The organism is Ruegeria sp. YTSA144 (assembly GCF_059610125.1).
The window spans coordinates 1-54,067 of the sequence record NZ_JBXWNA010000008.1 but is presented as its reverse complement, the minus strand read 5'-3'; the positions used below and the strand labels follow the sequence as shown (position 1 = coordinate 54,067).

At 59.7% G+C, this 54,067-nt stretch carries 61 protein-coding genes; 36 read left to right on the top strand and 25 right to left on the bottom strand.

Annotated features, from left to right (window positions below):
• Positions 1-12: 12 nt before the first annotated feature.
• The gene (locus AC2FF8_RS16415; RefSeq protein WP_496880227.1) at positions 13-627 is read right to left on the bottom strand and encodes a scavenger receptor class F, member 2; all 615 of its coding nucleotides are present in this window, start codon (positions 625-627) and stop codon (positions 13-15) included.
• Positions 628-710: 83 nt separating this feature from the next.
• Between AC2FF8_RS16415 and AC2FF8_RS16410 the strand changes: the two genes are divergently transcribed.
• The 5 genes from AC2FF8_RS16410 (at position 711) to AC2FF8_RS16390 (ending at position 7,775) form a co-directional block, all read left to right on the top strand.
• The gene (locus AC2FF8_RS16410) at positions 711-1,478 is read left to right on the top strand and encodes a uracil-DNA glycosylase (protein ID WP_496880226.1); all 768 of its coding nucleotides are present in this window, start codon (positions 711-713) and stop codon (positions 1,476-1,478) included.
• A complete protein-coding gene (locus tag AC2FF8_RS16405) occupies positions 1,475-2,074 on the top strand; it encodes a metallophosphoesterase family protein (protein ID WP_496880225.1) in 600 nt (199 codons plus the stop codon). Before AC2FF8_RS16410 ends, AC2FF8_RS16405 begins: the two co-directional genes overlap by 4 nt.
• A gap of 196 nt (positions 2,075-2,270) precedes the next feature.
• Positions 2,271-2,813, top strand: coding sequence for a molybdenum cofactor biosynthesis protein B (moaB, locus tag AC2FF8_RS16400; protein WP_496880224.1), 543 nt, complete (start codon positions 2,271-2,273; stop codon positions 2,811-2,813).
• A gap of 106 nt (positions 2,814-2,919) precedes the next feature.
• A complete protein-coding gene (locus tag AC2FF8_RS16395) occupies positions 2,920-4,368 on the top strand; it encodes an efflux RND transporter periplasmic adaptor subunit (protein ID WP_496880223.1) in 1,449 nt (482 codons plus the stop codon).
• A gap of 5 nt (positions 4,369-4,373) precedes the next feature.
• Positions 4,374-7,775, top strand: a complete 3,402-nt coding sequence (locus AC2FF8_RS16390) for an efflux RND transporter permease subunit (RefSeq protein ID WP_496880222.1) — start codon at positions 4,374-4,376, stop codon at positions 7,773-7,775.
• Here the strand turns inward: AC2FF8_RS16390 and AC2FF8_RS16385 are convergent.
• Both AC2FF8_RS16385 and AC2FF8_RS16380 read right to left on the bottom strand, forming a co-directional pair.
• On the bottom strand, positions 7,742-8,191 hold the full coding sequence (locus AC2FF8_RS16385) for an NUDIX hydrolase (RefSeq protein WP_496880221.1): 450 nt from the start codon (positions 8,189-8,191) through the stop codon (positions 7,742-7,744). The genes AC2FF8_RS16390 and AC2FF8_RS16385 overlap by 34 nt on opposite strands.
• Positions 8,192-8,195: 4 nt before the next feature.
• Entirely contained in the window at positions 8,196-8,996 is an 801-nt protein-coding gene (locus AC2FF8_RS16380) for a protein-disulfide reductase DsbD domain-containing protein (RefSeq protein ID WP_170346307.1), read from the bottom strand.
• A gap of 157 nt (positions 8,997-9,153) precedes the next feature.
• Between AC2FF8_RS16380 and AC2FF8_RS16375 the strand changes: the two genes are divergently transcribed.
• Positions 9,154-9,708 (top strand): YqgE/AlgH family protein, encoded by a 555-nt coding sequence (locus AC2FF8_RS16375; protein WP_152456781.1) that lies wholly within the window; start codon positions 9,154-9,156, stop codon positions 9,706-9,708.
• Here AC2FF8_RS16375 and AC2FF8_RS16370 read toward each other — a convergent pair whose 3' ends face one another.
• The gene (locus AC2FF8_RS16370) at positions 9,709-10,659 is read right to left on the bottom strand and encodes an L-threonylcarbamoyladenylate synthase (protein WP_496880220.1); all 951 of its coding nucleotides are present in this window, start codon (positions 10,657-10,659) and stop codon (positions 9,709-9,711) included.
• Positions 10,660-10,797: 138 nt separating this feature from the next.
• On the opposite strand from AC2FF8_RS16370, the gene AC2FF8_RS16365 reads away from it, so the two are divergent.
• From AC2FF8_RS16365 to AC2FF8_RS16335, 7 genes are all read left to right on the top strand, one after another.
• Positions 10,798-12,501, top strand: coding sequence for an acyl-CoA dehydrogenase (locus AC2FF8_RS16365; protein ID WP_170346309.1), 1,704 nt, complete (start codon positions 10,798-10,800; stop codon positions 12,499-12,501).
• The gene (locus AC2FF8_RS16360) at positions 12,501-13,547 is read left to right on the top strand and encodes an MBL fold metallo-hydrolase (protein WP_496880219.1); all 1,047 of its coding nucleotides are present in this window, start codon (positions 12,501-12,503) and stop codon (positions 13,545-13,547) included. The genes AC2FF8_RS16365 and AC2FF8_RS16360 overlap by 1 nt, the downstream gene beginning before the upstream one ends.
• Before the next feature lie 4 nt (positions 13,548-13,551).
• Positions 13,552-14,004: a DUF6173 family protein gene (locus tag AC2FF8_RS16355; RefSeq protein WP_170346311.1), complete on the top strand. Its 453-nt coding sequence runs from the start codon at positions 13,552-13,554 to the stop codon at positions 14,002-14,004.
• A gap of 56 nt (positions 14,005-14,060) precedes the next feature.
• A complete protein-coding gene (locus tag AC2FF8_RS16350) occupies positions 14,061-15,902 on the top strand; it encodes a glycerophosphodiester phosphodiesterase (protein ID WP_496880218.1) in 1,842 nt (613 codons plus the stop codon).
• Positions 15,889-16,428: a hypothetical protein gene (locus AC2FF8_RS16345; protein ID WP_496880217.1), complete on the top strand. Its 540-nt coding sequence runs from the start codon at positions 15,889-15,891 to the stop codon at positions 16,426-16,428. The genes AC2FF8_RS16350 and AC2FF8_RS16345 overlap by 14 nt, the downstream gene beginning before the upstream one ends.
• Before the next feature lie 89 nt (positions 16,429-16,517).
• Positions 16,518-16,652, top strand: coding sequence for an aa3-type cytochrome c oxidase subunit IV (locus tag AC2FF8_RS16340; protein WP_117870443.1), 135 nt, complete (start codon positions 16,518-16,520; stop codon positions 16,650-16,652).
• A 17-nt stretch (positions 16,653-16,669) separates the two neighbouring features.
• Positions 16,670-17,302, top strand: coding sequence for a hypothetical protein (locus AC2FF8_RS16335; RefSeq protein ID WP_170346314.1), 633 nt, complete (start codon positions 16,670-16,672; stop codon positions 17,300-17,302).
• Here AC2FF8_RS16335 and AC2FF8_RS16330 read toward each other — a convergent pair.
• Positions 17,291-17,623 carry an AzlD domain-containing protein gene (locus AC2FF8_RS16330; RefSeq protein WP_170346315.1) on the bottom strand — a complete coding sequence of 111 codons (333 nt, stop codon included), beginning with the start codon at positions 17,621-17,623 and terminating at the stop codon, positions 17,291-17,293. The genes AC2FF8_RS16335 and AC2FF8_RS16330 overlap by 12 nt on opposite strands.
• Positions 17,620-18,336: an AzlC family ABC transporter permease gene (locus AC2FF8_RS16325; RefSeq protein ID WP_170346316.1), complete on the bottom strand. Its 717-nt coding sequence runs from the start codon at positions 18,334-18,336 to the stop codon at positions 17,620-17,622. The genes AC2FF8_RS16330 and AC2FF8_RS16325 overlap by 4 nt, the downstream gene beginning before the upstream one ends.
• Between AC2FF8_RS16325 and AC2FF8_RS16320 the strand changes: the two genes are divergently transcribed.
• From AC2FF8_RS16320 to AC2FF8_RS16295, 6 genes are read left to right on the top strand one after another with little or no spacing between them, the layout of a single operon-like run.
• Entirely contained in the window at positions 18,335-19,273 is a 939-nt protein-coding gene (locus tag AC2FF8_RS16320; RefSeq protein WP_257599927.1) for a formate dehydrogenase accessory sulfurtransferase FdhD, read from the top strand. The genes AC2FF8_RS16325 and AC2FF8_RS16320 overlap by 2 nt on opposite strands.
• Positions 19,270-19,806, top strand: a complete 537-nt coding sequence (locus AC2FF8_RS16315; RefSeq protein ID WP_257599928.1) for a hypothetical protein — start codon at positions 19,270-19,272, stop codon at positions 19,804-19,806. The genes AC2FF8_RS16320 and AC2FF8_RS16315 overlap by 4 nt, the downstream gene beginning before the upstream one ends.
• Entirely contained in the window at positions 19,803-20,447 is a 645-nt protein-coding gene (gene mobA, locus AC2FF8_RS16310) for a molybdenum cofactor guanylyltransferase MobA (RefSeq protein ID WP_496880216.1), read from the top strand. Before AC2FF8_RS16315 ends, mobA begins: the two co-directional genes overlap by 4 nt.
• Complete coding sequence (gene mobB, locus AC2FF8_RS16305) at positions 20,444-20,935, top strand: molybdopterin-guanine dinucleotide biosynthesis protein B (protein ID WP_496880215.1); 492 nt, start codon at positions 20,444-20,446, stop codon at positions 20,933-20,935. Before mobA ends, mobB begins: the two co-directional genes overlap by 4 nt.
• Positions 20,932-23,001 (top strand): molybdopterin-binding protein, encoded by a 2,070-nt coding sequence (locus AC2FF8_RS16300; protein ID WP_496880214.1) that lies wholly within the window; start codon positions 20,932-20,934, stop codon positions 22,999-23,001. The genes mobB and AC2FF8_RS16300 overlap by 4 nt, the downstream gene beginning before the upstream one ends.
• On the top strand, positions 22,998-23,591 hold the full coding sequence (locus AC2FF8_RS16295; protein WP_496880213.1) for a GNAT family N-acetyltransferase: 594 nt from the start codon (positions 22,998-23,000) through the stop codon (positions 23,589-23,591). The genes AC2FF8_RS16300 and AC2FF8_RS16295 overlap by 4 nt, the downstream gene beginning before the upstream one ends.
• Here AC2FF8_RS16295 and AC2FF8_RS16290 read toward each other — a convergent pair.
• The 3 genes from AC2FF8_RS16290 to AC2FF8_RS16280 form a co-directional block, all read right to left on the bottom strand.
• Positions 23,588-24,583, bottom strand: a complete 996-nt coding sequence (locus tag AC2FF8_RS16290; RefSeq protein WP_257599931.1) for a hypothetical protein — start codon at positions 24,581-24,583, stop codon at positions 23,588-23,590. The two genes, AC2FF8_RS16295 and AC2FF8_RS16290, sit on opposite strands and share 4 nt — an antisense overlap.
• Before the next feature lie 14 nt (positions 24,584-24,597).
• Positions 24,598-25,068, bottom strand: coding sequence for a transcription elongation factor GreA (greA, locus tag AC2FF8_RS16285; RefSeq protein ID WP_170346321.1), 471 nt, complete (start codon positions 25,066-25,068; stop codon positions 24,598-24,600).
• A gap of 231 nt (positions 25,069-25,299) precedes the next feature.
• On the bottom strand, positions 25,300-25,680 hold the full coding sequence (locus tag AC2FF8_RS16280) for a VOC family protein (RefSeq protein WP_170346322.1): 381 nt from the start codon (positions 25,678-25,680) through the stop codon (positions 25,300-25,302).
• A gap of 86 nt (positions 25,681-25,766) precedes the next feature.
• Here AC2FF8_RS16280 and soxR point away from each other — a divergent pair, with 86 nt between their 5' ends.
• The 4 genes from soxR to AC2FF8_RS16260 all read left to right on the top strand — a co-directional run bounded on the left by soxR (position 25,767) and on the right by AC2FF8_RS16260 (position 30,632).
• Complete coding sequence (gene soxR, locus AC2FF8_RS16275) at positions 25,767-26,222, top strand: redox-sensitive transcriptional activator SoxR (protein ID WP_496880212.1); 456 nt, start codon at positions 25,767-25,769, stop codon at positions 26,220-26,222.
• 136 nt (positions 26,223-26,358) lie between these two features.
• Positions 26,359-28,005, top strand: a complete 1,647-nt coding sequence (locus tag AC2FF8_RS16270) for an electron transfer flavoprotein-ubiquinone oxidoreductase (protein ID WP_496873778.1) — start codon at positions 26,359-26,361, stop codon at positions 28,003-28,005.
• A gap of 145 nt (positions 28,006-28,150) precedes the next feature.
• Positions 28,151-29,821 (top strand): tetratricopeptide repeat protein, encoded by a 1,671-nt coding sequence (locus AC2FF8_RS16265; protein ID WP_496880272.1) that lies wholly within the window; start codon positions 28,151-28,153, stop codon positions 29,819-29,821.
• Positions 29,811-30,632, top strand: a complete 822-nt coding sequence (locus tag AC2FF8_RS16260; RefSeq protein ID WP_496880211.1) for a 4-(cytidine 5'-diphospho)-2-C-methyl-D-erythritol kinase — start codon at positions 29,811-29,813, stop codon at positions 30,630-30,632. The genes AC2FF8_RS16265 and AC2FF8_RS16260 overlap by 11 nt, the downstream gene beginning before the upstream one ends.
• Here the strand turns inward: AC2FF8_RS16260 and AC2FF8_RS16255 are convergent.
• Positions 30,625-31,623: a polyprenyl synthetase family protein gene (locus tag AC2FF8_RS16255; RefSeq protein ID WP_257599934.1), complete on the bottom strand. Its 999-nt coding sequence runs from the start codon at positions 31,621-31,623 to the stop codon at positions 30,625-30,627. The two genes, AC2FF8_RS16260 and AC2FF8_RS16255, sit on opposite strands and share 8 nt — an antisense overlap.
• A 56-nt stretch (positions 31,624-31,679) precedes the next feature.
• Here AC2FF8_RS16255 and AC2FF8_RS16250 point away from each other — a divergent pair, with 56 nt between their 5' ends.
• From AC2FF8_RS16250 to AC2FF8_RS16240, 3 genes are all read left to right on the top strand, one after another.
• Entirely contained in the window at positions 31,680-31,895 is a 216-nt protein-coding gene (locus tag AC2FF8_RS16250; protein ID WP_152456800.1) for a putative signal transducing protein, read from the top strand.
• The gene (locus AC2FF8_RS16245; RefSeq protein WP_496880210.1) at positions 31,892-32,671 is read left to right on the top strand and encodes a tRNA1(Val) (adenine(37)-N6)-methyltransferase; all 780 of its coding nucleotides are present in this window, start codon (positions 31,892-31,894) and stop codon (positions 32,669-32,671) included. Before AC2FF8_RS16250 ends, AC2FF8_RS16245 begins: the two co-directional genes overlap by 4 nt.
• Before the next feature lie 115 nt (positions 32,672-32,786).
• Positions 32,787-32,951: a YdcH family protein gene (locus AC2FF8_RS16240; RefSeq protein ID WP_170346328.1), complete on the top strand. Its 165-nt coding sequence runs from the start codon at positions 32,787-32,789 to the stop codon at positions 32,949-32,951.
• On the opposite strand, the gene yddG is transcribed toward AC2FF8_RS16240, so the two are convergent.
• The 11 genes from yddG to AC2FF8_RS16185 all read right to left on the bottom strand — a co-directional run bounded on the left by yddG (position 32,948) and on the right by AC2FF8_RS16185 (position 41,376).
• On the bottom strand, positions 32,948-33,814 hold the full coding sequence (gene yddG / locus AC2FF8_RS16235; protein WP_496880209.1) for an aromatic amino acid exporter YddG: 867 nt from the start codon (positions 33,812-33,814) through the stop codon (positions 32,948-32,950). The two genes, AC2FF8_RS16240 and yddG, sit on opposite strands and share 4 nt — an antisense overlap.
• Positions 33,811-34,758: a transcriptional regulator GcvA gene (locus AC2FF8_RS16230; protein ID WP_496873781.1), complete on the bottom strand. Its 948-nt coding sequence runs from the start codon at positions 34,756-34,758 to the stop codon at positions 33,811-33,813. Before AC2FF8_RS16230 ends, yddG begins: the two co-directional genes overlap by 4 nt.
• A gap of 299 nt (positions 34,759-35,057) precedes the next feature.
• Entirely contained in the window at positions 35,058-35,780 is a 723-nt protein-coding gene (gene phbB / locus AC2FF8_RS16225; protein ID WP_170346331.1) for an acetoacetyl-CoA reductase, read from the bottom strand.
• A gap of 186 nt (positions 35,781-35,966) precedes the next feature.
• Complete coding sequence (locus tag AC2FF8_RS16220; RefSeq protein ID WP_171171189.1) at positions 35,967-37,142, bottom strand: acetyl-CoA C-acetyltransferase; 1,176 nt, start codon at positions 37,140-37,142, stop codon at positions 35,967-35,969.
• Positions 37,143-37,332: 190 nt separating this feature from the next.
• Positions 37,333-38,166, bottom strand: coding sequence for an EAL domain-containing protein (locus AC2FF8_RS16215; protein ID WP_257599937.1), 834 nt, complete (start codon positions 38,164-38,166; stop codon positions 37,333-37,335).
• A gap of 103 nt (positions 38,167-38,269) precedes the next feature.
• Positions 38,270-38,458, bottom strand: a complete 189-nt coding sequence (locus AC2FF8_RS16210; RefSeq protein WP_170346334.1) for a hypothetical protein — start codon at positions 38,456-38,458, stop codon at positions 38,270-38,272.
• Positions 38,459-38,552: 94 nt separating this feature from the next.
• Positions 38,553-39,524, bottom strand: coding sequence for a sterol desaturase family protein (locus tag AC2FF8_RS16205; RefSeq protein ID WP_170346335.1), 972 nt, complete (start codon positions 39,522-39,524; stop codon positions 38,553-38,555).
• Positions 39,521-39,907 (bottom strand): hypothetical protein, encoded by a 387-nt coding sequence (locus tag AC2FF8_RS16200; protein ID WP_496880208.1) that lies wholly within the window; start codon positions 39,905-39,907, stop codon positions 39,521-39,523. Before AC2FF8_RS16200 ends, AC2FF8_RS16205 begins: the two co-directional genes overlap by 4 nt.
• A 59-nt stretch (positions 39,908-39,966) precedes the next feature.
• Positions 39,967-40,296 carry a hypothetical protein gene (locus tag AC2FF8_RS16195; protein ID WP_480683562.1) on the bottom strand — a complete coding sequence of 110 codons (330 nt, stop codon included), beginning with the start codon at positions 40,294-40,296 and terminating at the stop codon, positions 39,967-39,969.
• 87 nt (positions 40,297-40,383) lie between these two features.
• Complete coding sequence (locus AC2FF8_RS16190; protein ID WP_496880207.1) at positions 40,384-40,746, bottom strand: hypothetical protein; 363 nt, start codon at positions 40,744-40,746, stop codon at positions 40,384-40,386.
• Between the two features lie 63 nt (positions 40,747-40,809).
• Positions 40,810-41,376, bottom strand: a complete 567-nt coding sequence (locus AC2FF8_RS16185) for a TlpA disulfide reductase family protein (protein ID WP_425078958.1) — start codon at positions 41,374-41,376, stop codon at positions 40,810-40,812.
• Between the two features lie 21 nt (positions 41,377-41,397).
• On the opposite strand from AC2FF8_RS16185, the gene argH reads away from it, so the two are divergent.
• The gene (argH, locus tag AC2FF8_RS16180; protein WP_496880206.1) at positions 41,398-42,786 is read left to right on the top strand and encodes an argininosuccinate lyase; all 1,389 of its coding nucleotides are present in this window, start codon (positions 41,398-41,400) and stop codon (positions 42,784-42,786) included.
• Positions 42,786-42,983, top strand: coding sequence for a hypothetical protein (locus AC2FF8_RS16175; protein ID WP_170346340.1), 198 nt, complete (start codon positions 42,786-42,788; stop codon positions 42,981-42,983). The genes argH and AC2FF8_RS16175 overlap by 1 nt, the downstream gene beginning before the upstream one ends.
• A 260-nt stretch (positions 42,984-43,243) precedes the next feature.
• On the opposite strand, the gene AC2FF8_RS16170 is transcribed toward AC2FF8_RS16175, so the two are convergent.
• Together AC2FF8_RS16170 and AC2FF8_RS16165 are read right to left on the bottom strand one after the other, a co-directional pair.
• Positions 43,244-43,630: a glycine zipper family protein gene (locus AC2FF8_RS16170; RefSeq protein ID WP_496880205.1), complete on the bottom strand. Its 387-nt coding sequence runs from the start codon at positions 43,628-43,630 to the stop codon at positions 43,244-43,246.
• 95 nt (positions 43,631-43,725) lie between these two features.
• The gene (locus AC2FF8_RS16165) at positions 43,726-44,157 is read right to left on the bottom strand and encodes a DUF8051 family protein (protein WP_496880204.1); all 432 of its coding nucleotides are present in this window, start codon (positions 44,155-44,157) and stop codon (positions 43,726-43,728) included.
• Between the two features lie 141 nt (positions 44,158-44,298).
• Between AC2FF8_RS16165 and AC2FF8_RS16160 the strand changes: the two genes are divergently transcribed.
• The 3 genes from AC2FF8_RS16160 to AC2FF8_RS16150 all read left to right on the top strand — a co-directional run bounded on the left by AC2FF8_RS16160 (position 44,299) and on the right by AC2FF8_RS16150 (position 48,830).
• A complete protein-coding gene (locus AC2FF8_RS16160; protein ID WP_170346342.1) occupies positions 44,299-44,886 on the top strand; it encodes a TetR/AcrR family transcriptional regulator in 588 nt (195 codons plus the stop codon).
• A 97-nt stretch (positions 44,887-44,983) separates the two neighbouring features.
• Positions 44,984-46,249, top strand: coding sequence for a diaminopimelate decarboxylase (lysA, locus tag AC2FF8_RS16155; RefSeq protein WP_425078956.1), 1,266 nt, complete (start codon positions 44,984-44,986; stop codon positions 46,247-46,249).
• 37 nt (positions 46,250-46,286) lie between these two features.
• Entirely contained in the window at positions 46,287-48,830 is a 2,544-nt protein-coding gene (locus AC2FF8_RS16150) for a TIGR02302 family protein (protein ID WP_496880203.1), read from the top strand.
• Positions 48,831-48,833: 3 nt separating this feature from the next.
• On the opposite strand, the gene AC2FF8_RS16145 is transcribed toward AC2FF8_RS16150, so the two are convergent.
• Entirely contained in the window at positions 48,834-49,583 is a 750-nt protein-coding gene (locus tag AC2FF8_RS16145; RefSeq protein ID WP_496880202.1) for a zinc-ribbon domain-containing protein, read from the bottom strand.
• Positions 49,584-49,765: 182 nt separating this feature from the next.
• On the opposite strand from AC2FF8_RS16145, the gene AC2FF8_RS16140 reads away from it, so the two are divergent.
• From AC2FF8_RS16140 to AC2FF8_RS16125, 4 genes are read left to right on the top strand one after another with little or no spacing between them, the layout of a single operon-like run.
• On the top strand, positions 49,766-50,443 hold the full coding sequence (locus tag AC2FF8_RS16140; protein WP_170346345.1) for a cell division ATP-binding protein FtsE: 678 nt from the start codon (positions 49,766-49,768) through the stop codon (positions 50,441-50,443).
• On the top strand, positions 50,440-51,339 hold the full coding sequence (locus AC2FF8_RS16135) for a cell division protein FtsX (RefSeq protein ID WP_425078952.1): 900 nt from the start codon (positions 50,440-50,442) through the stop codon (positions 51,337-51,339). The genes AC2FF8_RS16140 and AC2FF8_RS16135 overlap by 4 nt, the downstream gene beginning before the upstream one ends.
• Complete coding sequence (locus AC2FF8_RS16130) at positions 51,339-52,082, top strand: lysophospholipid acyltransferase family protein (RefSeq protein ID WP_496880201.1); 744 nt, start codon at positions 51,339-51,341, stop codon at positions 52,080-52,082. Before AC2FF8_RS16135 ends, AC2FF8_RS16130 begins: the two co-directional genes overlap by 1 nt.
• A complete protein-coding gene (locus AC2FF8_RS16125) occupies positions 52,066-52,671 on the top strand; it encodes a pyridoxamine 5'-phosphate oxidase family protein (protein ID WP_170346348.1) in 606 nt (201 codons plus the stop codon). Before AC2FF8_RS16130 ends, AC2FF8_RS16125 begins: the two co-directional genes overlap by 17 nt.
• A gap of 20 nt (positions 52,672-52,691) precedes the next feature.
• Here AC2FF8_RS16125 and AC2FF8_RS16120 read toward each other — a convergent pair whose 3' ends face one another.
• Positions 52,692-53,285, bottom strand: a complete 594-nt coding sequence (locus AC2FF8_RS16120; RefSeq protein WP_170346349.1) for an NAD(P)H-dependent oxidoreductase — start codon at positions 53,283-53,285, stop codon at positions 52,692-52,694.
• A gap of 103 nt (positions 53,286-53,388) precedes the next feature.
• On the opposite strand from AC2FF8_RS16120, the gene AC2FF8_RS16115 reads away from it, so the two are divergent.
• Positions 53,389-53,967, top strand: a complete 579-nt coding sequence (locus tag AC2FF8_RS16115) for a TetR/AcrR family transcriptional regulator (RefSeq protein WP_480686216.1) — start codon at positions 53,389-53,391, stop codon at positions 53,965-53,967.
• The last annotated feature ends 100 nt before the right edge of the window (positions 53,968-54,067 follow it).

Below are 54,067 nucleotides of genomic sequence, written 5' to 3'. Positions count from 1 at the left end.
GCGCAAGGCAACCTAAGGTTCCGTACCCTCAGGCAGTTTTTCGCAGCCGCCCTCGGGCAGGCATTGCTGGCCCGGCTTGCACCATTTGCCATAGCCGCAGTCGATCGCCTTGATCGGTACGCACCCTTGATGGGCCGAGCATTTGAAACCGGGACGGCATTGTGATCCAGTTTCCTCGCACAGGAACCATCCCGGACGAGAGCATCCCCCGCTGGGCAGGCAGGACGAGCCACGCGCGCAGGTTCTGCCATCAGCGCAAGTGGTCGGAGGCGTCGTATCCAGTTCGGGTGCGCTTCGTTCACACTCGCCACGACCATTGCAGAAACTGTCGCCCGGACAATCCAGCCGCGACGCGCATTTGTTCAGGCCTGCGGGCGCACATCTGAGTCCACCCGCAACGCAGCGTTCGAACGGACCGCAACTGCGCCCGCCGCCGCAATAGGTGCCGCCCAGCGGAATGCAATGGCCATCAAAACTGCATCTTTGCCCGCCTGAACAGCATGTGCTGCCGCATTTGAACTGACCCCCACGGCACTGCCCGTGTTTGTCGTGAAACGTGGCCAATGCCGGATCACCAGTGACAACCAGCACTAGTCCAATGATGAGGAATCGCAGAAATCTGAGCATCGCAGGCCGATGGTCGGCGCGACAGAGCGACCGATCAAGCCCTATTCGCTTTCCCTCAGCCCTCAGGCGGGTAAGTTATCACTATGGAATCGGGTTTGGACTATTATTCTGCGCGGGCGCTGCTGGAATGGCAGATCGAACTGGGCGCCACCGAGGCAATCGGAGATGCGCCGGTTGACCGGTACGCGTTGCCCGACACCACGGCCAAACCCAAGAAAGCAGAAGCGCGCCCCGCCGCCCCGGCGAAGCCACGGGATGTAGACCCAGTAGCAATCGCAGGATCCGCAGCACAGGGCGCGGGATCGCTGGATCAGCTGCGCGCAGCGATGGACGCTTTCGAACATTGCGAGCTCAAACGCGGTGCGCGGCAGTTGGTCTTTGCCGATGGGACCCCCGGCGCACGGGTTATGATCATCGGCGAGGCGCCGGGCCGCGATGAGGACCGCGAAGGCAAGCCCTTTGTCGGCCGTGCGGGCCAATTGCTGGACCGGATGCTGGCGGCAATTGATCTGGATCGTCGCGAGAACGTCTATATCACCAACGTGCTGCCATGGCGGCCCCCGCAGAACCGCGACCCCAAACCCGAAGAGATCGGGACGATGAAGCCGTTCCTGGAACGTCATGTGGCCCTGGCCAGGCCAGAGGTTCTGGTGGTGATGGGGAATATCAGCTGTCAGGCCGTGCTTGGCAAACGCGGCATCACCCGCCTGCGCGGCAAATGGGATCAGGCGATGGATCTGCCGGTGATTCCGATGTTCCACCCGGCTTATCTGCTGCGACAACCGCAGATGAAACGGCAGGCCTGGGCGGATCTGCTGGAACTGAAAGCGCGGCTGCGAGGTGCAACATGAAGGTTCTGGCATTCTCTGATCTGCACATGGCGCGCAACCGTGCGACCGATCTGGTTGCCGCCAGCGCCGAGGCTGATCTGGTCATCGGCGCCGGTGATTATTGCAATTCGCGTCAGGGGCTGGACGAGGCGATGCAGATGCTGTCCGGCATTTCGGCCCCGCTGGTCCTGATCCCGGGAAACGCGGAAAGTGCAGAAGAGCTGGGCAATGCGGCCCCGGACGGTGTTCATGTCCTGCATGGGTCTGGCATGACCATAGACGGCTTGCGCTTGTTTGGCCTTGGCTACGGCGTACCACCGACTCCGTTCGGAGCCTGGTCCTGTGATCTGACAGAAGGTGAGGCGTCCGAGATGCTCGACCGGTGTGAAACGGCTGATGTCCTGATCGTTCATTCTCCGCCCAAAGGGTATGGGGATCAGACTTCGCAAGGCCTTTCGGTCGGATCAACTGCCATACGAGATGCGGTGGAACGCCTTCAGCCGGGGTTTGCGTTCTTTGGCCATGTGCATGAAAGCTGGGGCTATCGAGGGTCCTTGGGCCGAACACAACTGGCCAATCTGGGACCGAAACCGAATTGGTTTGAAGTAGGCCCATGACCGAAACCTTCCCCTTGTTGGCGCCCATTCGGCAGTTTGTGAACCCCGGGGCGGGATCATTGCCGTCGGAGTGTTTATCGTGAACGGGCTGCATGTCGGCAACCGGCGCGCCTCGCGTATTATTGGTTGGATCACGGGGCGTATATGTTCCGCCCTCGCAATCCGACATGTCATGATGGAAAGGGCCTGACGCAAGATGTCACGCATTGACGAAACCATGGAGTTCATCCCCGTCAGAATTGCCGTTCTGACCGTTTCGGACACCAGATCGATGGACGAAGATCGCTCGGGGCAGACATTGGTGGACCGGATCGAAAAAGCGGGCCATGTGGTTGCGGATCGCCAGATCATCCGGGACGAGCGCGACCAGATCGCCGAACAATTGCGTGCATGGGTGGCTGATGAGCAGATCGATGTCGTGATCTCGACCGGCGGAACGGGTCTGACCGGGCGGGACGTGACAGTCGAGGCGCATCGGGACGTGTACGAAAAAGAGATCGACGCATTTGGTACCGTCTTCACTATCATCTCGATGGAAAAAATCGGCACCTCGGCGGTGCAGTCCCGTGCAACCGGGGGCGTTGCGGGGGGAACATACCTGTTTGCATTGCCCGGCAGCCCGGGGGCCTGCAAGGATGCGTGGGATGGGATTTTGGAAAAACAGTTCGATTACCGGCATCGCCCCTGCAATTTTGTGGAAATAATGCCCAGATTGGACGAACACCTGCGACGGAAGTAGACTGGTCGTACGTTCAATTCCGTATAACCGCTTTGTGGCTTGGCATAATTCGTGATCCGGCTACATGTTGTGGACGGCAGCTTGGTGCAACCGGGGTAACTGTTTGATGCGATTTCTACGGCAGAGTCTTGTCGGTATCTTTCTGGCGTTCCTGACGCTTGCTCTGCTGTTTGTTGCTGCGCAGATCATCATGGGTGCTGTTCAAGACGTCCTGACGCGTGAGGACCCTGCGCCCGCCGCTCGGGAACGGGTCTTTGCGGTTGCAGTGCGTCAGGCCGAGGCGGAAACCGTTATCCCCTATCTCGAAGCATTCGGAGAGGTCCAGAGCCGGCGCAGGCTGGAATTGCGCGCGGCACTGGGTGGCCGTGTTGTTGCCCTGGCAGAGGATTTTGTGGATGGCGGAACGGTAACTGCCGGGGAAGTTCTGGTTGAACTGGATCCGGCGGATGCCCAATCCGCGCTGGATCGGGCCAAGTCCGATCTTTTGGACGCACAATTCGAAGAACGTGATGCCGAACGGTCTCTGCTGCTGGCGCAGGACGAATTGAAATCGGCCGAGGCGCAAGCCGAACTGCGGGAACGGGCGCTGCAACGGCAACGCGATCTGGAGTCCCGAGGGGTAGGCGCCGCCGCCAGCGTGGAAGAGGCGGAACTGGCGGCTGCGTCAGCCCAACAGGCCGTTCTGGCGCGTCGTATCGCGCTTGCACAGGCTGAATCCCGCGTCGATCAGGCAACGACATTGTTGGCGCGGGCGGAGATAGCCCTGGAGGCGGCGGAACGCGATCTTGACGATATGACCATTCGGGCCGGTTTCAGCGGCACCCTGACCGATGTGACGCTTGTGGAAGGGCGCTTGGTGTCGGCAAATGAAAAACTGGCTGAACTTGTTGATCCAAACGCTCTTGAAGTGGCATTCCGGGTGTCAACGGCACAATATGTGCGTCTGTTGGACGAGAATGACAGGCTGATCAACGCACCGGTGACGGTTTCGCTTGAGGTGACGGGCACCGATCTGACCGCGACAGGCTATATCAGCCGTGACAGCGGGTCAGCGGGCGAGGGCCGGACCGGACGTTTGATCTATGCGCGTCTGCAAGAAGCATCCGGGTTCAAGCCAGAAGATTTCGTCACCGTCTCGGTTCAGGAACAACCGCTTGCCAACGTGTTCCGCTTGCCGTCTTCGGCATTGGATGCCTCGGGAACGGTTCTGGTGCTGGGTGCGGATGACCGTCTGGAAAGCTTGCCGGTGCAGCTTGTCCGCAGACAGGGTGACGAGGTTTTGCTGCGGGGCGACGGGTTGGAAGGGCGCGAGGTCGTCATCGGTCGCACGCCATTGCTTGGGCCTGGCGTGCGGGTGCGGCCCTTGCGGCTTGAGGCCGGGGCAGACCCGGGCATGGTCGAGCTGTCAGATGCGAAACGCGCTGAACTCGTGGCCCGGGTCGAGGCCAACGAAACCATGCCTCAGGATGAAAAAACTCAGGTTCTCGGTCAGTTGCGGTCAGCGCGCGTGCCTTCATCTCTGGTGCGGCGCATTGAAACCAAGGCCGGGGGCTGAGCGTCATGATGCGCGAGATACCTGGCGCAGCGGGTGGCCTTCTCAGTTACTTCACACGGCACCGGACGGTGGCCAATTTGCTGCTGCTGGTGATGCTGGTTCTGGGTGCGGCTGCCATTCCGAACATGCGGGCGCAGTTCTTTCCGGATGTCATTCTGGAACGCATCGATGTGACCGTCTCGTGGGAAGGTGCAGGCCCCGAGGACATGGATGCCGGTATCGTGCAGTTGTTGGAACCTGCGCTGCTGGCCGTTGAAGGGGTAACCAGTACCGAGGCCAGTTCACACCCAAGTTGGACCCGCGTCAGACTGGAGTTCGAGCCGAACTGGGACATGTCCCGCGCGGTCGAAGATGTCCGGTCCGCGATAGACGGTGTGACGGATCTGCCCGAAGGCTCGGAAGAACCTGAAATTCGACGCGGCGCTTGGCGGGATCGGGTTACGGATGTCGTTATCAGTGGCCCCACCGACACCAATCAACTGGCGAAGCTGACGGATGAGTTCATCAACCGCTTGTTCTCGGCGGGCGTCACGCGTACCGAAATCAGGGGCATTGCCGCGCCCCAGATCATTGTCGAGATCACCACGGCGCAATTGATCGCCAATGACATCACCATGGAAGAGATCGCATCGGCGATTGCGGGCGAGGTCAGCACCGATCCCGCTGGTGAGGTTGAGGGCGCAGGTGCGCGTATCCGGGCCGGAACCGAAAAGCGGACCCCGGAACAGATCGAAGACATCGCGCTGCGGACCTTTGCCAACGGGTCGAAGCTGAAAGTCGGTGATATCGCCAGGATTCGGGTCGAAGGTGTCACACGGCATCGCAGTTATTTCGTTGACGACGATCCGGCCATGTCCATCCGGGTCGACCGGTCAAATCTGGGCGATGCGATAGACATCCAGCACACGGTCGAAGATGTTGCCCGCGAAATGCAGGCCAGCTTGCCCGAAGGTGTGAAGATTGAGCTGATCCGCACCCGCGCCCAGGCCATAACCGACCGATTGAACATCCTGGTCAACAACGGGTTGATGGGTCTTGGCCTTGTCGTCTGCCTTCTGTTCTTGTTCCTCAACGCGCGCATCGCCTTCTGGGTTGCGGCAGGTATCCCGGTGGCGATGTCAGCGGCAATTGCGTTGATGTATCTGGGGGGATTGTCGCTGAACATGGTGTCGCTGTTCGGTCTGATCATCACGCTGGGCATCGTGGTAGATGACGCCATCGTGGTGGGGGAACACGCGGATTTCCGCGCCCGGCGTTTGGGTGAGCCGCCTGTCGTGGCTGCGGAACGTGCGGCGCGGCGAATGGCCATGCCGGTGCTGGCTGCGACCGTCACGACGGTAATCGCGTTCTTCGGTCTGACTCTGGTGGGTGGGCGGTTCGGCGAACTGATCCGCGACATTCCTTTTACAGTGATTGCTGTACTGATCGCTTCGCTGGTCGAATGCTTCCTGATCCTTCCCAACCACATGGCACACGCCATCGCACATTCGGCCAAGGAACACTGGTATGACCTGCCCAACCGGGTCGTCAATCGTGGTTTCCGTTGGGTTCGGGATCACCTGTTCCGCCCGTTGATCGCCTGGGTGATATGGGCGCGTTACGTGGTCGTGGCGCTGATGATCGCGGTACTGGCCAGCCAGGTCGCGCTGTTCATTCGCGGCGACGTGAACTGGCGTTTTTTCAATGCACCAGAGCGAAGTTCCGTGACCGGCGGCTTTATCATGCGCGAAGGCTCGACGCGATCAGATACGCTGGAAATGATGCGCCTTCTGCAACAGGCGGTCAATGATCTGGGCCAGATCTACGAAGAGCGTCACGGCCGCAATCCGATCGACTATGTCCTGGCCGAGGTTGGCGGCAACGCAGGCCGACAGTTGGCTGCTGCGGATGGTAAGGATGGCAGTTTGTTGGGCGGTATCTCGATCGAGCTTATCGATGCCGATCTGCGCCCTTACTCGAGTTTCGAATTTGTCGGAGAGTTGCAGGAATTCGCGCCGCGCCATCCCAAGCTCGAAGTGGTAAGCTTCCGCGGTTGGCGGTCCGGCCCTGGCGGCGATGCCATCGATGTGCAGTTTTTCGGCTCTGATGTGAGCGTTCTCAAGGCCGCGTCCGAAGACTTGCAGGCCGAGCTGTCGAAATTCCCCGAAGTCTCGGCGCTGGAAGACAACCTGGCTTATGACAAGGAAGAGTTCATCCTGGACCTGACCGCGCAGGGAGAGGCGCTGGGATTCCGGATTGAAACGCTGGGTCGCGCCCTGCGCAATCGCCTGAACGGCATCGAAGCGGCGACATTCCCGGACGGGCCACGCAGTGCCGAGATCCGTGTGGAACTGCCTGAGGGCGAACTGACGGCAGATTTCCTCGAGCGTACGCTGATGCGGTCTCCTGACGGGGTTTACGTACCGCTGGCCGACATCGTATCTGTCGAGCGTAAATCCGGTTTCTCGACGGTTCGGCGCGAAAACGGCCTGAGGGTTGTTTCGGTCTACGGCGACATCTCGGAAGATGATCCGGCACGCGCCACCGAAATCGAACGGGCGATGCAGGAAGAAATTCTGCCCGATATCGCAGCCGAGCGGCAAGTTGAGTGGCGCATGTCGGGTCTGAGTGAACAGGAAAATGAATTCCTTGCCGAAGCCCGCACCGGTTTGATCCTGTGCCTGACAGGTATCTACCTTGTACTGGCCTGGGTGTTCGCCAGCTGGACACGGCCAGTGGTTGTCATGGCAATCATCCCTTTCGGCCTCGTTGGTGCGATCTGGGGCCACTACATCTGGGAAGTGCCGCTCAGCATGTTCACGGTGGTCGGATTGCTGGGCATGACGGGGATCATCATCAACGACTCGATCGTTCTGGTGACGACGATAGATGCCTATCAAAAAGACCGAGGTCTGGTTCCGTCCATTGTCGAAGGTACCGCAGACAGGTTGCGGCCGGTGATGCTGACCACTTTGACCACGGTTCTTGGACTTGCGCCGTTGCTTTACGAAGGCTCGCAACAGGCACAATTCCTCAAGCCAACCGTGATCACGCTGGTTTACGGTCTTGGGTTCGGGATGCTGCTGGTTCTGATCCTGGTGCCTGCCCTGCTGGCGATCCTCAATGACGTGGCGCGTCCGATGACAGCCATGCGCCGCGCCGCGCGGGCACCCGACCGGGTGGTTCGGGGGGCGCTGGCGGCAACCGGGGCCGCATTGGCTGTCTGGTTCGGCCTGACGATGATATGGCCCGCGGTTACCGGCGTGCCGCTTGGTGTGCTGCAAGGCCTCTATGCGGGTGGAGATGGCATTGCGGTGCTGCGAATGGGGTTGGGTGCATTCCTGGCCGGGGCAATTCTGATCCTGGTCCTGAGCGTGGTGCTGTCAGGTTTGCTTTATGGGCGGCTGACAAGATCGGCCGATGCCTGATCCGCGCGGATCGCGTGTTCCAAAAGGTCGATGACCCGCGCGCTCATCGGCAAGTCGCCCCGGCGTATCTGCTCGATGGCAAACCAGCGGGCATCCAGCGCGTCGTCACCAGCCTGTGGTGTGCCGGACCGATAGCGGCAGGCAACGCCGACCAACAGGTAATGGGACAGAACCCGCCCCGCCTTGTCGTGACGCAGCAGATCCAGGTTTCTCAGGTAATGAGACGGTTCCGCAATCACCGAGGTTTCTTCCTGCAACTCGCGCTGCGCCGCCTGCAAAACGGTTTCACCCCACTCCACGTGGCCGCCGGGGAACCCCCACAGCCCTTTGTCCGGCTGTTTGCTGCGCTGAACCAGAAGAACCTTGCTCTGATGCAGAACAACCGCCAACGCACCGATCTTGGGGGATTGGCTCATGCAGTCAGCCCGCGCTACAGCCCAGAATATCGACGGCGTGATCGGAACCCAGAACAGTGATCCGGATCTCGGACCGGTCCAGTGCAAAAGGTGCACCTGATGCGTGTATGATTTCCGCTTCAGCCACCAATGTATCCCCCTGCCTTCGAGACACAGGCTGCGAGGCCCAAAGCGAAGGATTGCCGGGTTCGATAACGGCGACTTCACGGCCACCCGCTGACGGCATCGTCATCCGCGCCTCGATCCGCATTCCGTCTTTCGTAGGCGTCAGATTGCAGGTGGTCTTGGTGACACGGGCCTCGCGCGCGGAATAGGGCCTTTGCGCCATCGCTGCGGCAATCGCCGGGTTGCGATCAGCGTCCGCGTCGAGCGTGTGGTCGAAATCCAGGCGTTCCGGGATGCAAACGTCTTTGCAGACCCCCAGATCCATCCTGCCTTTCAGGTGGACCGGTTTTGCCGGGTTGCGCGGAGTGACCTTGATGGGCAGGACCAGCTGGTTTTCATAGCCAATCGATTGCAGGCCATCCTGATCGAAGATTTCGGGCGCGGGCCAGATGATTTCCACCTGGCCGATATTGCTGGATCGCTTCCAGTCGAACTCGGGCGGGATGCCGGAATCTCCTGGCGCGCGCCAGTAGGTCTTCCAGCCATCCTTGAGCGTCAGCTTCAAAGCGGACATGTAGGTGCCGTTGGCCGCCCGACCACCATCCAGAACATCCAGCTGAACCACGTCATCCAGGCCTTGCGCGGCAACTGGAACGGACAGGCTCAGACACGCGAGTGCGGCGACAGCGGTGGGTTTCATCGACATCTTCATACCCCATAAATGCGCGTCGTTGGCGCGGATTCCAAGTCACGATCCGGTCACCGCGATGAAATCCGTCGAAATACGGGTTCGACTCTTGCAAACTATGGTGCGGCGGGGCCATTGTTGACGTGAACTGACAAAGAGATGACGGCCCATGGACCTGACCGGAAAACTGTTGATTGCGATGCCCGGAATGGGCGATCCGCGATTCGACCATTCGGTAGTGTATATGTGCAGCCATGGCGACGATGGCGCCATGGGATTGATCGTGAACAAGCCTTCGGATCTGCGAATCAAGACGTTGCTGGGGCAACTGAACATCGCCTGTCGTATCCCGGTCATCGGAGAGCGCCTTGTGCATTTTGGTGGCCCGGTCGAGATGTCGCGCGGATTTGTCCTGCACAGCGCCGACTATGAGGCCAACCTGCATTCGATGCATATTTCCGCAGATTTCAGCATGACGGCGACGCTGGATGTGCTTGAAGATCTGGCGTCTGGCAGCGGACCGCTGAATTCGATGCTGACGCTGGGCTATTCCGGCTGGGGGCCAGGCCAGCTTGAGGACGAAATTGCCATGAACGGCTGGCTGACCACCGAAGCCACGACGAAACTTGTCTTCGACGTGCCCGATGACGAAAAATGGGAAGCTGCGTTGGCAACGCTCGGTGTGGATCCTCTGACGTTGTCCGCCAGCGCTGGCCGGGCCTGATCAGCTGTCGCGTGGTGCGGCGGCGCGGCGCAACCTGTCATTGATTGCAGCCCCCAATCCGGTGTTCGGGATCGGAGATACGGCAATTGGTCGCCCGGTCTCGTTCAGCCTGTGAAGGGCTGCAAAGAGGTTCGCGGCCGCCTCGGTCAGACGTCCTTCGACAGACAGGTTCAGGTCGCATTCTACTGGTCCGAAGCCCAGCAGAACCTCATCGCCCTGACGGGCCGTGGCATTCAGGCGAACAGGCGCATCCGGTGCATAATGCGACTGCAACTGTCCCGGAGCGGTCAGCAGATCGCCGGATTGATGCAGGTGTAATCGCATGTTCAGCACGCTTTCGATCCGGTCCAACGCAACGCCACCCGGACGCAGCAATGTGGGCTCTCCGGCCAGACCGACAATGGTGGATTCCAGACCCACCGCACAGGGGCCGTCGTCCAGAACAGCCGCGATCTTTCCGCCAAGACCGGACCACACATGAGCCGCCGTCGTGGGGCTGATCTGACCCGACGGGTTTGCCGAGGGGGCCGCGACCGGTCCGTCAAAGTCGGCCAGCAGCGCACGCGCCGTCGGATGCGCGGGCACGCGCACGGCCAGAGTGTCCAGCCCGGCGGTCACCAGTGAGGAAATCCCGTGTCCTTCGTGCAAAGGCAAAACCAGGGTCAGAGGACCGGGCCAGAAGGCCCGTGCCAGCTGCTCGGCCTGATCCGACCATTGCACAAACCGCTGTGCCGCTTCGACCGAGGCGACATGGGCGATCAGCGGATTGAAGCTGGGCCGTCCCTTGGCCTCGTAGATCGATGCGACGGCCTGACCGTTGCGGGCGTCGCCGCCAAGGCCATAGACCGTTTCGGTCGGAAAGGCGACCAGAAGCCCCTGGCGCAAAAAATCGGCAGCTTGCGCGATGCCGCCGGGATCTGCCGTCAATTCCTGTGTGCCGGATGAGATCATATCTGATGACGCCGCGTTTTGGTTGCCTGGAACTTGAGGAAAGGTAGGTAATCGGTTCAGGCCCACACGCTTACCGGCGCTTGCATTTGATTCCAAGCCCGCCGATGTATTCTGATCCGTTAGACCCCGAGAGAAATCATGCCATATCGCGCCCCAATCTCAGATTATCAATTTCTGCTGGACCATGTCGTCGGGTTCGACCAGGTCGCCGCCACCGAGACTTTCGCAGATGCCAGCGCCGATGTCGTCACGGCCATCCTGACCGAAGCGGCCAAGATGAGCGAAGAGGTTCTGGCCCCGTTGCAGCGTGCTGGTGATCTGGAACCGGCACGGCTTGAGAATGGCGTGCTGCGCAGCTCTCCGGGTTATGCCGATGGCTGGAAGGCGATTGCCGAAGGCGGGTGGATCGGGATCAGCGCTGATCCTGAATATGGCGGTATGGGCCTGCCGATGGCTGTCACCACTGCCGTGAACGAGATGATGAGCGCCGCTTGCCTGTCGTTGCAACTGGCTCCGCTGATGGCGCAGGGCCAGATCGAGGCGTTGGAACATCACGCCAGCGACGAACTGAAGTCGCTGTATCTGCCCAAAATGATTTCCGGCGAATGGTCAGCCACCATGAACCTGACCGAAGCGCAGGCCGGATCGGATGTCGGTGCGCTGACCTCGAAGGCCGAACCAAACGGTGATGGCACATATTCTGTGACCGGGCAGAAGATCTTCATTTCCTGGGGCGATAACGACTTTGCCGAAAATATCTGCCATCTGGTTCTGGCCCGCCTGCCGGACGGTGTGCCCGGCACCAAGGGCATTTCCTTGTTTCTGGTGCCGAAATACATCCCCGATTCGGATGGCAATCCCGGCGTGGCCAACGACCTGAAGGTTGTTTCCGTCGAACACAAGATGGGTCTGCACGGCTCACCCACCTGCGTGATGCAATATGAGGGCGCCAAAGGATGGCTTGTCGGTAAGGAACATGGTGGTATGGCGGCCATGTTTACCATGATGAACAACGCCCGCCTGGGCGTGGGTGGCCAGGGTGTGGGCGTTGCGGAAGGCGCCTATCAGCACGCTTTGGCCTATGCGCTGGAACGCAAGCAGGGCAGGACGCCTTCGGGGACGATCATCGATCATGCGGATGTGCGTCGCATGATCATGGATATGCGCGCCGATATCTTTGCAGCTCGGGCGATTCTTCTGGCCAACGCGACCGCGATTGATATGGCGAAAGCCACAGGCGACGCCGATTGGGCCGCGCGGGCTGCGTTGTTGACGCCAATCGGCAAAAACTTTGGGGCCCGGACCGGAATACGCGTGGCCGAAACCGGCGTGCAGGTGCATGGCGGCATGGGCTTTGTCGAAGAAACAGGTGCGGCGCAGTATTCCCGCGATGTTCGCGTAACCGCGATCTACGAGGGAACCGACGGCATTCAGGCCATGGACCTTGTTGCGCGCAAAATGATGGACGGGGGCGAGGCGGCATCGAACCTTCTGGACGAGATCGAAGAACAGGCAGAGCACGCGCGTGCGACGATGCCCGATCTGGCCGGTCCAGTGTGGGAGGCCACGGAAACCCTGCGCGAGGCAACCGAATGGTTGGTGGCGCAGGACGACATGAACGATCGGTTTGCAGGCGCAACGGCATATCTTCTGGCGTTTGCCCGGGTGCTTGGCGGGCACTATCATCTGTCCGCGGCACTGGCCGATCCGGATGGACCACGGGCCAAACTGGCGCGGTACTACATCAACGCTTTGTTGCCCGAGCATTCCGGCCTTCTGGCGCGGGTGCAAAGCGGTGCGGATGACCTCTTTTCGCTCAGCCCGGATGAATTGGCGGCGTGATGGACGGGGATCGCGTATCGGGGATCAGATATCCGTGGGCTGAACCGCCCGCGCCGGGTGAAGCCATCGAGGTTGCCGAGGGCGTCCTGTGGATGCGCCTGCCTCTTCCCATGGCGCTGGATCACGTCAATATCTACGCGCTGGACGATGGCGAAGGTTGGACGGTGATTGACACCGGGCTGTCGTCGAACAAGACGCGGCGTATCTGGGAAACCCTGATGGGCGGGCCTTTGAAAGGCAAACCGATCACCCGTGTGGTGGTGACGCATCATCATCCTGACCATGTCGGCAATGCCGGGTGGTTTCAGTCGGAACACGGGGCCGAGCTGGTCACAAGCCGCACCTCATGGCTGTTTGCGCGGATGCTGACGCTGGATGTGCAGGAAACATGGCCGCAGGAGACGCTTGATTTCTATCGCAGCGCCGGCATGGCGCCCCAGGTTCTGAATGCGCGGATGAAGGATCGCCCCTTCAACTTTGCCGACACGGTCTATCCCATGCCACTGGGCTTTACCCGGATCAAGCAGGGCGACGCGATCCGAATGGGTGGGCGCGACTGGGACGTTCATATGGGCAATGGCCACGCGCCGGAACACGCCACCTTCTGGAGCCGTGACGACAATCTGGTGTTAAGCGGCGATCAGATTCTCAGCTCGATCAGTCCCAATCTGGGCGTCTATGCCACGGAACCGATGGCCGATCCGGTTTCAGCGTGGCTGGAAGCCTGCGAGCGGTTGCAGGCCCATGCCCGGCCCGATCATCTGGTTCTGGGCGGGCACAAGCTGCCGTTTTCGGGCCTGCCGCTTAGGATGAAACAGCTGATCGACAACCACCATGGCGCGTTGGATCGCCTGTTGAAGCATCTGGATCAACCCAGGGCGGCCGCAGATTGTTTTCTGCCACTGTTCAAACGCACGATCCGCGAAGGCGAATATGGGCTTGCGCTTGTTGAGGCGGTTGCGCATGTGAATCATCTCTACCACATTGGTGCAGTAACCCGGACGCAACGCGATGACGGGGCATGGCTGTATCAGCGCAAAGGGTAGAAGAATGCAGGACCAGATCGAAACCTCGGCCGAGGCCGCCGAAGCCGCCGCTTTGCCGCGGTGTCACGAGGTGCACGCGGATCCCAATGCCGAATCCGGTGCCAAGGACCTGCCCGAAGGGTTGAAAAAGCCTGTTGCCAACAAAAGCCCGGCGCAATGGGCTTACGAACGTCTGATCATGTATATCCAGAACTTTGAAAAGACGCTGGACGGCGATCACGAAGTCGCCATGGGCTTTACCGGCGGCGATGCCGGCGTCATGCGGATCGAAGGGATGGGGTATTTCGACCCCGACATGATCACCTTTTACGGATCTGACGGAACCGGGGCCCGTACGCAACTGGTGCAGCATGTCAGTCAGTTGAACGTGATGTTGCGCGCCCTGCCCAAATCGGTCGAGGACAAACCCGCCAACCGCATCGGTTTCCGTCTGGCGGCGGATCTGGAAGACAGCTGACTTGCAATTCACGCCTGCGCGCCTTTGAATGACTGCATCAGTCCGGAGGCGCCCACGTGACACGATTTTTTCAAGCAGTAACACATGCCTACGCCGAGGCTTGGGCCCGGCGCCGTGTCTTTGTGCCAATCTACATCGCTGTGCGCTTGCTGTTGGTGGCGCTGATCGCGCCGGGTGTGGCCGTGGCCGTCAATCTGGCGGTCTCTCTGTCTAATCAGACCGCTCTGACCGATCAGGACATTGCGATGTTCCTGCTGTCTCCTGCCGGGTTCATCGCGGGTGTCACGGTGCTCAGTCTGTTCTTGCTGGCCGAGGTGCTTGTGTTCGCGGTCATGGCCGGGTCCTTGCGTATGGGGGAAGGCGACCCCTGGCGCGCAGGAAGCGCGGCGCTGGCACTGAACCTGTCCCGCTTTCCGGCGCTGTTCGGGTTTGCCGTTCGTTTCATCCTGCGCGTTCTGCTGCTTGCCTTGCCGTTTGTGGCCATCGCGGGGTTGATCGCGTGGTGGACGCTGACGGAATATGACATCAATTATTACCTGACATTCCACCCTCCGGCCTTTCAGGTGGCTGTGGTTCTGATCGGGCTTGTCGGTCTCGCGTTGGCATGGGTGTTGATCCGCCGTCTGTCCGGGTGGGCGCTGGCGCTGCATCTGGTTCTGTTTGAAGGGGCCTCACCACGCGGAGCATTCGCCAAAAGCGAACAAAAGATGGAAGGCAAGCGCGGGCGCTTGAAGATCGAGCTTGCCCTTTGGCTGGGACTGCGGCTTGTGATTGCGGCTTTGATTGCGGCGGTGGCCAGTCTGTTGTTTGCGGTTGTGCCGGTGCAGGAAGGCGGCAGTCTCAGACTGGCATTGATCCTCAGCCTGATCATCGCGGGGCTTTGGTCCTTGGCGGGATTGGTTCTGGCGGCAACGGCGCTGGGCGCGCTGGCGGTCTTGCTGGACGCGTTTTTCGAAGCCGAGGCAAAAGAAGTTCCCCATCCCGAACCCCGAAGGATCCGCGTACCGGTTCTTGTGACTGTCGCAGCGGCCCTTGCGGCATTGGGCATTGGTCTTTGGTTTGGCCAAAGCCTGCTGGAACGGGTGCAGGCGCCGGATCATGCCGAGGTCATCGGTCACCGGGGCGCTGCGGCTTTGCGACCGGAAAATACAATGGCCTCGGTTCTGAAAGCGATCGAGGATGGTGCGGACTGGGTTGAGATAGACGTTCAGGAAACGGCGGATGATGTGGTTGTCGTGGCCCATGACAGCGATTTCATGAAGTTGGCCGGCGTCAACCTGAAGGTCTGGGATGCGACGATGCAGGATGTGGCTGATATCGACATTGGAAGCTGGTTCGGGCCGGAATACGCCGCAGAGCGGACCCCGACCCTGCGAGAGGTTCTGGAAGCGGCCAGGGGCAAGTCCAAGGTCCTTATCGAGCTGAAATACTATGGTCACGACGTCGATCTGGAAAACCGGGTGATCGGCCTTGTCGAAGAGCTTGGGATGCAGAACGACGTTGCCACCATGTCGCTGAAATACCCGGCCGTGCAAAAGATGGAAAAGGTGCGGCCCGACTGGCGCTCTGGTGTGTTGGCGGCCACGGCCATTGGGGATCTGTCGGGGCTGGAAGGCGAATTTGTCGCCGTCAATGCAGGCATGGTGACACCCGGGCTGATCCGCAAGGTGCAGGACGCCGGCAAGGATATCTACGTCTGGACGGTGAATGATCCGTTGCAGATGTCCAGAATGGCCTCGATGGGGGTGGATGGTCTGATCACTGACCGTCCGGCCATGGCCAATGAGGTTTTGCGTGTACGCGCTGAAATGGGGCCGGGCGAGCGGCTGTTGCTGTGGCTGGCCACTACGTTCGGATTGCGGGTCGATACAGAGGCGATGCGCGATGAAAGCCCTTGAACTGGCGCTGATTCTGGCCATGCTGCCGCTGTCGGCATGGGCGCAGGATCTGATGCGCGGAATTGAAATGCCGGGCCACCGCGCCCTGATCGAGCAAAGCGAGGGCGCCGAACTGACGTCGTTTGAAACCGATGGCTGTTCGGGCGGGTTGTCAGCCAGTTGGCGCTGGGTGGCAAAGCAGTTCCCACAAGTCGGCGAGCTATACGAAGAACACCCCCCGTGGGAGTACTGCTGCGTGACCCATGACCGGGCTTATCACAATGCAGGAGGAGCGGAGACGGCCGAGGAAAGCTTTGACGCACGTCTGGCTGCGGATGACGCCTTGCACGCCTGTGTGGTAGAGCACGGAGACCGTCATGCAGAAGATTATGCCGACCGGTACGACATGACACCTGACCAGATTCGCAGCGTGCACGCGATAACTGCGGATGCAATGTATGGGGCGGTGCGATTCGGTGGCGGGCCGTGCAGCGGCCTGCCCTGGCGGTGGGGTTTCGGGTATCCAGGCTGCTCGGTTCTCAAGTAAGCGCATCTTGCGTGTGAAAGACGTGGTGACAGGCGTTGTGTTTTCCATTATCCAACAGATCAAACACGCGAATTGGGAATCTGAGACTCATGGCTGAATACAAGCACGGCGAAATGGACATCACGGTCCAAACCAAGACATTCAACGGTTTCATCAAAGCCACCACGTGGTGTGTGGTCGCCATTGCCTTTCTGTGCCTGTTCCTGGCGGTATTCGCCTCCTAATCGTTTCGGGGGCTGACTTGCTCAGGATATTGATTGCCTGCTTGCTGGCAGCGACAGTGGCGGGTTGCGCCAATTCAAGCCGTCCGCAGGCGGATCGGAACGAAATCGTGTCCCGGTCCTACCGTGATCCGGGGCCATCGACGCTGACGCTGTACACGATGATCAGCACTCGCACCGGATCGGGCGCACATACGTCGCTGATGATTTCGGGCAGCGAGCGGGTGATCTTTGACCCTGCCGGTTCGTTCCGGGCGGATGTGGTTCCGGTGAAGGATGATGTGCTTTACGGCATTACCCCGGCGGTCGAGCGGGCCTATCGCAGCTCGCACGCGCGCGAGACGCATTATGCCCGCATACAGACCATCCAGGTGAGCCCGCAACAGGCTGAAATCGCCTTGCAACTGGCAAAGCAATCCGGTCCGGTGGCTGGCGCGTTCTGCACCAATGCGACATCGCAACTTTTGAAACAGGTGCCGGGGTTCGAGCAGATCGATGTGACGTTCTATCCGGTGAAATTGTCGGAACAGTTCGCACAGATTCCGGGCGTCGTGACCGAAGAATACCGGGAAAATGACGATGCGGATCTGCAAAAAGGTTTGGCGGCAAACAATGCGCGTCTCAACCAGCTGAACGCTTCCTCAACTCAGTAGATACAGCAGACCATAGAGCGTGGCGGCCCCGGAAAAGATGGCCGCCAGCACGTTTTTGCTGATCACTCCCACCACCAGGGCAACAGCCGCCGCCGACATGCGGGGCAGATCGGGCTGTCCTTCGGTGGCCGATGGCCAGACAACAAGCGGTGCGATCAATGCAGGAAGGATGGCCACCGCTGTATATCGCAGGTGACGCAGCAGCCAGGGCGGCATCGGGCGATCACCTACAAAACCGATAAAAACAAAGCGCAGCGCATAGCTGCCGATGGCAAGCCCGATGATAATGGCCCAGATGGTGACGGAATCCGGCTGCGTCATGACTGCGTCTTTCCACGTTCGAGGATCAGTTCCGCTTGCGCTCCGGCAATCATTCCAGCGCATCCGGCAATCAACAGACCCAGATTGAACGGGATTGCGACGGTCAGCAACGATACCGTGATGGCCACAAGGGCCGCGACCACATGTGCAAAGGTCCGCATCATCGGCCCTATCATGGCCAGAAAGGTGATAGGCAGGGCAAAATCCAGCGCCCAGCTTTCCGGTATTTGCGCACCCAGCACTGCGCCCAGATACGTACCCAGAATCCAGAGCGGTGTGATCGGCGTGACAGAGCCCACGAAATAGGCCATGCGTTGCGGCACTGACAGGTCGGGCTCTTTCTCGAACCGCACGATGGAGCAGGCATAAGATTGATCCACGGTCAGATATGCCGCAAAGGCACGCTGCCACATGGGCGCGGAACCCAGGTAAGGTGTCAGCGATGCGGAATACATCGCCATGCGCAGATTCACCGCCAGCGCCGAGATTATGATGATCACGGTCGGGGTGTTGTCCTGCAAAAGTTGCAGGGCCGCGAACTGCGCTGCTCCGGCAAAAACGGTCGATGTAAAGGCCATCGTCTGGACAAGGGTCAGCCCGGCTTCGGTTGCGAAAACACCGAACAGAAGGCCAAAGGGCACGGCGACGAAGATAAACGGCGTCCCGTCCCGAAAACCTTTCCAGAAGTATGACTTGGATGTGGCAGAGGCCATGTCTAAATCCTATGGTGATGTGTGCAGCAGTAACTGTCTTGGGAAGGGGTTGCAATTGGCCACGGAATTCGATCTGTCGGACTATCTTATCGCCCCTGATCCGGGCGCGACACGCCTGACCCGCGCGGTCGAGGGCGTGGACCAGAACGGTGAAATCAGCCAGATTTCGGTGGTTGAAGAGCGCCCGCTGACCATATTCCTCAATTCGCAGGAAATCGTGACGGCGATGACGATTGGCGATTACCCCGAATACCTGGCGCTGGGCTTTCTGCGCAATCAGGGGATGCTGCTGGCGGATGACGAAATCACGCGCGTGGAATATGACGACGATCTTGAAACTGTGATTGTCCGCACCGCGCGCCAGACGTCTTACGAGGACAAGCTGAAGAAAAAGACCCGCACCAGCGGGTGTGCCGTAGGTACGGTGTTTGGCGACATGATGGAAGGTCTTGAAGACGTGCAATTGCCGCAGGTTCAGGTGCGGACGTCGTGGCTGTACGACCTGGCGTCCAAAATCAACCGCACTCCGTCGCTGTACCTCGAGGCCGGGGCAATCCACGGCACTGTTTTGTGCCGCGAAAACCGCCCGCTGGTATATATGGAAGACGTGGGCCGTCATAACGCCGTCGACAAGATTGCAGGCTGGATGTTGTCCGAGAATGAGGCGGCGGAGGACAAGATCCTCTATACCACCGGTCGCCTGACATCCGAGATGGTGATCAAAACGGCGATGATGGGAATCCCGGTTTTGGCCTCCCGCTCGGGCTTCACCGCATGGGGTGTCGAGATCGCGCGCGAGGTCGGGCTGACGCTGATCGGGCGGATGCGCGGGCAGCGCTTTGTCTGCCTGTCGGGCGACGACCGCCTGCTGCGCGACGTGGACCCGTCAACCGTTGCTGTCGAAGACAGGAAACACCGCCGGAAAAGTGCAGGATGATTTTGGAAACCCTTAGACCCTTTTTCCTGTTTGTTGTGACGGTCGGTATCTTGCCGCTGAGCATTCTTGCTGCGCGAAACTACGCACGCAGCAAACGGACAATCGTAGACGGCATGGCACGGTTGGACGAGGAAACTCTGGATCGATTGGGATGGGAAGCAAGAGACTATATCGGCACATTTGACCTGTTTGCCCCATTCCGGATGGGGTGGACGGCTTGGGGATTGGCGGTGCAAAAACAAAGCGCCGTATTGCAACGTATCCTCCTTCAAGGTTTACCGGACTCAGTTGTATTACCCGACGAGATCCGACGATCACTCCGCAGGTATCGGTGCTATTTCTGGTCGTTTTTCGCGCCAGTGGCGGTTTTGGTGCTCTTTTTCGCTTTCATTCGCTTGAGCCATGTCTTGGCCGGTTTTTCCGGACTTCCTTTGAGCCTGTGTTTCATCTTGCTGGGTGCGGGCAGCGGGGTTTGGATTTTCACACCGCTGGAGAAATTTCGAAAATGGCCGGACATCGAGGACCCATCATGACCAAACCGCTTGGCGTCATTCTCGCAGGCGGGCAGGCCACCCGTATGGGCGGCGGCGACAAGGGCCTGTTGCAGATCGGGGGGCAGAGCCTGCTGTCTCATGTGATCAACCGGCTTGTGCCACAGGTCGATGGGCTGGCGCTGAACGCCAATGGCGACCCTGGGCGGTTCGCTGATCTGGGCCTGCCCGTCCTGCCTGATACGATCGAAGGGTTCGCCGGGCCTCTGGCCGGTGTGCTGGCCGGGCTCGACTGGGCGGCAGAGCAGGGGGCGGACAGCATCGTGACAGCTGCCGCGGACACGCCATTCTTCCCGCGCGATCTGGTGGCGCGACTGACGCAGGCTGCGGAAGGGCAGGTACACCCATTGGTCTTGGCCACCACGCCGCGTACGGGTGACGAGGCGCTGAAATCCGGTGGCGGCAAGCGGGTCAACCGACACCCGACATTCGGGCTTTGGCCCGTTGCGCTGCGCGATGATCTGCGGGCGGCGCTGATGGACGGGTTGCGCAAGGTGGTGCTGTGGACCGACAAACATGACGGGCGCGAGGCTTTGTTCAGCGCCGACCCGTTCGATCCTTTCTTCAACGTCAACACGCCTGAAGATCTGGATCGCGCCCGAACCTTGTTGGAGCAGGCATGAGGGTTTACGGCGTCACGGGCTGGAAGAATGCCGGCAAAACCGGGCTGATGGAACGGCTGGTGGCCGAGATCACAGGCCGGGGATTCGCGGTCTCTACGGTCAAGCACGCGCATCACAGCGTCGATGTGGATCAGCCGGGCACCGACAGTCACCGGCACCGCGTGGCAGGGGCCAGCGAGGTATTGCTTGCCTCGGGGCAACGTATTGCTTTGATGCAGGAATTGCGGGGCGCGCCTGAACCGCCGCTGGCCGAGCTGCTGGCGCGGCTCTCGCCGGTCGATCTGGTGTTGGTCGAAGGGTTCAAGCGCGAGGACCACCCCAAGATCGAAGCGTATCGCGCAGCGGCGGGCAATGCGCTGATGGCACCGGGAAACGGCACCATCCGCGCGGTGGCCAGCGACACCGCGCTGGATCTGGACCGCCCGGTCTATGATCTGGATGATACCGCCGGGATTGCTGACTTCATCCTGAAAGAGGTCGGATTGTGAGCCAGTTCCAGACCTTTGCAATGGTGGATTGGTCTGGCGGAAACGACACCGGACCGACCCGGCGCAAGGATGCGATCTGGGCCTGCATTGTACGTAATGGAAAAGCGCTTGACCCCAAATACCTGCGTAACAGGCTGGTTGCAGAGCAATGGTTGGATGCTCTGATCCACGCCGAACTGATGGCCGGTCGCCGTCTGCTTCTTGGGTTCGATTTTCCTTTTGGATATCCATGCGGCTTCGCGCGGGCGATGACCGGAACGGACGATCCGCTGGCGTTGTGGGATTGGTTCGACCAACATATCGAGGATTCCCCGAAGGCCAACAACCGCTTTGATCTGGCGGGTCGGATCAACCTTCAGTTTGGCGGCCGTGGCCCGTTCTGGATGAATGGACTGCGCCGAGATATTGACGGCCTGCCACGCACCAAATCGGACTATTCCAACCCGTTCCCGAACCGTCGTGCCGTGGAGACTTTGGCAAAGGGCAGTTTCACCTGCTGGCAGATGGCGGGTGCGGGTGCAGTGGGCGGGCAGGTGATGATGGGCCTTCCGGTTCTGAACCGGCTTCGCCATCGGTTTGCCGGGCAAATCTCGGTCTGGCCGTTCGAACCGCTGGATAAACCAGTCGCCTTCGTGGAAATCTGGCCGTCTCTGACCTTGGGCGCGCCTCCGGAAGGGCGGATCAAAGATGAATGGCAGGTTGAACAGGTCGCCTTGACTCTGTCGGGTTTGACAGAGCAGGAGTTGGATGCGCAATTGAACGTCTCAGCGGCAGAGGAAGGTTGGATATTGGGTGTGCCTCAGGACAAGCCGAACATAGCCCCGCCCCCGTTGCGGAACGATTGTTTTGCCTTGCCCGCCGGGGTCAACTGGACACCGGTGGATGAGGCGCTGGCCTATTTGCGTGACAGGCTGCACCCGATTACCGCATCTGAGACGATGGCGCTGACCAAGGCGTGCGGGCGCGTTCTGGCCGGGGATGTGGTCGCACGACGTTCGAACCCGCCGCTTCCCAATACGGCCGTGGATGGGTACGGGTTTGCCGGTCCCGCCCCAGATGGCCCGCAGATCATGCCATTGATTGACGGGCGCGCGGCGGCAGGGATCCCGTTCGACGGTGACGTGCCTGAAGGCCGTGCCTTGCGCGTGCTGACGGGGGCGGCGCTGCCTGCCGGTGTCGACACGGTCATTCTGGAAGAGGATGTCACGGTCAAGGACGGCCACATTGCCTTCCACGGCCCGCTGAAAAAAGGCGCCAACACACGGCGCGCGGGAGAAGATGTGGCCGCAGGCGATATCGCTCTTTCTGCCGGGCGCAGGCTGACCCCCGCCGATCTTGCGCTGCTGTCTGCCGTGGGGATCGCCGAAGTCAACGTGCGCAAACCGCTTCGCGTGGCCGTGGTCTCTACGGGTGATGAATTGGTCGAAGCCGGAGAGCGCGCAGGTCCGGGTCAGATTTTTGACGCCAACCGCCCGATGCTGCTGTCCTTGATCGACCGTATGGGCTTCGTGCCCGTGGACATGGGGCGTGTTTCGGATGATCGCGACGCCTTGCGGGATCGATTGGACCAGTCCGCAGAACGGGCTGATGTGGTTTTGACCAGCGGTGGCGCGTCAGCCGGTGACGAAGACCATGTTTCGGCCCTGTTGCGTCAGGCCGGGGCGATGCAGCACTGGCGCATTGCGTTGAAACCCGGGCGGCCGCTGGCTTTGGGTTTGTGGTCCGGCGTGCCGGTGTTCGGCCTGCCCGGAAACCCGGTTGCCGCCATGGTCTGTACACTGATCTTCGCGCGTCCGGCCTTGGGGTTGATGTCCGGTGAAGGCTGGGCTGAACCGCAAGGTTTCGAAGTGCCTGCCGCCTTTGAAAAGCGCAAGAAGCCCGGTCGTCGGGAATATCTGCGTGCCAGAATGCGGGATGGGCGGGCCGAGGTCTTCCACTCGGAAGGGTCAGGCCGGATCAGTGGCCTCAGCTGGGCTGAAGGGTTGGTTGAAATCGAAGATGGTGCGCGCCATGTCAAACCGGGCGATATGGTCCGGTTCCTTCCTTATGGAAGTTTCGGCGTGTGACGGTCACGATTTCACGAGGATTCGCCGATCAGGAACGCGCGCAGGCGGCGGCACTGTTCTGGCAGGCATTTGCGGCCAAGCTGGGCAAAGTCATGGGGCCGGACGAAAAAGGATTGGCTTTCTTTGAAATCGCATTGAACCCGGATTTCGCGCTGGTTGCGCGGGATGAAACAGGGCGGATGCTGGGCCTGGCAGGATTCAAGACGCGCGATGGAGCCTTTTCAGGGGGCAGCATGTCCGACCTTGCGCGGGTTTATGGATGGTTCGGGGCGATCTGGCGCGCCTTGGTTCTGAGCGTGCTGGAGCGCGAGCTGAAACCGGGCGTGTTCCAGATGGACGGTATTTTTGTCGCCGCCGAGGCGCGCGGCAAAGGAGTGGGCACGGCATTGCTGAACGCCATCAAGTCCGAGGCCCGCAACCGCAACATGTCAGAGGTTCAGCTTGATGTCATCGACACAAACCCCCGCGCCCGCAGCTTGTACGAACGCGAGGGGTTCCAGCCCCTGGGTCAAGAAAAAACCGGACCACTGAAGTATCTGTTCAATTTCCGCAGCGCGACCAAAATGTCGTGGGTTGTCGGGCCGGATTAATCAAACGTGCCTGCCACGCGGCCCAGCAACATGAATGCGCGTGCCGTTCGGGTTTCACCCAATTCACTCAGTTCCGCATCGCTGGCCGTGGGTTCGAACTCGGCTATCATCTTGTCAAACCGACGCAGGAAATGGTGCGCGGCGTCGCGGAAAATCGGGTCCTGCTTCATTCGGGCCGCTGTCAGCGCCAATGAAGATCTGTCGCGCACACCCCCCAGCGCCGCCACGGCGCGCCCGCGTGTGCCTTGGGCGAACTGGCGCCAGATTTCTGGCCGGGCCATGTCGGGGCGCAGGTCATCCATGTAGATGCCTTCCTGGCTGAGCAGCGTCAGAACATCCTGCGAAGCTTGCACAAGCTTTGCCGTCTTGCGGTCCTTCAATGCAACACGCAGCGCATTGAACCCCTCGGTGTCATCCTGCGTTTCGGGGAAATTCAGGGCACGGATGAAAACCTCGGTACTCAGTGGTGGTGTGATCTCTTCCGCAGGTGTGCCCAGTTCCAACGAGGTCTGGTCTCCCTGAGCGGAAGGCTGCGAGGCCGCGGCAGAGCGCGCTGTGCGTGTGGTCGAGAACGTTGCCAAGGCGTCTTCGGTTTTCCGTGTGGCCGCAGCGATTTCATCCAGCTTTTTGGTCACCGCAGGTTCATAAGTGCTGGAGGCGCGCTGCTGCTGCGCCACATAGGCCTGCCGGATCGCGTCGATTGCCGTTTGCAGGCGTTCACTTTCCTCTCGCATCACCCGACTGGCACGCATCGCAGTGGCCGCAACCCAGATCATCGCCACAGGCATGAATACAGCCAGAAAGGTGACGACGAGGCCACCGTTCTGCCCCTGACCAGGCAGCACGAGAAAGACGACCGACACCACCAGCCAGATCAGGCTGAGCACAAGTGCGGCAATCTCGATTTCGGTGACAGCCGGAGTCTTCGGGCGATCATAGATGCCCAGCGACGTCGGCTTTTCGGTTTCCGGGTCAGGTTTTGGCCCCGACATTACATGCGCTCCGGTCAGGCGTACTCGATACTCAGGATTTCGTAAGAGCGCACGCCGCCGGGTGTGCGCACTTCGACGCTGTCCCCTTCATCTTTGCCGATCAGGGCGCGGGCGATGGGGGATTTGATGTTCAGCAGGCCGTTTTCGATATTGGCCTCGTATTCACCAACGATCTGCCAGGTCTTTTCTTCATCGGTATCTTCGTCGACCAATGTGACTTTTGCGCCAAACTTGACCGCGCCCGACAGTTTTGCCGGGTCGATGACATCGGCCAGCGACAGGATACCTTCCAGTTCCTTGATGCGACCTTCGATGAAACCCTGTTTTTCACGGGCAGAATGGTATTCGGCGTTTTCCTTCAGGTCGCCCAGCTCGCGCGCCGAGGCGATGGCTTCGATGATCGCCGGGCGTTCAACGGATTTGAGGTTCTTCAGCTCCGCCTCGAGCGCGGCATTGCCCGCAGGCGTCATCGGGATCTTTTCCATACTCTCTACGTCCACGCATAAATTGAGTAGCCCCGCCGCACAGGAGCGTCGGGGCGAATGTTAGATTGGCAGTTACCTGACCCAAATGCCACGTGAATTGCAAGAGGTGACAGCGTCAGCAGCGATCAATTCGCGACTTCGCGCCGTTTTGATTTGGGGTGGGGCCTGTGCCGATGATCGGGATGCCGCGACCTGCGCCAACGCTGCGATGGGGTGCAAAGCCAAATCATCTCAATCATATTGCACCACTTCGAACTCGATCCCGTTGTCATCGCGGAAATAGAACCGGCGCCCTGGTTCGTAATCGGCGTGGTTGTGGGGCTCGAATCCCGCCTTGCGAACCTTGTCTTCGGTGGCATCTATGTCTTCGACCAGAACACCGACATGGTTCAGCCCGCCGATCACATCATAGCTGCTTTCATCCGACTGTTTCGGGTCGTCAGGTTTGTACAGCGCCAGATACGTATGGGCCGAGCCGACATGCACAGTGTATCCACCGGCAATTGCAGGGCCTTCCCAACGGGTTTTCCAGCCAAAGACCTTTTGCATCCAACCGGCCGAGGCCTGCGGGTCGCGGACAGTGAAATTGGTGTGTTCAAGCGTCGCCATCATGGGATCTCCTGTGTTTTTTGGCTTGTCCCGACTCAGCGTAATTTCTAAACCTAACTTTAGGTCAAGGTATTTCTCGTGAGGGTTTGATGGTGGTATCAGAGGGGCTGGCGATTGGCGCATTGGCCCGGCGCACAGGTCTGGCCGTTTCGGCCATCCGGTACTACGAAGCGCAGGGTTTGATTTCGCCCTGGCGCAACGCGGGCGGGCAGCGACGTTACCAACGGGCCGATATTCGGCGGCTGAGCTTTGTGATGATTGCGCAGCAGTTCGGCCTGACCCTGCCTGAAATCCGGCAGGTGTTGTCGGGCCTGCCCGGAAACCGCACGCCGACGCCTCAGGACTGGAAGGCGATCAGCGTACAGCTGAGGGCCCATCTGGATCAGCGAATCGACACCCTGACGCGGTTGCGCGACAATCTGGATGGCTGCATCGGATGCGGGTGTCTGAGCCTGCCGAAATGCGCGCTTTACAACCCCGATGACCGGGCAAAATCGCATGGTAGCGGTCCCAGATACCTGATGGGGGACACACCGGAAGGTTGATGTGTCGAATAGCGCCCTTGTTACGCCGTGTTTCGATTGACCAATGTCTTTGTGACCATGTAATCAGCCGTGAAACAAAATTGCGCAGATCATGCGGTGACAGCGCCAATTCGGAAAGTTAGCTAAGGAGCCCGCGATGGCCGAGATTGAACGCGAAGCGATGGAATATGACGTGGTGATCGTGGGTGCAGGTCCTGCGGGCCTGTCTGCGGCCATCCGTCTGAAACAGCTGGATGCCGACCTGAACGTAGTGGTTCTGGAAAAAGGTTCGGAGGTTGGCGCGCATATCCTGTCAGGCGCGGTTCTCGACCCCTGTGGTCTGGATGCTCTGATACCGGACTGGAAGGAAAAAGGCGCGCCGCTGAATGTGCCCGTGAAAGACGACAAGTTCTACATGCTGGGTGAGGCGGGTCAGGTCCGTATCCCGAACTTCCCGATGCCGCCCCTGATGCACAACCACGGCAACTACATCGTTTCGATGGGCAATGTCTGCCGCTGGATGGCGGAACAGGCCGAAGAACTGGGTGTCGAGATCTTCCCGGGCATGGCGTGCTCGGAAATGGTCTATGGCGAAAATGGCGAGGTCAAAGGCGTTGTTGCCGGTGTCTTCGGTCTGGAACCAGACGGTTCCTATGGCCCCAACACCGAACCGGGGATGGAGCTGCACGGCAAATATGTCTTCCTGTCGGAAGGTGTCCGTGGGTCGCTGTCCAAGGAAGTGATTGCCAAATACGATCTGTCTGCCGGCAAAGAGCCGCAGAAATACGGTGTCGGCATGAAAGAGATCTGGGAGATCGACCCTGCCAAGCACAAGGAAGGCAGCGTGACGCACACGATGGGCTGGCCGTTGGGCAGCAACGCTGGCGGCGGGTCCTTCATTTATCACCTTGAAAACAATCAGGTTTACGTCGGATTCGTGGTTCACCTGAACTACAAGAACCCGCACCTGTACCCCTATATGGAGTTCCAGCGGTTCAAGCACCACCCGATGGTGGCCGATCTGCTGAAAGGCGGCAAGCGCGTGGCCTACGGCGCCCGCGCGATTACGGAAGGCGGCTATCAGTCGATGCCAAAACTGGTTGCTCCGGGCGTGGCGCTGTTGGGCTGTTCGGCGGGCATGGTCAACGTGCCGCGCATCAAAGGCAACCACAACGCGATGCTGTCGGGCAAAGCTGCGGCCGAAGCTGCTTATGACGCCATCAAGGCCGAGCGTTCGGGCGATGAACTGACGGTTTACGAGACCGAAGTTCGCAATGGCGCGATTGGTTCCGACCTGAAAAAGGTTCGCAATGTCAAGCCGATGTGGTCGAAGTGGGGCCTGACCGCCAGCCTGATGTTGGGTGGTCTGGACATGTGGACCAACACGCTGGGCTTTTCGCTGTTCGGCACGCTGGGTCACGGCAAGAACGACGCGGAATCGACCGAGGATGCCAGCAAGCACCAGCCAATCGATTACCCAAAGCCGGATGGAACGCTGTCCTTCGATCGTCTGACGAATGTCTCGTTCGCAGCGACGAACCACGAGGAAAGCCAGCCCTGCCACCTGCGTCTGGCCGATCCGGAAATCCCCGTGAAGGTCAACCTGCCGAAATACGATGAGCCGGCGCAGCGGTATTGCCCGGCCGGTGTTTATGAAGTGGTCGAGGATGAGAGCGGTCCGCGATTCGTCATCAACTTCCAGAACTGCGTTCATTGCAAAACCTGCGACATCAAGGATCCCAGCCAGAACATCACCTGGACCACACCGCAGGGCGGCGACGGTCCAAACTATCCGAACATGTAAGCAAAAAACGGGCAATGGCGGCGCTGTGAAGGCTCTGCCATTGCCTCTTGCCTGCCGAAGCCCTAGCTTACCCCTCAGTCAACGATAGCAAGGCAGGATTTCGGTGTTTTCCCTGGTTCGTCGCGCGGCTTTGTCCGTGCTGTTCATGTCGTCGGTCGCAGTTCCGGCCTATTCGGAAACGGGTGCCGGGTCATATCTGGCCGGGCGGCAGGCGATTTACGAAAACGACTATTCTGCCGCTGAAAGGTACTACGCTCAGGCCCTCAGGTTTGATCCCCAAAATGCGCTGTTGCAGGAAAGTGTTGTCGTCGCGCGCATCGCTTTGGGGGAAGTGGCGCGCGCGCTGCCGATCGCCCAGCAGATCGAAGAAGCCAACCTGCCCAGCCAGGCTGCGCGTATGGTGATTTCGGCCAATCTGATCGCCGATGGGAAATTTGACGACCTGCTGGCCCGTGACCCTGAAACACAGGGAGTTGGCCCCCTTGTTGACGGCCTGATGATCGCCTGGGCCCATCTGGGACAGGGTGAGATGACGAAAGCGATGGAACAGTTCGATTCCGTCGCCACACAGGATGGTCTCAGGGAATTCGCGCTTTACCACAAGGCGATGGCTTTGGCGTCTATCGGTGATTTCGAAGGCGCCGAGGCGATACTTGCGGACAATGATGGAACGGTTGCCCGGTTCTCTCGTCGTGCCGCCTTGGCCCGCACCGAGATTCTGTCACAGCTGGATCGCAACGAAGACGCCATTCAGTTTCTGGACAATGTTTTTGTGGCGGGCAGTGACCCGACCATCGAGGCGTATTTGAAACAGTTGGCGGCGGGCGAAACATTGCCGTTCACTCATGTCCGATCCGCTCAGGACGGCATGGCCGAGATTTTTTTCACCGTCGGTGCCGCGTTGAACAGCGAAGCTTCGCCCGATTACGTTCTGCTTTACGCACGCCTGGCCAGTTTCCTGCGCCCCGATCATGTGGATGCCATTTTGCTGAGTGCGGACCTGCTGGATAACTTGCAGCAATATGATTTGGCGGTTGAAGCGTACCGCCTGGTCCCGGCGGACAGCAACGATCACCATGCAGCCGAATTGGGCCGGGCCGAAGTTCTGGACCGTTCGGGAAAAACCGATGCGGCCGTCGAGGTGTTGCAAAACCTGGCTGCGCAGGACCCTGATTTTCCGGGCGTGCATGTCGCTTTGGCAGACTTGCAGCGCCGACAGGAAAATTATGCCGCTGCCGTGGCCTCTTATGACACTGCGATCGCCCTGACGGACAGCGCGGCGGGTGGGAATTGGTTCCTGCATTACGCGCGAGGAATCAGCCATGAAAGGTTGAAGCACTGGGATCAGGCCGAAGCTGATTTCCGCCGGGCGCTGGAGCTGAACCCGGATCAGCCCCAGGTTCTGAATTACCTGGGGTATTCGCTGGTAGAGCGCAAGGAAAAGCTGGACGAAGCATTGGACATGATCGAGCGCGCCGTAGCTGCGCGTCCGGACAGTGGCTATATCGTGGACAGTCTGGGCTGGGTTCTGTTCCGTCTGGGGCGTTACGACGAGGCCGTCGAACATATGGAACGTGCAGTTGAGCTGATGCCGGTGGATCCAGTGGTCAACGATCATCTGGGTGACGTCTATTGGGCTGTAGGGCGCGCGCGCGAGGCCGAGTTCCAGTGGCGTCGCGCCCTATCCTTTATCGATCCGGAAGACACGGACGGCGAAGCCGACCCGGATCGGATCCGGCGCAAGATCGAAGTCGGGCTGGATGCCGTTCTGGCCGAAGAAGGTTCGGAGCCATTGAAAGTCGCCAATGGAAATTAAGGCGTTTGCGCCCGCCAAGATCAACCTGACCCTTCATGTAACCGGCCGTCGAGACGACGGCTATCACCTGTTGGATTCGCTGGTTGTATTCGCCGATCTGGGTGATCGGCTGACATTCAGCCCCGGCCCCGAGTTGTCCATGGACGTGCGCGGCGAGTTTGCCGGCGGAGTCCCCACGGACAGCCGAAATCTGGTCTGGAGGGCGGCAGAAGCTGTCGGTTGGACCGGTCATATTCAACTGACCAAGTCCTTGCCCCATGGGGCGGGCATTGGTGGAGGGTCGTCTGATGCTGCGGCCACGCTTGGGGCCCTGGCAGATCAGGGCTACGACCTCCCGCAGGGCCTGCCGTTGTCATTGGGGGCGGATGTCCCCGTCTGCCTGGAAGGTCGGGCGATCAGAATGCAGGGCATTGGTGATCGTTTGACGGCGGTGAACCTTCCGCGCCTGCCCGCCCTTTTGGTCAACCCGAATGCACTGGTGCCCACCGGTGCCGTTTTCAACGCGCTGGCGATCAGAGACAATCCGCCAATGCCTGAAATCACGCCTGAGTTTGACAATGCCGATGAGTGCGCCCAGTGGCTGCGCAATCAAGGCAACGATCTGGAACTGCCCGCCATGAACGTCGCACCTGAGATTGAACAGGTGTTGGACGAGTTGAAGATGACCAATCGCGCGCTCGTGGTGCGCATGTCAGGGTCAGGATCAACCTGTTTTGCGCTGTATCCGACGATGAAAGACGCGCATTTTGCCGCCTATGAGGTCGGCGCAGCCCATCCTGATTGGTGGTGCCGCGCCACGCAGCTCAATTGAGACGTGAAACCACGTAATCGGCCAATTCGCGTAGCAGACCGCGAATTTCGTGGTCAGGCAATACATCCAAAGCGGCTTTGGCCTTGTTTGCCCAACCCAAGGCGTCTTGCCGGGTTTCTTCCAGCGTGGCGTATTTGTTCATCAGACCCAGCGCCTGATCCAGATCCCCGTCCTGTTGGCGGCCTTTTTCGATCGTGCGCTCCCAGAAGGCGCGTTCTTCCGGCGTGGACTGCGCCACGGCTTTGATGACGGGCAGGGTCAGTTTCCGTTCACGGAAGTCATCGCCAACATTCTTCCCGGTCGCTTTGCTGTCGCCCTGATAATCCAGCAGGTCATCGGCAATCTGGAACGCGATCCCCAGGGAATCGCCATAGGCGAAAAGCGCTTTGACCTGCTCTTCCGAGGCGCCTGCGATCACGCCGCCCACTTCGGTCGCGGCTGAAAACAAGGCCGCCGTCTTGCCGCGCACGACCTGAAGATAAACGCTTTCATCCGTACGCAGATCGGTTGCGGCCGTCATTTGCAGCACTTCGCCTTCGGCAATGGTTGCAGAGGCATTGGCCAGGATATCCAGAACCCGAAGCGAGCCCGTTTCCACCATCAATTGGAAACTGCGTGAAAACAGGTAGTCGCCAACCAGAACACTGGATTTGTTGTCCCACAGCAGATTGGCGGTCGGGCGGCCCCGTCGCTGTGCGCTTTCATCCACGACGTCGTCATGCAGCAGGGTGGCGGTGTGGATGAACTCGACCGTCGCCGCAAGGCGCACATGGTGGTCGCCGGAATAGCCAAACAGGCGTGCTGCGGCCAGTGTCAGCATCGGGCGCAGGCGTTTTCCACCGGCTTCGACCAGGTGCTGCGTCACTTCGGGGATACGTGGCGCATGGTCCGACGCCATCCGCGTGCGGATCAGCCCGTTCACGGCCTCCATCTCACCCGCCAGAATTTCAGCGAGACGCTCATGCGGTTTTGAGATCATGTCGACGGTCATCACACTCCTGATACAAGGCTCGACTTTCGCCTCGCCTTGCCCTTACATCCATCCCCATGAAAGAACTGTTGCGCAGTACCGATCCGACGATCCTGGCCTTTGCATCCGCTCTCCTTGAGGGCGAGGATATAGACTGCTTTCAGATGGACGTAAATATGAGCATCCTCGAAGGTGGTATCGGAATATTCCCCCGACGTCTGATGGTTCGGTCCGAAGACCTGACCCGGGCCGAGCGTGTGATGCGCGACAACGAGATCCCGCTGGGCCGATGATGCGCTTCGACGACAATGAATTGACGTGCAACGATTTCCTTGGTGGTCGGGTGCGATTGCTGCAACCTGCGTCAGGTTACCGCGCCGGGGTAGACCCTGTTCTGCTTGCCGCATCCGTCCCTGCAAAGGCCGGGCAAACCGTGCTAGAGCTGGGGTGTGGCGCGGGGGCCGCCATTCTGTGCCTGTCCGCGCGGGTACCGGGGCTGCAATTGGTTGGGATCGAATTGCAACCGGCCTATGCGGATCTGGCCCGCCGCAACTCGGAAATCAACGGCTGTGATCTGGACGTGATCGAGGCTGACCTGAACGCTTTGCCTGATGACCTCCGACAGCGTCACTTTGATCACGTTATCGCGAACCCGCCCTATTACCGTGCAGGGGCGCATAGCCCCGCCAGCGACACAGGGCGGAGCATTGCCCTGGGCGAAGATACGCCGCTGATCGACTGGATCACTGTTGCGGCCAAACGCCTTGCCCCTCGGGGGTTCTTGCACATGATCCAGAAAGCCGACCGTCTTCCCGATATGCTGTCGGCATGTGAGGGGAAACTGGGTTCCATCGAGGTGCTGCCGCTCAGCGCGCGGGCGGGCCGCCAGGCCGAGCTGGTCATCCTGAGCGCCCGCAAAGGGGGACGCGCGGCATTTCGTCTGCATGCGCCTTTGATTCTGCACGCCGGTGAGCGCCACGAAAAGGACGGTGACAGCTATACCGAGGCGGTCTCTGCCGTGCTTCGACAGGCCGCTCCGTTGCCTCGGAACTTGTGCCATCGGCAATGACCAGCCGAATTTGTCGGATTTGTTACAGATTCTGTGCGTCTGCAGCGTGACAGGGTGGAAACGATGTGGTCAAATTCTTACGTGACATACAGACACATAAACAAGGAGGATCGCAATGAGCGTGAGCGCACATCTGACGGAACTGAAGAAAAAGCACGAATCTCTCGGTCTGGAAGTGGAAGAAGCCCAACGCTCGCCAGGTATCGATGATCTCCATATTGCTCAGCTGAAAAAACAGAAGCTCAAGCTGAAAGAAGAGATCGAACGCCTGTCTGCTTAAGTTTTCAGGCTGGCGCGGGCCGCTATCAAGGCTCCGCCGGTGATCAGGAAGGCCGCGATCGCAAGCCCCCAGGATGGGGCGGCGATCCCGGCCACCACCAAAGCTAGGGTCGACAACAACGGGGCCGCATAGGATGAGGTTCCGAGGATTTGTATGTCGCCTTGCTTGACGCCTATGTCCCAGACGTAGAACGCCAGCCCGACGGGTCCAAGGCCGAGCGCCAGCACCGACGCCCAGCCCAGTGCCGTATCGGGCAGTACAGTGTCTTCCACCGCCAGATGCAGCAGCCCCGAGGCGAGCGCAGCCGCAAGGCAGAAAATTGCGACGGAACTCGTCGGCGTGCCCTCCAATCTGCGTGATAGAACGGAATAGCCCGACCATGTCATTGCGCACAGCAAGGCCAGTGCATATCCGGGCAGGTATTGGGCCTGAAAGCCCGCACCGCCGCCTCCGGCGATGATCACAGCGGCACCTGCAAATCCAAGACAGGCGCCGATCAGGTGACCGATACGCAGATGCTCACCTGGCAAAAGCCCCGACAAAAGCACAATGAGCAAAGGCCAGAGATAAGCGATCAGCCCGGCCTCGGCAGCCGGTGCCATGCGCAAGGCCGAAAAATACAGCGCGTGATAGCCAAACAGGCCCAATGCGCCAAACAGGTAGGTCGTCCAGGGGACTCGCTTTAGATCGCTCAGACCACCTGTCACCATCGCCCAGACAAGCCCAAGCGCACCGCCAATCGAAAAGCAGATCGTGTTCAGCAGCAGGGGCGGCGTAGGCGCCGACCCGACGGTGAACAACGCCAGCAAGGCCCATAGCAAGACAGCTACGAAACCGATGGCCGTTGCGCGCATTTTGGTCATGGGTGGGAAACCTCTTCAATCGGTATGATTTTGAACTCATCCGATATATGCGCGGTTTTTTCAATCTCGGTCAGGAACCAATCGCGAAACGCTGCGATCTGAGGTTTCTTTTCGGCCCCCGGCAGGCAAAGAAACCGGAACCGGCCTTGTGTTTCCAGTGCCACCTTGAACGGTGCAACCAGGCGGCCTTCGGTCAAGTCCTTGAGAATCATGGCGCGTCGCCCCAGTGCCACGCCGACACCGGCAACAGCGGCATCAATCGCGTGATCTGCATTGGAAAAATGCGCGCCATGGGTCGGGGTAAAATCCATTCCCACGGCACGGAACCAAGCGGGCCAATCGCAGGGCGGGGTCAGAAAACTGATCGAATCGTCATGGATCAGCGGGGCCGCTTCAAGGCTTTCCGGCGTGGTGAATTGTTCCGCCAACTCCGGGGTCATGACAGGGGTCAGCCATTCCTTTCTGACGGGAACGGAATACAGCCCGTCATCGGCTGAATTCCCGAACCGGATGGCGACATCCACATCGTCCCGCTCCAGATCCATGTTGCGTAGCGTGGCCGAGAATTTCAGATCGATCTCGGGATGCGCCCGGGCAAATTCATAGAGCCGCGGCGCCAGCCACTTGGCGGTCAAAGCAGGGCCCGCGGTGACGGTCAGGCTTGTGTCATCTTCCTGTCTGCGCACTGCGCGCCACGCGGATTGCAAGGTGGCAAACCCTTCTGCCGCACCGGGCGCAAGGGCACGGCCCGCCTCGGTCAGTTCTACGGCGCGGTTCAGGCGGCGGAACAGCGGACGTCCAAGGTGTTCTTCAAGCGACTTGATCTGAAAGGACAGGGCAGCTGGTGTCACATGCAGCTCTTCCGCCGCCTTCGCAAAAGACATGTGCCGGGCCGCGGCGTCAAAAGCACGCAACGCGGTCAGCGGAGGAAGATAGTCACTCATAGTGAAGTAAATCTTAACTGAAGATCCAAGAAAGCTCGTTTGTCGCTTTCATTCGTAACCCTCATATTAACATCAGGTCAAATAAAACTGATTTGAAAAAGGAGACTGCCATGATCGAGATGACGACAAATCCCGCCGCCCAGATGGTGATCCTGCGTGCCCATCAAGAGCGCAGCCGGGTGGTCTGGCAGTTTTGGGGATGGTTATTCGGTTCCCGCTGATCGCAGCGCGCGCGTTCTTACGGGATCAGAAAGGGCCGGCCCAAAGGGACCGGCCCGTTTTTTGTTCACAAGTCTGGATCAGACGAAGAATTGCGCACCGTTGGCCGAGATCGTCGAACCGTTGATGAACTGCGAATCGTCCGATGCCAGGAAGACCACGCAGCGCGCGATTTCCTCTGGCTCACCCAAGCGGCCGGCCGGGATTTGGCTAATGATGGACTCGCGCACCTTCTCGGGCACGGCCATGACCATTTCGGTTGCAATATAGCCGGGGCAGATCGCGTTGGCAGTGATGCCCGCCCGCGCGCCTTCCTGCGCCAAAGATTTCACGATGCCCAGGTCGCCGGCCTTGGTCGCAGCATAGTTCACCTGAGCGAATTGGCCTTTCTGACCGTTGATCGAGCTGATGACGATGACACGGCCGAACTTGCGCTCGCGCATGCCGGGCCAGATGGGGTGTACGGTGTTGAACACACCGGTCAGGTTGGTGTCGATCACGTCCTTCCACTGGTCGGGGGTCATTTTGTGGAACGGAGCATCGCGGGTGATGCCTGCATTGGCGACGACCACATCGATGGGGCCAACTTCGGCTTCGACCTGTTCGATGCCCGCTTTGGATTCGTCGTAATCCGCGACGTTCCACTTGTAGGTCTTGATCCCGGTTTCTTCGGTGAATTTTGCAGCGGCTTCGTCATTCCCCGCATAGGTGGCCGCAACGTTATACCCTTCGGCTTTGAGCGCCTTGGAAATTGCTGCGCCAATGCCGCGGGAACCGCCGGTTACGAGAGCTGTTCGTGCCATTTATGACTCCTTCAATTTTAGTCGTCTTGGTAATGCTGTTACTCTGAGAGATGATCGTGCGCAATATTGTTTCGTCGTGAATCTTGGTTTCCGGGCGGCAATATCGTCGCATCCAAGGGTTAGAACCTCAATGTAACAAAAAAGGCGCCCAACTGGGCGCCTAATTCTATTTGATTGTCAAAGCGCTTAGTCGCGCTCCACACACAGGGCAACGCCCATGCCGCCGCCGATGCACAAGGTCGCCAGACCCTTTTTCGCATCGCGCCGTTTCATTTCGAACAGCAGGGTGTTCAAAACACGGCACCCCGAAGCACCGATCGGATGGCCGATGGCAATGGCGCCGCCGTTTACGTTCACGATCGACGGATCCCAGCCCATATCCTTGTTCACGGCGCAGGCCTGTGCGGCAAAGGCTTCGTTGGCTTCGACCAGGTCCAGATCGTCAACCGACCAGCCTGCTTTTTCCAGCGCTTTGCGCGATGCATAGATCGGGCCGACGCCCATGATCGACGGGTCCAGACCGGCGGTCGCATAGGACGCGATGCGTGCAAGAGGTTCGATTCCGCGCTTTTCGGCGTTTTCGGCTGACATCAGCAGTGTCGCGGCCGCACCGTCGTTCAATCCCGAGGCGTTGGCTGCGGTGACCGAACCGTCCTTGATGAAGGCCGGGCGCAGTTTGGCCATGGCTTCCATTGTTGCGCCATGACGGATGTATTCGTCTTTGTCCATCACGATGTCGCCCTTGCGGGTCTTGATGGTGAAGGGCACGATTTCGTCCGCGAACTTGCCGGCCTTTTGGGCTGCTTCGGCTTTGTTCTGCGAAGCGACGGCGAATTCATCCTGCATTTCGCGGCTGATCTGCCATTTCTCTGCAACATTCTCGGCAGTCTGACCCATGTGATAGCCGTTGAAAGCATCCCAAAGACCATCGCGGATCATCGTGTCGATGTATTTCATGTCGCCCATCTTGTGACCGGCGCGCAGCGCGGCGGCGTGGGGTGACAGGGTCATGTTTTCCTGACCACCAGCAGCGACGATTTCCGCGTCTCCCAGCTGAATATGCTGGGCGCCCAAAGCAACGGCGCGCAGGCCCGAGCCACAAACCTGATTGATGCCCCATGCGGCGCTTTCCTGAGGCAGGCCGGCATTGATATGCGCCTGACGCGCGGGATTCTGGCCTTGGGCGGCAGTCAGAACCTGACCCATGATGGTTTCGCTGACTTCGCCTTTTTCCACTCCGGCGCGCTCGACAACTGCTTCCAGGACGGCAGCGCCCAGATCATGGGCAGGGGTGTTCGCAAACGAACCACTGAAGCTGCCGACACCTGTTCGTGCGGCGGATGCGATTACTACGTTGGTCATATGATCAGTCCTTTACCGTCATGGGCCAGCGGAATTTCTGACGGCGCAGGTCAAGAGGTGTCCTCTCGAAACAAGAGCGCCCCGTGATCCCCCGCTCAAGTACCCTTGCAATAGCGCAACGCTGCACTTGCAGCAACGGGCAGCTTGTCTCAGTGTCGGAAAAGGTGGGAAAATGTCGATGAGCAGGCAATCAACTTCCTGTTTTTGATTTGTTTTCCTGTTTCCAGGGTTCCGCGACGCTGGGTGCGCCATACAAGAATCCTTGCAGGCAATCCACGCCACTTGCCACCAAAAACGCTGCATCCTCCTGCGTTTCAACCGATTCGGCCGTGACCAGAATTTCGAATTCACGGGCCACCGCGATCAGCGCCCGCACCAATGTCTGGTTGTCGGGGTCGGTGCTGATGCCCCGCACGAACTGTCCATCGATTTTGGCTGCGTCGAACAGAAACTCGCGAAAATGGCGGAAGCTGAAGTTGCTGGCACCAAAGTCATCCAGCGCAAAGGCGATGCCACGATCCTGCAATCGGTCCATGAAATCGACAACCAACTCGGGCACCTGCATGGCCGAGCTTTCGGAGATTTCGAGGATCAACCGTTCGCCCAAGCCGGCATCTCGTTTCAGAAACCTGTCCAGTATTCTCGACCAGTTGGAATAACCGATCGAGCGGGCTGACATGTTGATCGACAGGCGTATTTCCGGGTTCTTCGCCAAGGTACGCAGCCCAAGCTCCAGCGCCACGCAGTCGAGTTCGCGGCCGATAGGCGTGTTTTCGACCTGAGGCATGAATTCGCGGGCCGGGATGACGCGGCCGGTTTCGTCCAGAACCCGAATGAACCCTTCGTAAAACGCGACACTGTAAGGGGCGTGCGCCTGTATCACCGGCTGAAAGGCCAGTTTGCATTGCTTATGCTTCACGGCATCGGTTGCCATCTGCACAACCGAACGATCCCGTGTCGAAACTGCCGCATTCAACGGGCTGTCCGACCCTTCAGGCAGATGTGCCAGTTTTTTGTTTCCCATAAGCGCGGATTCCCATGTGTCCGGGACAGGTGTCCGGTCACAGTCTCGGGGCAAAGAGATGAATCTGCGGTTAAGGGGTCGGAAAAATTTCCGCCTCGGGGGCTCAGCGGGTGGATTGCCAAGCGCGCGCCAAAGAGGCTGCGGCGCCAAGTATTGCGCCCATCGCACCTAGGGCCATCATTGCAAAACCCAGCGCGATCAGGGCTGAAACGGCGCCCCCAAGGGCTGCGAGCATGGCCATCAACAGGCCGAACAGGCCGAAAAAGGTTGAAATGGTTGCCAAACGATTCATACCGACCCTCGCTCACTCAATACACGGCGCCTGTCGACCGATATGGCGTTGAATGGCCGAGTTTCAAGGCACAAGCAGGGTTCAGCCGGCCGTTTCAGGCCTGTTCTGCTTGTCCGCTGGGCAGTTTTTTGTCCAGATGCTCAAAACCTGGCGTTCCGCGATCTTCCGGATGGCGCGCCAGATGCTTGGCCTTGATCTGTTCCGAACTGTCCCGGCTGCCATCGTGGCTGTACCCCGGTGGGGCAAAGCAGTAGGCCAGCCGCTGTTTCAGGGTCAGGCCCGGCTGGGTCGCGTCGCGCCAGATGGCCACCCATTCGTGAAAGGCCACCCGCAGGGGATTGAAGGTGCCGATATTGTGCACCAGACCATAGTCCACCCGGTCGTCCTCCTGCTCGGGGACGAAGGTGCCGAACAGCTTGTCCCAGATGATGAACACCCCGGCATAGTTGCAATCCAGATAGCGCGCGTTGCGGCCGTGATGGGCGCGGTGGTGACTGGGCGTGTTCATTACCGCCTCGAACCAGCGGGGCATCTTGCCGATGGCTTCGGTGTGAATCCAGAACTGATAGATCAGATTGAGGCCGCCGACGAACAGAACCATCGCCGGATGGAACCCAAGCAGGATCAGCGGGGCGCGTACGACCATCATGAAAGTGAACGTATAGGTCCAGGTCTGCCGCAGCGCGGTCGTCAGGTTGTAGTGCTGTGAACTGTGATGGTTTACGTGACTGGCCCAGACCCAGCGGATGCGATGGCCAAAGCGATGGACCCAGTAATACCGCAGATCATCCAGGACAAAGCACAGGATGATAACCGGAATTGACGTGCCCAGGTTCATCGGCGTGATTTGCCACAGCCACATGAAAAACGCATAGGCGATAAAGCCCAGCAAAAAGCCCGACGCGATGTTTCCGGCGCCCATGATCAAAGAGGTCACCGCATCGCGTGTTTCATAGCGCCCGCCTTTGCCTTTGACTGCGATCCACAGAAACTCGGCCAGAATTGCTGCGATGAAAAAAGGAACGGCCCATTGTACCGCATCGGGAAAACTAATTTGGTCTGTCATGCGGGCTCCATCAGGTCACGCCAGTGATGGCGTTCGAATTCGTCCAGTCGGATGAGTGTTTTGGGCACCGAGAATTCGTGAAACAGAATCTCAAAGCCTTCCGGATGATCCAGAAGATCATAGTCCAGCAGATGCCGCGCCACGGTGTCGGCCCCGAAGGACCAAAGCAACCCATTGCCGGTACTGGTGCGCACCACCGCGGCGTGGCCATCATGGGAAACCGTGACATCGACCACATCGTCGTCCGGAAAGTGACGTGCCCATTGTGAGCGTGCAGTGTCGGGCGTCAGCATCACCTGCTGCGACCTGCCGGTGAGATGCAATAACAGGGTGACGCCAGCTATGCCGCCGACGACCAGCGCCAGTAGAACTTCAAGTGGCATTCCATCCTCCTGAGCGCAGAGTGCAAAGGAGTTGAAACTCTGTCAAAGGTGGCGTTGCGTCAGCTGTTTTCCAGCTGTTCCAGTATCTCGTGTTGCACCACACGTTCGACGAAGGGCACCAGACCCTCGGGGCCGGATGTACGATCCTTCAGATGGATGCAGATATCCGGACGGCGGGCGGCAATAATGCCCACCATTTCACCACGGATCGTGTCGTCAAGCCCCGCGCCCAGGATGGCGCAGGCAATCCGCGGCTCGGCATCCAGCTGTTTTCGAACCTCGTCCGTGTCATGTGCGCCCAGCCACTGAATCGGCAGATGATCCAGTTGCCGCGCCACATCACCGATCACATTTGGCAACCGTCCGATCAGCAGTACGACGGGTTTCATCATTGCCTCCATTCTCTAAGGTCGCAAACGGAAACCGGCCCATAGGGGCCGGCTCAAGTGTAACACGAATCGAAAAGAGCCGCGTGCCTAATTGGCAATCGTGTAGACTATGGCGTCGCCTTTGCCTTTGTTGCGAATGAACTCCACCTGAGACCCGTCAATTTTGACCTTCAGGCAGTCTTCAGGAAATTTCTTCTGACCCGCGACGACATTCCGACACCAGAAACGTTTGTTCCAGACCCAGGCACCGGTTATCTTTACGTTGTTTCGCCCCACGCCTTCAATTTTTCCGTCCGGGGAAATAATCAGCCAAGTATCACCGCTAACAAGCTTTTTACCCGCTACAGCTTCGATAAATTGCTTTTGTTTCTTCAGCTCTTTGGCTTCAGCGGCAGACGTTAGCCCGGTGACAAGTAGTGCTGCAGCTGCCAGATTGAAAATGAGTTTCATAAAAATCCTCCCACTCTTAATGCGTGGGAGGGTACCATAAATCCGCGAATTTTTCTAAATGCGTTAACTTTCGGCGCCAACAAGCGTCGAGATGATCGCTTTGGCACTGTCCGAGTTCCATTCGGCGTCGCCGATCAGCCGGGCGATTTCCTGTCCTTCGGGATTCAGGATGACCGTGATCGGCAAAGCGATGACGCCGAACTCACGGGCAGCGGCCGAGCTGGGGTCCTGGTGACGGGGCAGGTTGGCGATACCGTTTTCTTCAAAGAACTTTTTGATACCGGCAGGTGAATTGCGACCCGTGGCCAGTGTCAGAACCTGAAACTTGTCACCGCCGAACTCTTCCTGAAGCTCAGCGATCTGAGGCATTTCCTTGCGGCAGGGCGCACACCAGGTGGCCCAGAAATTCAGCAGCACATATTTGCCCTCGTAATCAGCAAGCGTGCCGACACCGCTGTCGTCTTCCAGCTGGAACTCGATTGATTTGGCGGGTTTCGGCTCCTTGTGCAGGATCAGACGTTTCAGGCTGTCTTCCCGCAGAGGGGCCAGCGTCTCGGCATCGGTCGCCAAGGCGGCATTTGCACCCAGCGCAAGGGCCATATAAAGGGGGATCAGACGAAATAGGCGCATATCAACTCCGGGTTTTCTTACATGACCGATCAATCCTCGAACCAGATGTGGGGCGGCCGCTTTGCCGCCGGTCCAGACGCGATCATGGAGGCGATCAACGCCTCGATCGGGTTCGATCAGCGGATGGCAGCCCAGGACATCGCAGGCTCGCGCGCCCATGCGGCCATGCTGGCTGCCACAGGCGTCATAAGTGATAGTGACGCCGAAGCCATTCGGGAAGGGCTGCTCACCGTTTTGTCAGAAATCCAGAACGGAGAGTTCCAGTTTTCGACTGCGCTGGAAGACATCCACATGAATGTCGAGGCACGCCTGAAAGAGATCATCGGCGAGCCCGCAGGCCGTTTGCACACAGGGCGTTCGCGCAATGATCAGGTCGCAACGGATTTCAAGCTGTGGGTCCGCGATCAGCTGGACGCGGCTGAATCCGGCCTGTTGGCCCTGATCCGCGCGCTTTTGGCGCAGGCCGAGGCCGGGGCCGATTGGGTCATGCCGGGCTTTACCCACCTGCAAACGGCGCAGCCGGTGACATGGGGCCATCACATGATGGCCTATGTCGAGATGTTCGGCCGTGATCTGTCCCGCGTTCGTGACGCCCGCGCCCGGATGAACGAATCCCCACTGGGTGCGGCGGCGCTGGCTGGCACGTCCTTTCCGATCGACCGTCATATGACGGCCCAGGCGCTGGGCTTTGACCGGCCCGCTGCCAACTCGCTGGACGCCGTCAGCGACCGGGATTTCGCGCTGGAGTTCCTGTCGACCGCCTCGATCTGCGCCGTCCACCTGTCGCGCTTTGCCGAAGAACTGGTGATCTGGTCCTCGGCGCAGTTCCGCTTTGTTACACTGTCAGATCGGTTCTCGACCGGCTCGTCGATCATGCCGCAGAAGAAAAACCCCGACGCGGCCGAGCTGATCCGCGCCAAGGTGGGCCGGATCTTTGGCGCCAACACGGCGCTGATGATGGTGATGAAGGGCCTGCCGCTGGCCTATTCCAAGGACATGCAGGAAGACAAGGAACAGGTCTTTGATGCCGCCGACAACTGGATGCTGGCGCTGGCGGCGATGGAAGGCATGGTCAAGGACATGACCGCCAACCGCGACAGCCTGGCCGCTGCCGCCGGCTCGGGTTTCTCGACTGCAACCGATCTTGCCGACTGGCTGGTGCGCGTGCTGGGCCTGCCATTCCGCGATGCGCATCATGTTACCGGATCGCTGGTGGCCATGGCCGAGAAGAAGGGCTGCGACCTGCCGGATCTGGCGCTGGATGACATGCGGGCGGTCCATCCCGAGATCACAAATGACGTCTACTCTGTCCTTGGTGTCGAAAACTCTGTAAACTCACGCCAGTCCTATGGTGGCACGGCCCCGGATCAGGTGCGTGCTCAGGTTGAACGATGGAAGGCAATGGTGTGATGACCGTGCTGCGAGCGATCCTGATTGCAGGGTCCGGCCTTATGCTTGCCGGATGCGGAGCCGACGGCGAGCCCGTACAGCCCGCGCCCGCTCAGCCAACTGTCAGTGCGACCATTGGGGTCGGCTCAAGCGGAGCGTATGTTGGCGGTGGTGTGGGTCTGAGCCGTGGGCCGCTGGGAATTTACCTGGGTTTCTAAGTCACTTTCATATTGCGTATCGGTTTTGTTTCTACCAACGTGAATTGGCATGCCGATGCGCATGTCATCCAAAGAAAAGATAATGAAATGAGAACACTAGGACTGTTTCTGGTATTTGCGGCTTTGACGGCTTGCGAATCTACATCGGCAAGACGCCCGGAACCTGTGGAAGATCCCGCGCGCTCAGGTTCTGGAGTATCCATTTCCGGTTACGCGCGGGCAGGGGTTTCGAAGACCTTTTAATCGATCGGCTGATGATCTCAGCCAACCACCGGGTGCCCGCGCTGCTGTAGGCACTCGATCAGGATATCGCGGCGTGTATTGCGTATATCTGCCGCACCTGCGACCGCACCCGCCGCTGATCCGACAGCCGCTCCGGCCAACGCGCCCTCGGCGTTGCTGACCGAGTCGTCCGCGATCCCGGCCAGTGCGCCAACTCCGGCACCGATAAGGGCCTGGGACCGGGTTTCCGGGTTCCACAGGTTCTGGGATTTGGCCACGGCGCGGCATTGTTCCAGATCTGCGGCAAAGGCCGGACCCGGTTCGGCCGACAGAACGGGCTGATGTTGCGCTCCGGTGCCGCTGCACGCGGCCGTGATCAGGGCCAACGGTAAGGCCATCAATGTGAAACGTTCCTTGAAAAGCATGGGTTTTCCTTCTTCTTGAGGTTTTTGAATAGGGTCTCGGGTCTCATCCGAATCGGTATGGCTGCGGTTTCGGTTCGGGTGTGAGCAGGGTCGGTTCAGATGTGTCCAAGGCTGCGATGGACCAGCGCAAGGACATAAAGGGCGAGGACGAAATCCAGGATTTCGACCAACCCCAGCATCAGCGGGATCGGGTCGGGCGATGTCGGAAAGACATGACCGAGGTCCAGAAGGACCACGAAGACGTACCCCCAGGCCGCCACGATGGCGCCCCAGCCTGCGGCAACCGAGCCGCGCAGCATGGCCACCGCCGATCCTACGGCCAGCAGGGCAAGTGCGATCAGAAAGGCGTTGAAGCCCCAGAACACTCCTCCGCCCAACCCCGAGAAATCCCGGGTCTCGATCGGCCCGCCGGGGACAAGCGTGACAAAGCTGGCGACCAGAACAAGCAGAAGTCTGGCGGCGGTTGCAGTGTGGAGGGGCGTCGACAGCGATGTAGGTTCGGGGTTGGATCGTGACGGGTGTGCCATGGCGAAATCCTTTTAATGACTGGCGGGTCATAAATGGATGCGGTTTTAATGACCGTCAAGTCATTAAAAGAATGAATTTGCGTGACGCGGCGTCCAATCTGCTTCAAGAAAGGGCGAACCGGACGAAAACCAGGGGCCGATATGCCAAAGATCGTCGATCGCGAGGAAATGCAGGGGCGCATTCTGGATGCGGCCATGGCCTGTTTTCTGGACCAGGGTTATCACGCCACCAAGATGCAGGACGTGGCCCGCCAGTCTGGGCTGGCCAAGGGTACGCTGTACCTTTACTTCCAAAGCAAAGAGGTTTTGCTGTTGGCGCTGTTGCAGCGTTATTTCGACGACATCCGTGCGCGTATCCGCATGATCCCTTCCCCGCAGACGCTGGACCAGTTCATGATGGGGCTGCGCCTGACCATGCCCGCAGACCGCTTGGCCGCCACGCGTCTGTTCTTCGACGTTCTGGGGCCCGGATTTCAGGACCCGCGCGCGGCCGAGATCATCGGCGGTTTCTTTGCATGGCTTGCCGACCACTACGCAGCGCAGTTCGAGCCCCTGATCGAATCAGAAGAAATTCGCGACGACCTCAGCGCCCAATCTGCTGCCCAGGCGGTTACGGCAATGCTGGATGGGCTGGTGATCCACCTGGCGATCTTCGGTGTCGATAAAGACGTGTTCGAGACCCGGAGGGATGCTGCGCTGTCGCTGCTGGAGGTCGGCCTGCGGGGATGAATTGTAGCGCCCGCGGTGCCAGCCGCCAGCCCCCGTTTGTTTGACGCACGGCAAATCCCGTTGATCCGCCGGTCCTTTTTGGTCTAAGCGCGCAGGTATGGATCATTTTCTCTACCGCGACGGCGCGCTTTTCGCCGAGGATGTCCCTGTCTCCGAAATCGCTGCTGCGGTCGGAACGCCGTTCTATGTCTATTCCACCGCAACCTTGCTGCGGCATTTCCAGCTGTTCGACGATGCGCTTGACGGCACGGACCACCTTGTGTGCTACGCGATGAAAGCGGCCAGCAATCAGGCGATCCTGAAAACTCTGGCACAGGCGGGCGCGGGGATGGACGTGGTCTCGGGCGGGGAATACCTGCGCGCCAAGGCGGCGGGCGTTCCGGGCGAAAAGATCGTGTTCTCTGGCGTGGGCAAAACGGCGGATGAGATTCGTACCGCGCTGACCGGAGGCATCCGTCAGTTCAACGTCGAATCCGAGCCCGAGATGGACGTGATCAACGCCGTTGCACTGGAATTGGGTGTGGTTGCTCCGATCACGGTCCGGGTGAATCCGGATGTGGATGCCAAGACCCATGCCAAGATTGCGACCGGCAAGTCCGAGAACAAATTTGGAATACCGATTTCCCGCGCGTCAGAGGTCTATGCCCACGCCGCCAGCCTGCCAGGTTTGGAAGTGATCGGTATCGACGTCCATATCGGCTCGCAGCTGACCGAACTGGAGCCGTTCGAGCTGGCCTATACGAAAGTGGCCGAACTGACTGAACAGTTGCGGGCTGAAGGCCACAACATCCGCCGTCTTGATCTGGGCGGTGGATTGGGCATCCCCTATACCCGCTCGAATGACGCGCCGCCGCTGCCGGTGGAGTATGGCGCGTTGATCAAGAAAACACTGGGCCATCTGGGCTGTGAGATCGAAATCGAACCGGGCCGCCTGATCGCAGGCAATGCGGGGCTGATGGTCAGCAAGGTGATCTATGTGAAGTCGGGCGAAGGCCGCGATTTCCTGATTGTCGACGGGGCCATGAATGACCTGATCCGCCCGGCAATGTACGAAGCGCATCATGATATCGTCGCGGTGCAGGAACCGGTGGCCGGCGTGGAACAGCAGGCCTATGACATCGTCGGCCCGGTTTGCGAATCCGGTGACACATTTGCCAAGCAGCGCAACATGCCGCCGCTGAAATCGGGAGACCTGATCGCCTTCCGCAGCGCGGGTGCCTATGGCGCGGTGATGGCCAGCGAGTACAATACCCGCCCGCTGATCCCCGAGGTTCTGGTCAACGGTGATCAATTTGCAGTCATTCGTGAACGACCAAGCTTTGACGAAATCATAAACCGCGATACCATACCTTCATGGCTTTGACGCGATGACCGCGCGGGCCTAACCCCGGAGGCCCGCTTTGTCCGACCGTTCAAACCTGCCTATTCCGCGCCTGTCCGTGTGGCTGACCCATGTCGGCATGGTGGCAGAACAGGTGTTGCGCGCGTTCTGGCCGGCGTTCTCGATCGTGCTGGTTCTGCTTGCGGCGTTGATGCTGGGGCTTCAAGATATTGTTTCCGTGGAAATTGTCTGGGCAGTTGGCGCGCTGTCCCTGGGGTTGTTTTTGACGGCTGCGGTGCTTGGCCTGAGGGTTCTCAAGTTGCCTTCGCGCGCCGACGTTTTGGTGCGGCTGGATGAGACCTTGCCGGGACGCCCAATTCAGGCCTTGATGGATGATCAGGCCATCGGTGCGGCCGATCGGGATTCCGTGGCGCTATGGCAAGCCCACAAAACCCGGATGGCGCAACGGGTCGCAACGGCCGAGGCCGTGAAGCCAGATCTTCGGCTGGCATCGCGAGATCCTTATGCGCTGCGCTACGCGGCATTGCTGGCTTTTGTCGTAGCGCTGGTTTTCGGCTCTTTGTGGCGCGTGGGGTCGGTGGCGGACATGGCCCCGGGCACTGCCGCCGCCGGGCAGGGGCCAACGTGGGAAGGATGGGTCGAACCCCCACGCTATACGGGCCTTCCAACGCTGTATCTTGCGGATCAAACGGATGCAGAGCTTTCCGTTCCCAAGGGCAGCCGCGTTACCTTGCGGCTTTATGGGGAGGTTGGCGCACATAGCCTGACGGAAAACAGCTCGGCCCTGGGCGCCGAAGCGGTGACCGACCCCGAGCAGGAGTTCGTGGCAGAACGCTCTGGCCAGTTGCGCATCGACGGGCCCACGGGGCGCGAATGGGCCGTTGAGATCATTGACGACACGGCACCACAGATAGCCGTGGCCGGATCGGCCGAGGCCGAGGCGGGCGGGCAGATGAAACTGCCATTCGTCGCAGGAGATGACTATGGCGTCGTTTCAGGCTCAGCCCGGATCGAACTGGATCTGGCTGCCGTTGACCGCCGCTATGGCCTGGCGGCAGAGCCCGAACCACGCGAAGCGATCGAGGTTGAACTGCCGATGCCGATCACGGGCGACCGGGCGGATTTTGCCGAAGATCTGATCGAAGACTTTTCGCAACACGCCTGGGCACACTTGCCGGTCCGGATCACTTTGATGGCAGCGGATGCGGCGGATCAGCAATCTTCCTCCGAACCTTATGTGACCGACCTTCCGGCCCGTCGGTTCTTTGATCCGCTGGCCGCGGCGGTGATCGAACAACGGCGCGATCTGCTCTGGTCGCGGTCCAATGCGCCTCGGATCGCGCAAATGCTGCGGGCTGTGTCTCATCTGCCGGAGGACCTGTTTCGTTCGGACACTGCCTATTTGCGTCTGAGGGTCGTGCTGCGGCGGCTTGAGACCTTTGATCAGTACGGGCTGAAACCTGAACAGCAGGCCGAGATCGCCCAGGCCCTCTGGGATCTTGCGGTGTTGATCGAGGACGGCACGCTGGCGGATGCGCTGGAACGGATGCGGCGCGCGCAGGAACGTCTGACCGAAGCGATGCAGAACGGGGCCAGCGACGAAGAAATCGCGGAACTGATGCAGGAATTGCGCGACGCGACGCAGGATTACCTCCAGCAGTTGCAGCGGCTGGCGCAGCCAAACGGCGAAGATGGCGAGCGGCAGCAGGGCCAGAACGGCGAGTCCCTGCAAATGACGCAGGATGATCTGCAACGCATGATGGACCGCATTCAGGAACTCATGGAACAGGGCCGCATGGCCGAAGCCCAGCAGGCGCTGGAAGAGTTCCAGCAGATGATGGAAAACATGCGTGTGACTCAGGGCCAGGGTCAGGGCCAGCAGTCCGAAGGTCAGCAGGCCATGGAAGGTCTTGCGGAAACTCTGCGCGAACAACAAGGTCTGAGCGATCAAGCCTTCCGGGATTTGCAGGAACAGTTCAACCCGGGCGCTCAATCCGGTGAAAGCCAGGGCAATGAGGGGCGCAATGGCGGGCAAGGCCGGGGGCAAAGCCACGAAGGCCAGGGCGGTCAGGGGGAAGGCTCGGATCAGGCTGGCGAAGGCCAGCAGGGTCAAGGCTCACTTGCGGATCGGCAGCAGGCGCTGAGAGATGAGCTGAACCGTCAGCAACAGGGGTTGCCCGGTGCCGGCACGCCCGAAGGCGACGCCGCGCGCGAGGCGCTTGATCGGGCCGGGCGTGCCATGGACGAGGCGGAACAGGCCCTGCGTGGGGATGATCTGGCCGAAGCCATCGACCGGCAATCCGAGGCCATGGAAGCCCTGCGCGAAGGGATGCGTTCGCTGGGCGAGGCGATGGCGCAGAACCAACAGAACCAGCCGGGTCAGGGAACGCAGGATGGCGACATGCAAGCCAACAACCGCGATCCGCTGGGCCGAAACCCGGGTGCCGCCGGTTCGATTTCAACGGATGAGAATCTGCTGCAAGGCGAAGACGTGTACCGCCGGGCGCGGGAACTGCTGGATGAAATCCGACGCAGAACTGGGGAATCGGACCGCCCCCAGATCGAGCTGGAATACCTGAAGCGTTTGTTGGAGCGGTTCTAGACCTTAGTTCTGGGCACCGGATCCAGCCTGTGCCTCAAGCCAGATACGCGCCTGATCCACAAGCGAAACATATGAGCTCAGCAACGGGTCGGCCTGAGGGACTGCTTCGCTGATCTGTTGGGCATTTCCATAGATCAGATACAGAACCACGCCGATAATCAGCATCAACGCAAAGCCGCGGAGGAATCCGCCCGATTTGCGGGGTGGTTGCGGCGCCTCTTCCGACTCGTCAGATCGCATGGTCGAATTGATGGCTTCGACATCCGGCAGCGCGTCTTTCTGCCCGGCATCGACAGCGGTTTCCGAAGCCGAAGGCCGCTTGGGGCGCACCTTGGGTTCTGGGGGTTCTGGCGGCGTATCCAGCCCCAGATCGGGCTGGCTTTCGAGGCTGCTGCCTTCCTGCGCCCGCAATTCCGCTTCGCGGGCAGCTTCTTCTTTCAGAATGCTGGCAACGGAAGGATCGACACTCCCGGTGGTCGCGGCGGGTTCATCAACTTCTGGCTTGTCTTCGGATACCGCTTCTTCAACAGGTTCCGGTTCAGCGTCCTGCGGAGCGTTAACCACGTCGGGCGATGCGTCATCCTGTTCGGGGGTTTCCGCTTTTTCATCCGGTGCGCCTGCGGTTTCGGCAGGGTGCTTCGCTTGAAACCAGGTCTGATCGCAGTTGGAACACTGTACGTCGCGGCCTTCCTCGGGGATGACCTCGTCAGGAACCTCGTACTGCGCACTGCAATTCGGACATGTTAGACGCATGCTGCCTCCTCGGCCGGGCGAAGGGCCGATAATAGTTTTTTCAGGAATGATATTCGGTTAAGACCCAACAGCAAAGAGCGTTTTCGGTTTCGCGGGTCAAGTGTCACCAATTGGACTCGGTAGAGCCATTGAAACCATCACCATGCTCGGGCAAGAAGAGCGGCAAAATAACGGGGGCACGTGTGATCGAGCTGGAAAATGTCAGCTACACCTACGGTGGCGGCGAATTGCTGAGTGACGTCTCGGTACAATTGCAGCCGGGTTCGTTTCACTTTCTGACCGGGCCTTCCGGGGCGGGCAAGACCACGTTGCTCAAGCTGTGCTATGGTGCCCTGCTTCCGAGCTCAGGGCGGTTGAGCGTGTTTGACCAGGATATTTCAGCCCTTGATCGCGACCAGCTGGCGGTGCTGCGCCGCCGCGTGGGTGTGGTGCATCAGGATTGTCAGTTCCTAGACCATATGACGCTTGCCGAAAACGTTGCGTTGCCGCTGATGGTGTCCGGGCGTTCGGAAACATCCGAGCAGGAAAACCTGACCGAGCTGCTCAGCTGGGTGGGTCTTGGCTCCAGGCTCGAAGCGCTCCCGCCTGAACTGTCCGGCGGCGAACGCCAAAGGGCCGCTCTGGCGCGTGCCGTCATATTGTCGCCTGACGTGGTTTTGGCGGATGAGCCGACGGGCAATGTTGACTGGGAGATGTCGCAACGGCTGCTGCGTCTTCTGATCGAACTGAACAGGATGGGCAAAACCGTCCTGATCGCCACCCATGACCTGAGCCTGATTCGCGCGGCCAAAAGCCAGGTGCAGGCGCGTGTCTTGCGTATTTCGCAGCGCAAGCTGCAACTGGCGGGGGCGGATTTATGATCAGTCCTGACCTCAGAAATCTGTTGCGCGGCGACAAACGGGCAGACCGGGTTGTTCCTCCAACGGGATACACGGCGCACCTGACCCTTTTTGTCGCGGGTGCGATGGCGTTTCTTGCAGTGTTCGCCTTGGCCCTGTCTCTGGCGTCGGGGCGCATTGCGGATCGTTGGGCATCGGAACTGGCCGGAGCCGCAACCCTGCGCATCAACGCGCCCGCGGAACAGCGCGCGGCCCAGACCGAGGCTGCGTTGACGGTTCTTAGCCAAACGCCCGGCGTGGCCTCGGCCCGTGCTTTGACGCAGGAAGAGCAGGCGGCGTTGCTTGCCCCGTGGTTCGGGCCGGACCTGCCGCTGGATACGCTGCCTGTGCCGCAGCTTATCGAGATCATTGAAACCGAACCGGGCATCGATGTGGCCGGGTTGCGTTTGCGATTGGGGGCCGAGGTGCCGGGCGCCGTGCTGGATGATCATACGCGGTGGCGGGAACCTCTGGTCGATGCGGCGATGTCCCTGCGTCGACTGGGGTGGATTTCAATCCTGCTGATCGGCGGTGCGACCGCTGCCATGATTACCCTTGCCGCCAATGCGTCACTTGCCGCAAATGCCCAGATCATCGAAGTGCTGCGCCTGGTCGGCGCACGCGACGGGTTCATAGCGGGCGCATTCGTAAGGCGGTTTACTTATCGCGCATTTTTTGGAGCCTCGGTCGGTACATTGCTGGGAATGACCGGTGTTCTGATGCTGCCCGAAGCCTCGGATGCGGGTGGGTTTCTGGCTGGCGTCGGCTTTCAGGGCAAAGACTGGGTGTTGCCGGTACTTATCCCGATCCTTGGTGCCATGGTCGCGTTTTTTGCCACCTGGGCTGCGGCCCGACGCAAATTGAAGGAGCTTTCCTGATGTTGATGGCTGTTCAATGGGTTCGGTCGTTGATCTTCATGATCGTGATCTACGCCTGGATGCTGATCCTTGGCATTGTCTTTCTGCCCTACGCGTTGTTTTCCAAGGCTGGCGCCCTGAAGGCGTGCAAGACCTACGCGCGCAGTACCATGTGGCTGGCGCGTTGGATGGTTGGCATTCGGTGCGAAGTGCGGGGTAGGGTCCCAACGAACGAAGTGGTCATGGCCGCAAAACACCAGTCTTTTCTTGATATCATCATAATTTTTGATGCCATTCCGCACGGCAAGTTCATTATGAAGCGCGAGCTTTTGTTTACTCCCGTCATTGGAATGTATGCGCGGCGACTTGGCTGTATTCCGGTCAATCGCGGCAAGCGCGGTGCCGCCGTGACCAAGATGGTCAAGGATGTGTCGAAAGAGTTTTCGGAACCCGGGCAGCTTGTGATTTACCCGCAAGGGACACGTGTGGCGCCCGGTGCGAAGAAACCTTACAAGGTTGGAACAGCCGTTCTTTACGAAGGGCTCGGCTTTCCCTGCGTTCCGGTCGCCACGAATGCCGGTGTCTTCTGGCCCCGAACGGGTGTCATGCGCAAACCGGGCCTTGCGATCGTGGAATTCCTCGACCCAATCGAGCCGGGTGTTGGCCGGGACGACTTCCTTGCCCGGCTGGAAGATGTGATAGAAACACGTTCCAACGAGTTGATGCGGGAAGTGGGGTTTGATCCGGATGGAGCACATTCGTGACATTGAAACGCTTGAAGCGTTGTATGGTCGGCCGGGCGCGCCGTCCTTGCGAAAGGTCGTTCATCAGCTGACGCCTCTCTATCGCAAGTGGATCCTCGCATCGCGCCTCTGTGTGCTCAGCACGGTTGGCCCAGAAGGTGTGGATGGCAGCCCGCGGGGCGATGATGGCCCAGTCGTGAAAGAGCTGGATGCGAATACGCTGGCTCTGCCGGACTGGCGCGGCAACAACCGTCTGGACAGTCTGCGCAATATCGTGCGCGACCCACGTGTTTCGCTGATGTTCTTCGTCCCGGGGTCCAACAACGTCGTTCGGGTGAACGGGTTGGCGCGGGTAACGGCGGATGAGACCCTGCGGCATCAATTCGAGAAGGCCGGCAAACGCCCGGCGACCGTGATCGTAATTGAAATTGCTGAGATATACAGCCAATGCGCTCGTGCTCTGATCCGGGCGCGTATCTGGTCCAGCGGGGATGAAAGCGGCAATCTTCCCACGATAGGACAACTTCTGTCTGAGGCATCAGACGGTGCGGAAGGCGGCGCGCAATATGACGAGGAATGGCCTGCGCGCGCCGCAAAAACGATGTGGTAGATGTAGGTGCCAGTTGTGGTTCAAACCGCAGCGGCTCCGATCCTTGATACTTTTTCCAACCAGCGATCGACGCTGCCGGGCTTGGGATAGCTTGCACCGGAAAAATAGGTGAACCGCGTTGGCTTGAAGCCGACGAACCCAAGGATCTGGTCCCGTACCTGACGGATAAGCGCCTGCCTGTATATCAGGCGCATGAACCATCCCGGCGTGTCTGACGTCAGGATGACGCGTGCAGTACGCCCAGTCAGCATGGGCGCCGGGAACCCGATCTTGGTGGTGTTCCGTGTGTCAAACGTTCGCCCCGGAATGAACATTCGGTCGATCAGTCCTTTGAGTTTTGCTGGAAGGCCGCCCCACCACATCGGGGTGGTCAGGACCAGATGGTCGCTCCACTCAAAGTCTTGCAACACTTGCTCCAGAACCGGCTCAAGCGGTTTGAAGTCGTGGTAATTGCCCTGACCGAAATCAAAATCGAATTGCAGATCGCTCAGATGAACCAACCGTACATCGTGCCCGTTTTTGCGGGCCGCGTCTCTGTATGTTTCGGCAAATGTGCGTGACAGGCTGCTTTCTGCGGGGTGTCCGTCAAGGATGAGAATTTTTTTCGGTTGCATCGGGTATCTCCTGAAAAATGACCGTGGTCAGTTTATAGAATCAAAAAATGACCACGGTCAATAAAAAATTTGACCACGGTCAGAAATTATGCGATTGAGCCATATGCAAAAGACGATTCAGAAACGCACGATCAAGACCCGCGCCAAGCTTCTTGCGGCCGCTGAAGAGGTCATCCGCAATGGCGGATATGAAGCGTTACGGGTGGAAGAGGTCGTGAAGGCCGCAGGGGTCGCGAAGGGCACTTTTTTCGCGCATTTCCACGACAAGGATGCGCTGATGGAAATTCTGATCGCGGACAAGCTGAATGCGTGTCTGGATCAGGCCGAGGCCGGAGCACCACCCAAAACTGTTGCAGAAATCGTCGCGTCGCTGGACCCGGTTCACAGTTTCATGACGTCCGAGCGATATGTATTCGATCTGTTGATCAGGTATTCCGGTGCAACAGCTGTCGCCGAAATAGGGCCGGTGGCCTATTGTTTTGAGCGATATTTCCGCGTCGTGATGCTGTGGCTCGAAGATGCAGAGGTGCGCAAGGACGTTCCACCCGAATTGTTGGCCGAAGGTGTGCAGGCCTTTGCCATACAGGCCATGTCATTAAGATTCTGCGCGTTGCATTCAGCGACGACATTTACCGACAGGTTGGAGACCTATCTGAATGCCTGGTTGACCCCGACAGGCTGATCGCCGCCGGGGTCAAGGTTGTCAGCTGTGGATCGGGCCGTCGCCGCAAGCCAGTGCCGCTTCACGCACGGCCTCGGAATAGGTCGGGTGCGCGTGGCAG

Coding starts and splice junctions, on each gene's coding strand:
- AC2FF8_RS16415 (WP_496880227.1), bottom strand. CDS start 627: ATGCTCAGATTTCTGCGATTCCTCATCATTGGACTAGTGCTGGTTGTC.
- AC2FF8_RS16410 (WP_496880226.1), top strand. CDS start 711: ATGGAATCGGGTTTGGACTATTATTCTGCGCGGGCGCTGCTGGAATGG.
- AC2FF8_RS16405 (WP_496880225.1), top strand. CDS start 1,475: ATGAAGGTTCTGGCATTCTCTGATCTGCACATGGCGCGCAACCGTGCG.
- moaB (WP_496880224.1), top strand. CDS start 2,271: ATGTCACGCATTGACGAAACCATGGAGTTCATCCCCGTCAGAATTGCC.
- AC2FF8_RS16395 (WP_496880223.1), top strand. CDS start 2,920: ATGCGATTTCTACGGCAGAGTCTTGTCGGTATCTTTCTGGCGTTCCTG.
- AC2FF8_RS16390 (WP_496880222.1), top strand. CDS start 4,374: ATGATGCGCGAGATACCTGGCGCAGCGGGTGGCCTTCTCAGTTACTTC.
- AC2FF8_RS16385 (WP_496880221.1), bottom strand. CDS start 8,191: ATGAGCCAATCCCCCAAGATCGGTGCGTTGGCGGTTGTTCTGCATCAG.
- AC2FF8_RS16380 (WP_170346307.1), bottom strand. CDS start 8,996: ATGAAACCCACCGCTGTCGCCGCACTCGCGTGTCTGAGCCTGTCCGTT.
- AC2FF8_RS16375 (WP_152456781.1), top strand. CDS start 9,154: ATGGACCTGACCGGAAAACTGTTGATTGCGATGCCCGGAATGGGCGAT.
- AC2FF8_RS16370 (WP_496880220.1), bottom strand. CDS start 10,659: ATGATCTCATCCGGCACACAGGAATTGACGGCAGATCCCGGCGGCATC.
- AC2FF8_RS16365 (WP_170346309.1), top strand. CDS start 10,798: ATGCCATATCGCGCCCCAATCTCAGATTATCAATTTCTGCTGGACCAT.
- AC2FF8_RS16360 (WP_496880219.1), top strand. CDS start 12,501: ATGGACGGGGATCGCGTATCGGGGATCAGATATCCGTGGGCTGAACCG.
- AC2FF8_RS16355 (WP_170346311.1), top strand. CDS start 13,552: ATGCAGGACCAGATCGAAACCTCGGCCGAGGCCGCCGAAGCCGCCGCT.
- AC2FF8_RS16345 (WP_496880217.1), top strand. CDS start 15,889: ATGAAAGCCCTTGAACTGGCGCTGATTCTGGCCATGCTGCCGCTGTCG.
- AC2FF8_RS16340 (WP_117870443.1), top strand. CDS start 16,518: ATGGCTGAATACAAGCACGGCGAAATGGACATCACGGTCCAAACCAAG.
- AC2FF8_RS16330 (WP_170346315.1), bottom strand. CDS start 17,623: ATGACGCAGCCGGATTCCGTCACCATCTGGGCCATTATCATCGGGCTT.
- AC2FF8_RS16320 (WP_257599927.1), top strand. CDS start 18,335: ATGTCTAAATCCTATGGTGATGTGTGCAGCAGTAACTGTCTTGGGAAG.
- AC2FF8_RS16325 (WP_170346316.1), bottom strand. CDS start 18,336: ATGGCCTCTGCCACATCCAAGTCATACTTCTGGAAAGGTTTTCGGGAC.
- AC2FF8_RS16315 (WP_257599928.1), top strand. CDS start 19,270: ATGATTTTGGAAACCCTTAGACCCTTTTTCCTGTTTGTTGTGACGGTC.
- mobA (WP_496880216.1), top strand. CDS start 19,803: ATGACCAAACCGCTTGGCGTCATTCTCGCAGGCGGGCAGGCCACCCGT.
- mobB (WP_496880215.1), top strand. CDS start 20,444: ATGAGGGTTTACGGCGTCACGGGCTGGAAGAATGCCGGCAAAACCGGG.
- AC2FF8_RS16290 (WP_257599931.1), bottom strand. CDS start 24,583: ATGTCGGGGCCAAAACCTGACCCGGAAACCGAAAAGCCGACGTCGCTG.
- greA (WP_170346321.1), bottom strand. CDS start 25,068: ATGGAAAAGATCCCGATGACGCCTGCGGGCAATGCCGCGCTCGAGGCG.
- AC2FF8_RS16280 (WP_170346322.1), bottom strand. CDS start 25,680: ATGATGGCGACGCTTGAACACACCAATTTCACTGTCCGCGACCCGCAG.
- soxR (WP_496880212.1), top strand. CDS start 25,767: ATGGTGGTATCAGAGGGGCTGGCGATTGGCGCATTGGCCCGGCGCACA.
- AC2FF8_RS16270 (WP_496873778.1), top strand. CDS start 26,359: ATGGCCGAGATTGAACGCGAAGCGATGGAATATGACGTGGTGATCGTG.
- AC2FF8_RS16265 (WP_496880272.1), top strand. CDS start 28,151: ATGTCGTCGGTCGCAGTTCCGGCCTATTCGGAAACGGGTGCCGGGTCA.
- AC2FF8_RS16260 (WP_496880211.1), top strand. CDS start 29,811: ATGGAAATTAAGGCGTTTGCGCCCGCCAAGATCAACCTGACCCTTCAT.
- AC2FF8_RS16255 (WP_257599934.1), bottom strand. CDS start 31,623: ATGACCGTCGACATGATCTCAAAACCGCATGAGCGTCTCGCTGAAATT.
- AC2FF8_RS16250 (WP_152456800.1), top strand. CDS start 31,680: ATGAAAGAACTGTTGCGCAGTACCGATCCGACGATCCTGGCCTTTGCA.
- AC2FF8_RS16245 (WP_496880210.1), top strand. CDS start 31,892: ATGATGCGCTTCGACGACAATGAATTGACGTGCAACGATTTCCTTGGT.
- AC2FF8_RS16240 (WP_170346328.1), top strand. CDS start 32,787: ATGAGCGTGAGCGCACATCTGACGGAACTGAAGAAAAAGCACGAATCT.
- yddG (WP_496880209.1), bottom strand. CDS start 33,814: ATGACCAAAATGCGCGCAACGGCCATCGGTTTCGTAGCTGTCTTGCTA.
- AC2FF8_RS16230 (WP_496873781.1), bottom strand. CDS start 34,758: ATGAGTGACTATCTTCCTCCGCTGACCGCGTTGCGTGCTTTTGACGCC.
- phbB (WP_170346331.1), bottom strand. CDS start 35,780: ATGGCACGAACAGCTCTCGTAACCGGCGGTTCCCGCGGCATTGGCGCA.
- AC2FF8_RS16220 (WP_171171189.1), bottom strand. CDS start 37,142: ATGACCAACGTAGTAATCGCATCCGCCGCACGAACAGGTGTCGGCAGC.
- AC2FF8_RS16215 (WP_257599937.1), bottom strand. CDS start 38,166: ATGGGAAACAAAAAACTGGCACATCTGCCTGAAGGGTCGGACAGCCCG.
- AC2FF8_RS16210 (WP_170346334.1), bottom strand. CDS start 38,458: ATGAATCGTTTGGCAACCATTTCAACCTTTTTCGGCCTGTTCGGCCTG.
- AC2FF8_RS16205 (WP_170346335.1), bottom strand. CDS start 39,524: ATGACAGACCAAATTAGTTTTCCCGATGCGGTACAATGGGCCGTTCCT.
- AC2FF8_RS16200 (WP_496880208.1), bottom strand. CDS start 39,907: ATGCCACTTGAAGTTCTACTGGCGCTGGTCGTCGGCGGCATAGCTGGC.
- AC2FF8_RS16195 (WP_480683562.1), bottom strand. CDS start 40,296: ATGAAACCCGTCGTACTGCTGATCGGACGGTTGCCAAATGTGATCGGT.
- AC2FF8_RS16190 (WP_496880207.1), bottom strand. CDS start 40,746: ATGAAACTCATTTTCAATCTGGCAGCTGCAGCACTACTTGTCACCGGG.
- AC2FF8_RS16185 (WP_425078958.1), bottom strand. CDS start 41,376: ATGCGCCTATTTCGTCTGATCCCCCTTTATATGGCCCTTGCGCTGGGT.
- argH (WP_496880206.1), top strand. CDS start 41,398: ATGACCGATCAATCCTCGAACCAGATGTGGGGCGGCCGCTTTGCCGCC.
- AC2FF8_RS16175 (WP_170346340.1), top strand. CDS start 42,786: ATGACCGTGCTGCGAGCGATCCTGATTGCAGGGTCCGGCCTTATGCTT.
- AC2FF8_RS16170 (WP_496880205.1), bottom strand. CDS start 43,630: ATGCTTTTCAAGGAACGTTTCACATTGATGGCCTTACCGTTGGCCCTG.
- AC2FF8_RS16165 (WP_496880204.1), bottom strand. CDS start 44,157: ATGGCACACCCGTCACGATCCAACCCCGAACCTACATCGCTGTCGACG.
- AC2FF8_RS16160 (WP_170346342.1), top strand. CDS start 44,299: ATGCCAAAGATCGTCGATCGCGAGGAAATGCAGGGGCGCATTCTGGAT.
- lysA (WP_425078956.1), top strand. CDS start 44,984: ATGGATCATTTTCTCTACCGCGACGGCGCGCTTTTCGCCGAGGATGTC.
- AC2FF8_RS16145 (WP_496880202.1), bottom strand. CDS start 49,583: ATGCGTCTAACATGTCCGAATTGCAGTGCGCAGTACGAGGTTCCTGAC.
- AC2FF8_RS16135 (WP_425078952.1), top strand. CDS start 50,440: ATGATCAGTCCTGACCTCAGAAATCTGTTGCGCGGCGACAAACGGGCA.
- AC2FF8_RS16130 (WP_496880201.1), top strand. CDS start 51,339: ATGTTGATGGCTGTTCAATGGGTTCGGTCGTTGATCTTCATGATCGTG.
- AC2FF8_RS16125 (WP_170346348.1), top strand. CDS start 52,066: ATGGAGCACATTCGTGACATTGAAACGCTTGAAGCGTTGTATGGTCGG.
- AC2FF8_RS16120 (WP_170346349.1), bottom strand. CDS start 53,285: ATGCAACCGAAAAAAATTCTCATCCTTGACGGACACCCCGCAGAAAGC.
- AC2FF8_RS16115 (WP_480686216.1), top strand. CDS start 53,389: ATGCAAAAGACGATTCAGAAACGCACGATCAAGACCCGCGCCAAGCTT.